Origin of the sequence: Zwartia hollandica (assembly GCF_019923725.1) — a bacterium.
In the GTDB taxonomy this organism is placed as follows: domain Bacteria; phylum Pseudomonadota; class Gammaproteobacteria; order Burkholderiales; family Burkholderiaceae_B; genus Zwartia; species Zwartia hollandica.
The window spans coordinates 435,818-492,225 of record NZ_JAHXRI010000010.1; the positions used below are offsets into that span (position 1 = coordinate 435,818).

The 56,408-nt window shown below is 52.1% G+C and carries 59 protein-coding genes and 1 tRNA gene (2 of these 60 running past the window's edge); 23 read left to right on the forward strand and 37 right to left on the reverse strand.

All coding sequences use genetic code 11. The annotated features are described in order from the left end of the window. Together mdeB and KZZ10_RS12820 are read left to right on the forward strand one after the other, a co-directional pair. Positions 1-1,772, forward strand: partial view of an alpha-ketoglutarate dehydrogenase gene (mdeB, locus tag KZZ10_RS12815; protein WP_259661918.1) — the 3' portion only. 865 nt of this gene lie to the left of the window's left edge; 1,772 of the gene's 2,637 nt are visible here — the last part of the coding sequence; its start codon lies beyond the left edge, outside the window; it ends in the stop codon at positions 1,770-1,772. After that, a complete protein-coding gene (locus tag KZZ10_RS12820) occupies positions 1,769-2,362 on the forward strand; it encodes a PIN domain-containing protein (protein ID WP_259661919.1) in 594 nt (197 codons plus the stop codon). Before mdeB ends, KZZ10_RS12820 begins: the two co-directional genes overlap by 4 nt. Before the next feature lie 2 nt (positions 2,363-2,364). Here KZZ10_RS12820 and KZZ10_RS12825 read toward each other — a convergent pair whose 3' ends face one another. From KZZ10_RS12825 to rpsO, 4 genes are all read right to left on the reverse strand, one after another. Further along, positions 2,365-2,751 (reverse strand): type II toxin-antitoxin system VapC family toxin, encoded by a 387-nt coding sequence (locus KZZ10_RS12825; protein ID WP_259661920.1) that lies wholly within the window; start codon positions 2,749-2,751, stop codon positions 2,365-2,367. Beyond that, positions 2,748-2,993, reverse strand: a complete 246-nt coding sequence (locus KZZ10_RS12830) for a type II toxin-antitoxin system Phd/YefM family antitoxin (RefSeq protein WP_259661921.1) — start codon at positions 2,991-2,993, stop codon at positions 2,748-2,750. Before KZZ10_RS12830 ends, KZZ10_RS12825 begins: the two co-directional genes overlap by 4 nt. Positions 2,994-3,104: 111 nt before the next feature. Then, positions 3,105-5,267, reverse strand: coding sequence for a polyribonucleotide nucleotidyltransferase (gene pnp / locus KZZ10_RS12835; RefSeq protein WP_259661922.1), 2,163 nt, complete (start codon positions 5,265-5,267; stop codon positions 3,105-3,107). A gap of 99 nt (positions 5,268-5,366) precedes the next feature. After that, positions 5,367-5,636: a 30S ribosomal protein S15 gene (gene rpsO / locus KZZ10_RS12840; RefSeq protein WP_259661923.1), complete on the reverse strand. Its 270-nt coding sequence runs from the start codon at positions 5,634-5,636 to the stop codon at positions 5,367-5,369. A 204-nt stretch (positions 5,637-5,840) separates the two neighbouring features. Between rpsO and KZZ10_RS12845 the strand changes: the two genes are divergently transcribed. After that, complete coding sequence (locus KZZ10_RS12845) at positions 5,841-6,332, forward strand: hypothetical protein (RefSeq protein ID WP_259661924.1); 492 nt, start codon at positions 5,841-5,843, stop codon at positions 6,330-6,332. A 27-nt stretch (positions 6,333-6,359) separates the two neighbouring features. Here the strand turns inward: KZZ10_RS12845 and pssA are convergent, their stop codons facing one another. From pssA to KZZ10_RS12870, 5 genes are all read right to left on the reverse strand, one after another. Continuing rightward, complete coding sequence (pssA, locus tag KZZ10_RS12850; RefSeq protein ID WP_259661925.1) at positions 6,360-7,127, reverse strand: CDP-diacylglycerol--serine O-phosphatidyltransferase; 768 nt, start codon at positions 7,125-7,127, stop codon at positions 6,360-6,362. 17 nt (positions 7,128-7,144) lie between these two features. Then, a complete protein-coding gene (locus KZZ10_RS12855; protein ID WP_259661926.1) occupies positions 7,145-7,795 on the reverse strand; it encodes a phosphatidylserine decarboxylase in 651 nt (216 codons plus the stop codon). A gap of 120 nt (positions 7,796-7,915) precedes the next feature. Continuing rightward, on the reverse strand, positions 7,916-8,932 hold the full coding sequence (gene ilvC, locus KZZ10_RS12860) for a ketol-acid reductoisomerase (RefSeq protein ID WP_259661927.1): 1,017 nt from the start codon (positions 8,930-8,932) through the stop codon (positions 7,916-7,918). 81 nt (positions 8,933-9,013) lie between these two features. After that, positions 9,014-9,505: an acetolactate synthase small subunit gene (gene ilvN, locus KZZ10_RS12865; protein ID WP_259661928.1), complete on the reverse strand. Its 492-nt coding sequence runs from the start codon at positions 9,503-9,505 to the stop codon at positions 9,014-9,016. 10 nt (positions 9,506-9,515) lie between these two features. Further along, the gene (locus tag KZZ10_RS12870) at positions 9,516-11,267 is read right to left on the reverse strand and encodes an acetolactate synthase 3 catalytic subunit (protein WP_259661929.1); all 1,752 of its coding nucleotides are present in this window, start codon (positions 11,265-11,267) and stop codon (positions 9,516-9,518) included. A 53-nt stretch (positions 11,268-11,320) separates the two neighbouring features. On the opposite strand from KZZ10_RS12870, the gene KZZ10_RS12875 reads away from it, so the two are divergent. From KZZ10_RS12875 to KZZ10_RS12885, 3 genes are all read left to right on the forward strand, one after another. Further along, positions 11,321-11,542 carry a hypothetical protein gene (locus KZZ10_RS12875; RefSeq protein ID WP_259661930.1) on the forward strand — a complete coding sequence of 74 codons (222 nt, stop codon included), beginning with the start codon at positions 11,321-11,323 and terminating at the stop codon, positions 11,540-11,542. Between the two features lie 232 nt (positions 11,543-11,774). After that, the gene (locus KZZ10_RS12880) at positions 11,775-13,952 is read left to right on the forward strand and encodes an FUSC family protein (protein WP_259661931.1); all 2,178 of its coding nucleotides are present in this window, start codon (positions 11,775-11,777) and stop codon (positions 13,950-13,952) included. 33 nt (positions 13,953-13,985) lie between these two features. Further along, positions 13,986-14,768, forward strand: a complete 783-nt coding sequence (locus KZZ10_RS12885) for a 3-hydroxybutyrate dehydrogenase (protein ID WP_259661932.1) — start codon at positions 13,986-13,988, stop codon at positions 14,766-14,768. A 12-nt stretch (positions 14,769-14,780) separates the two neighbouring features. On the opposite strand, the gene yaaA is transcribed toward KZZ10_RS12885, so the two are convergent. Continuing rightward, on the reverse strand, positions 14,781-15,554 hold the full coding sequence (gene yaaA / locus KZZ10_RS12890; protein WP_259661933.1) for a peroxide stress protein YaaA: 774 nt from the start codon (positions 15,552-15,554) through the stop codon (positions 14,781-14,783). A 123-nt stretch (positions 15,555-15,677) separates the two neighbouring features. Here yaaA and KZZ10_RS12895 point away from each other — a divergent pair. The 6 genes from KZZ10_RS12895 to KZZ10_RS12920 all read left to right on the forward strand — a co-directional run bounded on the left by KZZ10_RS12895 (position 15,678) and on the right by KZZ10_RS12920 (position 22,815). Next, positions 15,678-15,767 (forward strand) — tRNA-Ser (locus KZZ10_RS12895). A 39-nt stretch (positions 15,768-15,806) separates the two neighbouring features. Further along, a complete protein-coding gene (locus KZZ10_RS12900) occupies positions 15,807-17,318 on the forward strand; it encodes a sensor histidine kinase (RefSeq protein ID WP_259661934.1) in 1,512 nt (503 codons plus the stop codon). Further along, complete coding sequence (locus KZZ10_RS12905; protein WP_259661935.1) at positions 17,315-17,953, forward strand: response regulator transcription factor; 639 nt, start codon at positions 17,315-17,317, stop codon at positions 17,951-17,953. The genes KZZ10_RS12900 and KZZ10_RS12905 overlap by 4 nt, the downstream gene beginning before the upstream one ends. A 254-nt stretch (positions 17,954-18,207) precedes the next feature. Beyond that, complete coding sequence (locus KZZ10_RS12910) at positions 18,208-21,261, forward strand: autotransporter outer membrane beta-barrel domain-containing protein (RefSeq protein WP_259661936.1); 3,054 nt, start codon at positions 18,208-18,210, stop codon at positions 21,259-21,261. Between the two features lie 360 nt (positions 21,262-21,621). Further along, positions 21,622-22,443, forward strand: coding sequence for a hypothetical protein (locus KZZ10_RS12915; RefSeq protein WP_259661937.1), 822 nt, complete (start codon positions 21,622-21,624; stop codon positions 22,441-22,443). 153 nt (positions 22,444-22,596) lie between these two features. Beyond that, positions 22,597-22,815, forward strand: a complete 219-nt coding sequence (locus tag KZZ10_RS12920; protein ID WP_259661938.1) for a hypothetical protein — start codon at positions 22,597-22,599, stop codon at positions 22,813-22,815. On the opposite strand, the gene modC is transcribed toward KZZ10_RS12920, so the two are convergent. From modC to KZZ10_RS12965, 9 genes are all read right to left on the reverse strand, one after another. Next, positions 22,812-23,894 carry a molybdenum ABC transporter ATP-binding protein gene (gene modC / locus KZZ10_RS12925; RefSeq protein WP_259661939.1) on the reverse strand — a complete coding sequence of 361 codons (1,083 nt, stop codon included), beginning with the start codon at positions 23,892-23,894 and terminating at the stop codon, positions 22,812-22,814. The genes KZZ10_RS12920 and modC overlap by 4 nt on opposite strands. Next, positions 23,891-24,580 carry a molybdate ABC transporter permease subunit gene (gene modB / locus KZZ10_RS12930; protein ID WP_259661940.1) on the reverse strand — a complete coding sequence of 230 codons (690 nt, stop codon included), beginning with the start codon at positions 24,578-24,580 and terminating at the stop codon, positions 23,891-23,893. Before modB ends, modC begins: the two co-directional genes overlap by 4 nt. A 12-nt stretch (positions 24,581-24,592) precedes the next feature. Then, on the reverse strand, positions 24,593-25,306 hold the full coding sequence (modA, locus tag KZZ10_RS12935) for a molybdate ABC transporter substrate-binding protein (protein WP_259661941.1): 714 nt from the start codon (positions 25,304-25,306) through the stop codon (positions 24,593-24,595). 89 nt (positions 25,307-25,395) lie between these two features. After that, positions 25,396-26,538, reverse strand: a complete 1,143-nt coding sequence (locus KZZ10_RS12940; protein WP_259661942.1) for an MFS transporter — start codon at positions 26,536-26,538, stop codon at positions 25,396-25,398. A 47-nt stretch (positions 26,539-26,585) separates the two neighbouring features. Continuing rightward, entirely contained in the window at positions 26,586-27,743 is a 1,158-nt protein-coding gene (locus KZZ10_RS12945) for an acyl-CoA dehydrogenase family protein (RefSeq protein WP_259661943.1), read from the reverse strand. Between the two features lie 18 nt (positions 27,744-27,761). Then, positions 27,762-28,973 carry an acyl-CoA dehydrogenase family protein gene (locus tag KZZ10_RS12950; RefSeq protein ID WP_259661944.1) on the reverse strand — a complete coding sequence of 404 codons (1,212 nt, stop codon included), beginning with the start codon at positions 28,971-28,973 and terminating at the stop codon, positions 27,762-27,764. Positions 28,974-29,161: 188 nt separating this feature from the next. Beyond that, positions 29,162-29,827, reverse strand: coding sequence for a cytochrome b/b6 domain-containing protein (locus KZZ10_RS12955; protein ID WP_259661945.1), 666 nt, complete (start codon positions 29,825-29,827; stop codon positions 29,162-29,164). After that, positions 29,824-30,303, reverse strand: a complete 480-nt coding sequence (locus KZZ10_RS12960; RefSeq protein WP_259661946.1) for a diheme cytochrome c — start codon at positions 30,301-30,303, stop codon at positions 29,824-29,826. Before KZZ10_RS12960 ends, KZZ10_RS12955 begins: the two co-directional genes overlap by 4 nt. After that, a complete protein-coding gene (locus KZZ10_RS12965) occupies positions 30,300-30,704 on the reverse strand; it encodes a DUF1924 domain-containing protein (RefSeq protein ID WP_259661947.1) in 405 nt (134 codons plus the stop codon). The genes KZZ10_RS12960 and KZZ10_RS12965 overlap by 4 nt, the downstream gene beginning before the upstream one ends. Positions 30,705-30,839: 135 nt before the next feature. Here KZZ10_RS12965 and KZZ10_RS12970 point away from each other — a divergent pair, with 135 nt between their 5' ends. From KZZ10_RS12970 to KZZ10_RS12980, 3 genes are read left to right on the forward strand one after another with little or no spacing between them, the layout of a single operon-like run. Continuing rightward, complete coding sequence (locus KZZ10_RS12970; RefSeq protein ID WP_259661948.1) at positions 30,840-31,169, forward strand: PepSY domain-containing protein; 330 nt, start codon at positions 30,840-30,842, stop codon at positions 31,167-31,169. Positions 31,170-31,172: 3 nt separating this feature from the next. Next, entirely contained in the window at positions 31,173-31,838 is a 666-nt protein-coding gene (locus KZZ10_RS12975) for a response regulator transcription factor (RefSeq protein WP_259661949.1), read from the forward strand. A gap of 2 nt (positions 31,839-31,840) precedes the next feature. Continuing rightward, positions 31,841-33,247 (forward strand): ATP-binding protein, encoded by a 1,407-nt coding sequence (locus tag KZZ10_RS12980; protein ID WP_259661950.1) that lies wholly within the window; start codon positions 31,841-31,843, stop codon positions 33,245-33,247. On the opposite strand, the gene KZZ10_RS12985 is transcribed toward KZZ10_RS12980, so the two are convergent. From KZZ10_RS12985 to KZZ10_RS13020, 8 genes are read right to left on the reverse strand one after another with little or no spacing between them, the layout of a single operon-like run. After that, complete coding sequence (locus tag KZZ10_RS12985; protein ID WP_259661951.1) at positions 33,244-34,881, reverse strand: class I adenylate-forming enzyme family protein; 1,638 nt, start codon at positions 34,879-34,881, stop codon at positions 33,244-33,246. The genes KZZ10_RS12980 and KZZ10_RS12985 overlap by 4 nt on opposite strands. 15 nt (positions 34,882-34,896) lie before the next feature. Continuing rightward, positions 34,897-35,676, reverse strand: a complete 780-nt coding sequence (locus KZZ10_RS12990; RefSeq protein ID WP_259661952.1) for an SDR family oxidoreductase — start codon at positions 35,674-35,676, stop codon at positions 34,897-34,899. After that, positions 35,676-36,539 (reverse strand): amidohydrolase family protein, encoded by an 864-nt coding sequence (locus KZZ10_RS12995; RefSeq protein WP_259661953.1) that lies wholly within the window; start codon positions 36,537-36,539, stop codon positions 35,676-35,678. The genes KZZ10_RS12990 and KZZ10_RS12995 overlap by 1 nt, the downstream gene beginning before the upstream one ends. 26 nt (positions 36,540-36,565) lie before the next feature. Next, on the reverse strand, positions 36,566-37,273 hold the full coding sequence (locus KZZ10_RS13000) for an ABC transporter ATP-binding protein (RefSeq protein ID WP_259661954.1): 708 nt from the start codon (positions 37,271-37,273) through the stop codon (positions 36,566-36,568). Beyond that, on the reverse strand, positions 37,266-38,048 hold the full coding sequence (locus KZZ10_RS13005; protein ID WP_259661955.1) for an ABC transporter ATP-binding protein: 783 nt from the start codon (positions 38,046-38,048) through the stop codon (positions 37,266-37,268). Before KZZ10_RS13005 ends, KZZ10_RS13000 begins: the two co-directional genes overlap by 8 nt. A gap of 4 nt (positions 38,049-38,052) precedes the next feature. Then, positions 38,053-39,006, reverse strand: coding sequence for a branched-chain amino acid ABC transporter permease (locus KZZ10_RS13010; protein ID WP_259661956.1), 954 nt, complete (start codon positions 39,004-39,006; stop codon positions 38,053-38,055). Beyond that, the gene (locus KZZ10_RS13015; protein WP_259661957.1) at positions 39,006-39,881 is read right to left on the reverse strand and encodes a branched-chain amino acid ABC transporter permease; all 876 of its coding nucleotides are present in this window, start codon (positions 39,879-39,881) and stop codon (positions 39,006-39,008) included. The genes KZZ10_RS13010 and KZZ10_RS13015 overlap by 1 nt, the downstream gene beginning before the upstream one ends. Positions 39,882-39,941: 60 nt before the next feature. Next, a complete protein-coding gene (locus KZZ10_RS13020; RefSeq protein WP_259661958.1) occupies positions 39,942-41,150 on the reverse strand; it encodes an ABC transporter substrate-binding protein in 1,209 nt (402 codons plus the stop codon). 179 nt (positions 41,151-41,329) lie between these two features. On the opposite strand from KZZ10_RS13020, the gene KZZ10_RS13025 reads away from it, so the two are divergent. Beyond that, positions 41,330-42,025 (forward strand): SDR family NAD(P)-dependent oxidoreductase, encoded by a 696-nt coding sequence (locus KZZ10_RS13025; RefSeq protein ID WP_259661959.1) that lies wholly within the window; start codon positions 41,330-41,332, stop codon positions 42,023-42,025. Positions 42,026-42,033: 8 nt separating this feature from the next. Here the strand turns inward: KZZ10_RS13025 and KZZ10_RS13030 are convergent, their stop codons facing one another. Beyond that, positions 42,034-42,405, reverse strand: a complete 372-nt coding sequence (locus KZZ10_RS13030) for a DUF2237 family protein (protein ID WP_259661960.1) — start codon at positions 42,403-42,405, stop codon at positions 42,034-42,036. 74 nt (positions 42,406-42,479) lie between these two features. Here KZZ10_RS13030 and KZZ10_RS13035 point away from each other — a divergent pair, with 74 nt between their 5' ends. Both KZZ10_RS13035 and KZZ10_RS13040 read left to right on the forward strand, forming a co-directional pair. Next, positions 42,480-43,445, forward strand: coding sequence for a Bug family tripartite tricarboxylate transporter substrate binding protein (locus KZZ10_RS13035; protein ID WP_259661961.1), 966 nt, complete (start codon positions 42,480-42,482; stop codon positions 43,443-43,445). An 85-nt stretch (positions 43,446-43,530) separates the two neighbouring features. Continuing rightward, complete coding sequence (locus KZZ10_RS13040; protein ID WP_259661962.1) at positions 43,531-44,517, forward strand: Bug family tripartite tricarboxylate transporter substrate binding protein; 987 nt, start codon at positions 43,531-43,533, stop codon at positions 44,515-44,517. A 43-nt stretch (positions 44,518-44,560) separates the two neighbouring features. Here the strand turns inward: KZZ10_RS13040 and KZZ10_RS13045 are convergent, their stop codons facing one another. After that, positions 44,561-45,868: a hypothetical protein gene (locus KZZ10_RS13045; protein WP_259661963.1), complete on the reverse strand. Its 1,308-nt coding sequence runs from the start codon at positions 45,866-45,868 to the stop codon at positions 44,561-44,563. Positions 45,869-45,958: 90 nt separating this feature from the next. Here KZZ10_RS13045 and KZZ10_RS13050 point away from each other — a divergent pair, with 90 nt between their 5' ends. After that, positions 45,959-46,492 (forward strand): hypothetical protein, encoded by a 534-nt coding sequence (locus KZZ10_RS13050; protein ID WP_259661964.1) that lies wholly within the window; start codon positions 45,959-45,961, stop codon positions 46,490-46,492. Here the strand turns inward: KZZ10_RS13050 and KZZ10_RS13055 are convergent. The 4 genes from KZZ10_RS13055 to KZZ10_RS13070 form a co-directional block, all read right to left on the reverse strand. Further along, a complete protein-coding gene (locus KZZ10_RS13055) occupies positions 46,465-47,562 on the reverse strand; it encodes a branched-chain amino acid aminotransferase (RefSeq protein ID WP_259661965.1) in 1,098 nt (365 codons plus the stop codon). The two genes, KZZ10_RS13050 and KZZ10_RS13055, sit on opposite strands and share 28 nt — an antisense overlap. A gap of 60 nt (positions 47,563-47,622) precedes the next feature. Beyond that, positions 47,623-48,489, reverse strand: coding sequence for a PA4780 family RIO1-like protein kinase (locus KZZ10_RS13060; protein WP_259661966.1), 867 nt, complete (start codon positions 48,487-48,489; stop codon positions 47,623-47,625). Positions 48,490-48,545: 56 nt separating this feature from the next. After that, positions 48,546-48,833: a hypothetical protein gene (locus KZZ10_RS13065; RefSeq protein ID WP_259661967.1), complete on the reverse strand. Its 288-nt coding sequence runs from the start codon at positions 48,831-48,833 to the stop codon at positions 48,546-48,548. A 114-nt stretch (positions 48,834-48,947) separates the two neighbouring features. Further along, the gene (locus tag KZZ10_RS13070; RefSeq protein ID WP_259661968.1) at positions 48,948-50,294 is read right to left on the reverse strand and encodes an amidase; all 1,347 of its coding nucleotides are present in this window, start codon (positions 50,292-50,294) and stop codon (positions 48,948-48,950) included. A 191-nt stretch (positions 50,295-50,485) separates the two neighbouring features. Here KZZ10_RS13070 and KZZ10_RS13075 point away from each other — a divergent pair, with 191 nt between their 5' ends. The 4 genes from KZZ10_RS13075 (at position 50,486) to KZZ10_RS13090 (ending at position 52,402) form a co-directional block, all read left to right on the forward strand. Continuing rightward, on the forward strand, positions 50,486-51,355 hold the full coding sequence (locus KZZ10_RS13075; RefSeq protein ID WP_259661969.1) for an isocitrate lyase/PEP mutase family protein: 870 nt from the start codon (positions 50,486-50,488) through the stop codon (positions 51,353-51,355). Positions 51,356-51,416: 61 nt separating this feature from the next. After that, complete coding sequence (locus KZZ10_RS13080; RefSeq protein WP_259661970.1) at positions 51,417-51,722, forward strand: high-potential iron-sulfur protein; 306 nt, start codon at positions 51,417-51,419, stop codon at positions 51,720-51,722. A 16-nt stretch (positions 51,723-51,738) separates the two neighbouring features. Next, entirely contained in the window at positions 51,739-52,110 is a 372-nt protein-coding gene (locus tag KZZ10_RS13085) for a Rap1a/Tai family immunity protein (protein WP_259661971.1), read from the forward strand. A gap of 55 nt (positions 52,111-52,165) precedes the next feature. After that, positions 52,166-52,402, forward strand: coding sequence for a YMGG-like glycine zipper-containing protein (locus KZZ10_RS13090; RefSeq protein ID WP_259661972.1), 237 nt, complete (start codon positions 52,166-52,168; stop codon positions 52,400-52,402). Between the two features lie 59 nt (positions 52,403-52,461). Here KZZ10_RS13090 and KZZ10_RS13095 read toward each other — a convergent pair whose 3' ends face one another. The 4 genes in view from KZZ10_RS13095 to KZZ10_RS13110 are tightly spaced (at most 14 nt apart) and all read right to left on the reverse strand, a layout consistent with a single transcriptional unit that may run on beyond the window. Further along, positions 52,462-53,685, reverse strand: a complete 1,224-nt coding sequence (locus KZZ10_RS13095) for an LpxL/LpxP family acyltransferase (RefSeq protein WP_259661973.1) — start codon at positions 53,683-53,685, stop codon at positions 52,462-52,464. Between the two features lie 14 nt (positions 53,686-53,699). Beyond that, positions 53,700-54,971, reverse strand: a complete 1,272-nt coding sequence (locus KZZ10_RS13100; RefSeq protein WP_259661974.1) for a beta-ketoacyl-[acyl-carrier-protein] synthase family protein — start codon at positions 54,969-54,971, stop codon at positions 53,700-53,702. 5 nt (positions 54,972-54,976) lie between these two features. Beyond that, positions 54,977-56,290, reverse strand: a complete 1,314-nt coding sequence (locus tag KZZ10_RS13105) for a beta-ketoacyl-[acyl-carrier-protein] synthase family protein (protein ID WP_259661975.1) — start codon at positions 56,288-56,290, stop codon at positions 54,977-54,979. Continuing rightward, on the reverse strand, positions 56,287-56,408 hold the final stretch of the coding sequence (locus KZZ10_RS13110) for an ApeI family dehydratase (RefSeq protein WP_259661976.1). 760 nt of this gene lie beyond the right edge of the window; the window shows 122 of its 882 coding nt (coding positions 761-882); its start codon lies beyond the right edge, outside the window; its stop codon occupies positions 56,287-56,289. The genes KZZ10_RS13105 and KZZ10_RS13110 overlap by 4 nt, the downstream gene beginning before the upstream one ends.

The following is a 56,408-nucleotide window of genomic DNA, read 5'->3' on the forward strand; positions in this document are numbered from 1 at the left end:
GCAATGGTCGCATCATTGATGAGTTAGAAAAACTGTTCACTGGTGCAGGTTGGAATGTCATTAAGTTAGTGTGGGGAAGCGACTGGGATGGTCTCTTCGCAAGAGATGTGACAGGTGCGCTGACCCGTGCCTTTGCAGATACGGTAGACGGCCAAATGCAAACTTTTGCCGCCAAAGATGGTCGTTTCAACCGCGATAACTTCTTTGGACAAAACGAAGAGCTCGCGCGTTTGGCACAAGGAATGACCGATGACCAAATCGATCGACTCAAGCGTGGTGGACATGATTTGGTCAAAATTCATGCAGCCTATGTTGCGGCTGCTAACCATAAAAATCAACCCACAGTGATTTTGGCGCATACCAAAAAAGGCTATGGGATGGGCAGCGCTGGGCAAGGAAAAATGACCACGCACAGCCAAAAGAAATTTGATGAAACCGACTTGCTTGAGTTTCGCAATCGTTTCAACCTGCCCTTAACCGATGAGCAGGCCACCTCGTTAAGTTTTTACAAACCCGAGCCTGACAGCCCAGAAATGAAATACCTGCAGGCACAGCGTCAGCGTCTCGGCGGCTACTTACCAAAGCGCGAAACTGTTTGTGAAAAAATTAATGTGCCTGCCATTGAGCAACACAGCGGCTTTGCACTGAAAGCAGACGGCAAGGAAATGAGTACAACCATGGCGTTCGTTCGAATGCTGGGTAACTTACTTAAAGATACAGAGCTTGGTCCACGCATTGTGCCGATCGTCGCCGATGAGGCACGTACGTTCGGAATGGCCAACCTCTTTAAACAGGTTGGTATCTATTCCAGCGTCGGCCAGCGCTACGCGCCTGAGGATATTGGTTCTGTCCTAAGCTATCGCGAAGCCTTGGATGGTCAGATTCTTGAAGAGGGTATTTCTGAGGCCGGTGCTATTGCGAGCTGGACCGCTGCAGCAACAAGCTACAGCGTGCACGGCTTAGCGATGCTGCCCTTCTATATCTATTACTCCATGTTTGGCTTCCAACGGGTAGGGGACCAAATCTGGGCGGCGGCAGATCAACGGCCTCGCGGTTTCTTATTAGGTGCAACCTCTGGCCGCACGACGCTCGGCGGTGAAGGCCTACAGCATCAAGATGGTTCGAGCCATCTGCACGCCGCAACGATTCCAAACTGCAAGGCGTACGACCCTGCCTTCGCAGGAGAAATGGCTGTGATCGTCGATCAAGGCATTCGCGAAATGATGGTTGAGCAACGTGACGTTTTTTATTACGTCACCCTCATGAACGAAAACTACGCGCAACCCAGTCTACCCGAGGGTATCAACGAGGGCGTGCTCAAGGGCTGCTACTTGTTCAACACCTATCGCGCAAAGAACCAAAAGAGCTGCGTCACGCTTTTAGGTTCCGGTGCAATTCTGACCGAAGTCATCAAAGCGGCCGAACAACTTGCTGCTCAAGGAGTCACAACATTTGTTTACAGCATTACCAGCTGGAGTGAACTCGCACGCGATGGTGTTGCCTGCGAGACTGCTCTCCTGAAGGATGAGGCTCCTCCCGGGACACCCTACTTATATCAGCAACTAGAGCATAGTGAAGGACCCATCATCGCAGCGACGGATTATGTCCGAGCCTTGCCTGAATCAGTGCGCGCCTATGTGCCAGCCGGACGGCGCTATTTGACGCTTGGCACCGATGGCTTCGGCAGAAGTGATACCCGTGCGGCGCTCAGATCTTATTTTGGTGTCGATGCAGCAACGATTTCACGTGCTGCATTGCGCGCCCTAAAATGACGGCTGAGAGTCGCCCTGCCCTCGTGCTCGACGCCTGCGTGATGATGTCCGGTTTACTCAGGCCCTTGCTGCTGGATTTAGCCGCAGCAGGCTTGTTCGCTCCCCTGTGGACCTACAAGATTGGTCAAGAGTGGCAACGCAACGCCGCGCGACTATGGGATATCGAACCGCACGTGCTTGAAACCGAATGGTCGCGGATGCAAGAGCGCTTTCCATTCGCCGACATGGGGGATGTGACGGAATATGAAGCCACCCTTAAACACACTGACAAAAAAGACAAACACGTTGCCGCTGCAGGTGTGGCGGCTATCGTAAAGACCGACTGCTTGCCGATTAGCGTCGTGACCTGGAACACCAAAGATTTCAGCCGCTCAGAGCTGCGTCGCCAGCAGTTAGGGCTCATTGACCCTGATCGCTTGTTGTCACAATGGTGGCCTACACATGAGCAACTTTTGCGCCATCACATTGAAGCAACGATTCAGGCACTGATAGACACGGGCCGCCGCCAACCGGAAGCGACCATCCCAATGCTCAAACGCGATCGACTATTTAGACTCGCAGGCTGCTACGATCGGTCTCTCACTGCGTGACGCTAAATTAAACGAACGGAACCAGAGTACTGCCCGACAACTTTGTCGGACGTCAGTAAGGTAATTCCTTCGGCATCCGCCTGCGCGAGCAGCATACGATCAAACGGATCTTTGTGCATACCAGGCAATACCTCGACTGCAAGCGCATGCACAACTGTGATGCTCAGCTCACTATAGCCATTGTCGAGCAAACCGCGCCGCAAGACGCGTGCGTTCACATCGAAATCCGCCCTACCCAAGCTCTGTTTGATTGAAATTTCCCACAAACTCGCTGCGCTGAAAAACAATTCGCTGTCTGGATGCGCAATGAGTTCTTGCGCTTGTTTCGATAGTTTTTCCGGTTGACTCGCAGCCCAAAGCAACAGATGAGTATCTAATAAAAACTTCATAACTTCCCACTAAACATCTGTTCGATTTCGGCCTGACCCATGTTGTCAAAGTCATCTGGAATCGCAAATTGATCTTGTAAAAACCCGAGCCGTTTGGGAGGCCTCGGTTCTGCGGCCTGGTATGGTACGACAAGCACCATGGGCTTACCGGCCTTAGCTATGACAAAAGAATCACCCTTTGTTGCCTGGTCAATCAACTTGGATAGGTGAGTTTTTGCTTCGTGAATGTTGACTGTTTGCATGACATTCTCAGATCCATAATAAACTAAACTAATTAGACTTAGTTTAATATAAAACAATAAAAAACCCCATCCGTCGGAGGCGACGAGTGGGGTTGAGATAAAGCGAATTTACTACTGCGATGCTGCGGGCGCGTCAGGTGCTGCAGCAGGTGCAGGTGCACCACCTTGCTGCTCGATGCCACCAATCGCCTTCACCGAAAGACGCAAACGACCTTTGTCATCGGCCTCGATCACTTTAACGCGCAGGTTTTGACCAACCTTGAGCACGTCATTGATGTTGGCAATGCGGTAGTTTGCAATCTCCGAGATGTGCAGCAAACCATCACGGCCTGGCAACACTTGCACGATCGCACCAAAGTCTAGCAGACGCAGAACACTACCTTCGTATTCCTGGCCCACTTCAACATCGGCAGTCAGCTCAGTGATACGACGCTGTGCTTCGCGTGCACGATCGAGATCAGCGCTCGAAATGACAATGGCGCCATCATCCGAAATATCAATCTGGCAACCCGTTTCTTCGGTCAAGGCACGGATGGTTGCACCACCTTTACCAATCACGTCGCGGATTTTTTCTGGATTGATCTTCATGGACAACATGCGTGGCGCAAATTCAGACAACTCTGTACGTACGCCCTGTGTGGCCTCACGCATCTTCGACAGGATGTGCATCCGGCCGTCGCGCGCTTGTGCCAAAGCAACCTGCATGATTTCTTTGGTGATGCCCTGGATTTTGATGTCCATCTGCAACGCAGTGATACCTTTATCGGTACCGGCAACTTTAAAGTCCATGTCACCCAAGTGATCTTCATCACCGAGGATGTCAGTTAAAACTGCAAATTTGCCTGCGTCAAGAATCAGACCCATCGCAACACCAGCGACCAAATCTTTAACTGGCACACCAGCATCCATCATTGCGAGCGAACCGCCGCAGACCGATGCCATCGAAGATGAACCGTTTGATTCGGTGATCTCGGAGACAAGGCGGATGGTGTACTGGAAGTCAGCAGCTTCTGGCAGTAATGGCACCAGCGAACGCTTAGCCAAACGACCATGACCGATTTCACGACGCTTCGGCGTACCGACGCGGCCAGTTTCGCCAGTGGCGAACGGAGGCATGTTGTAGTGCATCAGGAAACGGTCACGATACTCGCCCATGAGCGCGTCAATGATTTGTTCGTTTTGCTTGGTGCCCAAGGTCGCAATAACCAGCGCCTGTGTTTCACCGCGCGTAAACAATGCACTGCCGTGCACGCGAGGCAACACGCCCAGACGAATCGAAATCGGACGCACGGTGCGTGTATCACGACCATCGATACGTGGCTCACCTGACAGAATCTGGCTGCGCACGATACGGGCTTCAAGATCGAACAAAATGTTATCAACCGTTACCGAGTCTGGCTTGGTTGTGCCTGCGGCAGCAGCTTCTTCAGCAAGCTTTCCATGCACGTCAGCGTAAACCTGGCGCAGCTGCGTTGTGCGCTCTTGCTTTTGACGCGTCTGGTAGGCGGCGTTGAGAGGGCCTTGTGCGGCAGCCGTAACTGAAGCGATCAAGGCTTCGTTTTTAGCGGCGGGGGCCCACACCCAGTCTGGCTTGCCAGCTTCGCGCACGAGGTCGTGAATCGCACTGATGACAGCTTGCATTTGGGTATGACCAAAGACCACGCCACCGAGCATGATTTCTTCGGACAATTGCTGCGCTTCAGATTCCACCATCAACACGGCGGCTTCTGTACCAGCAACAACCAAATCCATCTGCGATGTCTTGAGCTGTGTGGCGGTCGGATTCACGAGGTACTGACCATCGATATAACCAACACGCGCGGCACCAATCGGGCCGTTGAATGGAATACCTGAAACAGCCAAAGCAGCCGATGCACCGATCATCGCAGGGATGTCAGGATCGATCTCTGGGTTGCACGACAAGACATGAATGATCACCTGAACTTCGTTGTAGAAGCCTTCAGGGAACAAAGGGCGCAAAGGACGATCGATCAAGCGCGACGTCAGCGTTTCTTTTTCGGAGGGCTTACCTTCGCGCTTGAAGAACCCGCCGGGGATCTTGCCAGCTGCGTAAGTTTTTTCGATGTAATCGACGGTCAGGGGGAAAAAATCCTGACCTGCTTTTGCATCTTTTTTAGCAACAACTGTTGCAAGTACAACGGTGTCTTCGATTGTGACCAGCACTGCACCCGACGACTGGCGAGCGATTTCGCCTGTCTCGAGCACGACTGTGTGTTGGCCGTACTGAAATGATTTGGTCACTTTATTGAACATGACAATTTATTCCTTACAAATGAAAAACCGTGGGCGTCGCAGCACGCGTGCCGCATCAACCACGGTTGATTCACGGGGAGACTGCCCCACAGATTCCGATCACTTGCGCAGACCGAGTTTTTCGATCAGTGCGCGATAAGAATCAGGGTTGCGGCCCTTGAGATAATCGAGCAACTTACGGCGACGGCTAACCATGCGAAGCAGGCCGCGACGTGAGTGGTGGTCTTTCAGGTGAGTTTTGAAGTGATCTGTCAGCTCGTTGATACGAGCAGTAAGCAAAGCAACTTGAACTTCAGGTGAACCGGTATCGCCCTGAGCGCGCTGAAACTGCGCAACGATGTCGGATTTTTTAATATCAGCTACAGACATTTTTATTACCTCAGATAACAAGCGTCAGGACCGAGGCGCCCTGACGTGATTGGATTAAAGAGCTTTAAAAACAATGCTTTTTATAAGTAAAGCCGCACGATTATAGCTGATTGGCTAAAATGACGATCAAACCGTCTTCAAGGACAAACCACCATGTCAGTACTCAGCAATATTTTGTGCGCTGCTCTTATGAAAAACGCCCGCATGACAAAACTTAGTGTTTTAGTAGGTGCAGCGCTACTGACCGGTTGTGCAAATATGAACACCGTCCCGCCGGGCACGCCATTGGCCGAGGTGATCAAAAAGTACGGCAAACCAGACACCATCTGCAAAAAAGACGATGGCACAGAGCGCTTGATCTGGTCTGGGCAACCCTACGGTCAATTTTCTTGGGGTGGCACAATAGCCAAAGATGGCAAAGTCATCAAGATTGAACAAGTACTCACGGATGAGCAATTTGAAGTCTTGAGTGTAGGTAAATGGTCAGCAAAACAAGTCGAATGCCAATTTGGGCCGCCTGCTAACACCTACGGGATCGCCAAGGGTAATGAAATTGTCTGGGCCTATCGCTACAAACAATATGATATTTGGCCCTCTATGATGTACGTTTACATGGGCTCTGATGGCCAACATGTCACGCGTTTTCATCCTGCGCCAGATCCCTTGACCTTGAGCGACAGTCTGTTTCCCATATAAACCAAAAGCCGGCATCTGCCGGCTTTTTTATCGCTGATTGCGCGACGCAGAAAGCTGACCTTGCCGGCGCCAACGCCACAACCACACGCCCCAGCCCGATAAGCCATAAATCACGAATAACGCAAACAGCACAACGGGAGGGTCGCTCGAGATAAACACAAACCCCGCGACAAATACCAAAATGACCCAAAACGGCACGCTACGACCCAACGCAAACGACTTGCCACTGTAAAACGGCAAATTAGTCACCATCGCAATCCCGCAGTATAAGGTCAGCACAAACGAGGTCCACGCTAGAAACTCGCGTGGCACCTGCAAACGATTATCCACCACGAGCCACACAAAACCAGCGATCAATGCGCCGGCAGCCGGACTGGGAAGACCTTGAAAGAAACGCTTGTCTACCACTGCGATATTCGTATTGAAACGCGCAAGCCGAAGGGCTGCTCCGGCAACATACACGAACGCCGCAAGCCAGCCCCAGCGGCCCAGGTCGTGCAGCATCCATTCGTACATCACGAGTGCTGGCGCAACGCCAAATGACGTCATATCAGAGAGCGAGTCGTATTGCTCACCAAATGCGGAGGTTGTATTGGTCAAGCGCGCTACGCGACCGTCCATACCGTCAAGCACCAAGGCACAAAAGATTGCAATGGCAGCCATCTCAAAGCGTCCGTTCATCGCCTGCACGACAGCATAAAAACCTGCAAACAACGCCGCAGTCGTGAAGGCGTTGGGAAGCAGGTAAATGCCGCGATGGCGTTGTTCAGGGTCGCGCATTGGATTGTTAGCCATGGAGGCGCCTCAAAAGTTTAAGAGGGTAAATCGGCAAGCACTGTGCTCGTTGCACTGACTTTATCGCCGATTGCGACACGTGGTCGTGACCCAATTGGCAGATAGACATCGACCCTCGAACCAAAGCGAATAAAGCCATAACGCTGACCACGCGCCATCGTATCACCCGCTTTGGCGTAACAAAGAATCCGCTTGGCGACTAAGCCCGCCACCTGAACCGCGGCCACAATATGCCCAGCATCCGTGCGCAACACCATGGCGTTGCGCTCATTTTCCAGAGAGGCCTTGTCTAGCGCTGCATTGAAAAACTTGCCAGGAAAATATTCAGTGCTCAGCACTTCACCGTCCACCGGACTGCGATTACTGTGCACGTTAAATACATTCATAAACACACTGATCTTGAGCGCTTCACGCTGTGCGTAAGGATCAAGCGTTTGCTCCACCACAACGATACGTCCATCAGCCGGTGACAATACTGCATTGCCTTCGGTCGAGCCCGAGCGCGCAGGATCACGGAAAAATTGCAGGATAAAAACTGCAATCACCCAAAAAAGAATAGACCAGGCAGGCGACAGAAATGTCACCAGCAAGGCGATCGCGACGGAGCCCGCTAGAAAAGGCCAACCCTCACGGGCAATAATAGGATGCGGATAATGTGGTGTATTCATCGTAAGCGAAAGGTTAACCCAAAAAAACACGCCCCGAAGGGCGTGTTTTCGAATGCCGGCTGAACTGAGTCAGGCCTTCGGATCACTTTCGCAAGCCGAAACACCAGAAATGCCTCAAAATCAGTTCTTGGTCTTATCAACCAGCTTGTTTGCAGCAATCCAAGGCATCATGGCGCGCAACTTAGCGCCGACAACTTCGATTTGCGACTCAGCGTTGATACGACGACGCGATATCAAAGCAGGCGCACCCGCTTGGTTTTCAAGGATGAAGCGCTTGGCGTATTCGCCGGTCTGAATGTCTTTCAGAGCCTGACGCATCGCATCACGTGTTGCATCGGTAACAATTTTAGGACCTGTTTCGTATTCGCCAAACTCAGCGTTGTTCGAAATCGAGTAGTTCATGTTGGCGATACCGCCTTCATAAATCAGGTCAACGATCAACTTGAGTTCGTGCAAGCACTCAAAGTAGGCCATTTCTGGCGCGTAGCCTGCTTCGACCAGCGTGTCAAAACCAGCTTTGATGAGTTCGACGGTACCACCGCACAACACTGCCTGTTCACCGAACAAGTCAGTTTCAGTTTCTTCGCGGAAGTTTGTCTCGATGACACCAGCGCGACCGCTACCAATGGCGCAGGCATACGACAGTGCGACATCGCGTGCCGAACCCGATTTGTCTTGATGCACAGCCACCAGCGATGGAACGCCACCACCTTGCGAGTAGGTGCCGCGCACAGTGTGACCAGGTGCCTTGGGGGCAATCATCACGACGTCGATGTCTTCGCGTGGCATGACTTGACCGTAGTGCACGTTAAAACCGTGTGCAAACGAGAGCGCTGCACCAGGCTTAATGTTTGCATGGACGCTTTCACGATAGACTTGAGCGATATTCTCGTCAGGCAACAGCATCATGACGAGATCTGCTGCTTTAACGGCATCAGCAACTTCAGCGACTTTCAAACCGGCATTAGCCGCTTTTTTCCACGACGCGCCGTCTTTACGCAGACCAACGACGACTTTAACGCCCGACTCATGCAGGTTCAGTGCATGTGCGTGACCTTGCGAACCGTAACCAATAATCGCAACGGTCTTGCCTTTGATCAGGGACAGATCACAATCTTTATCGTAATAAACCTTCATTCTGGGCTCCAGATTTTTTTAAGTTGAATACAGTAATGCTTAAAGCTATTGGTTTGAATCAAATCAATCGACCAACGCCGATCAAAGTTTAAGAATGCGTTCGCCGCGGCCAATCCCCGAGACACCCGTACGGACGGTTTCGAGGATAGCGCTACGATCCAGCGCATCAATAAAAGCTTGCACCTTCTCCTGGTTTCCCGTGAGCTCGATGGTGTAGGCCTTATCTGTTACGTCAATGATGCGTCCGCGAAAAACATCCGCCATACGCTTCATTTCTTCGCGCTCTTTGCCCACTGCGCGCACTTTAATCAGCATCAGTTCGCGCTCGATATGTGGACCTTCTGTCAGGTCAACCACTTTGATCACATCAATCAACCGATTCAAGTGTTTAGTGATTTGCTCGATCACATCATCGGACCCCATGGTGACGAGCGTCAAGCGAGACAGGGTGCTGTCTTCAGTGGGCGCAACCGTCAGGGTTTCAATGTTGTAACCACGCGCAGAAAACAAACCCACCACACGCGAAAGTGCGCCAGGAGCGTTTTCCATCAGAACAGAAATTACGTGTTTCATGGTGGTCTCCTTATAGATCTTCAGAGCCGAGCAACATTTCGGTCAGGCCCTTACCCGCCTTGACCATTGGCCAGACGTTTTCGCTTTGATCCGTAATGAAGTCCATGAAAACCAGACGATCTTTCAACTTGAACGCTTCCCGCAAGGCGCCATCGACATCCGAAGGCTTGTCGATGCGCATCCCGACGTGGCCATACGCTTCTGCCAGCTTAACGAAATCAGGCAAGGCATCCATGTAGGACTCGGCGTAACGCGAGGAATAGTCAATTTGCTGCCATTGGCGAACCATACCGAGGTACCGGTTGTTCAGGCACAAAATCTTCGGTGTGAGGTGATACTGCCGACAGGTGGAGAGCTCTTGAATGTTCATCTGGATTGAGCCCTCGCCCGTAATGCAAGCAACCGTTGCATCAGGATGGGCCATCTGAACGCCCATGGCGTAGGGCAAACCCACGCCCATCGTGCCCAAGCCGCCTGAATTAATCCAACGGCGAGGCTTGTCAAACCCGTAGTACTGCGCGGCCCACATTTGATGCTGACCCACATCGGAGGTAATGTACGCATCACCCCCAGTGACTTCCCAAAGCTTTTGTACGACCGACTGCGGCTTGATTAGTTCGGCCGAATCGGCGAACTTCATACACTCTTTACCGCGCCAGATTTGAACCTGCTGCCACCATTTGGCCAAGGCGTCTTTATTAGGCTTGGTCTCTACGGCTGCAGCTTGATACTGCTCCATCAATTCAATCAGCACATCTTTAACGTTCCCAACAATTGGCACGTCAACCTTCACACGCTTGGAGATCGAAGAGGGATCGATATCGATATGAACAATCTTGCGTAGATTCTGTGCAAAGTGCTTGGGGTTACCAATCACACGGTCGTCGAAGCGTGCGCCAACTGCAATCAGGACATCGCAATGCTGCATTGCCATGTTTGCTTCGTAGGTGCCATGCATACCGGGCATTCCAACGAATTGCTTATCGGTTGAAGGATAAGCACCCAAGCCCATCAAGGTATTCGTGCAGGGTGCACCAATCATCTTGACAAATTGTTGTAGCTCAGGCGCCGCGTCGGACAAGATCACGCCGCCACCCGAATAAATCATCGGGCGTTCGGCTTGCAGCAGCATCTGCACTGCTTTTTTAATTTGTCCCTGATGTCCTTTCACGACAGGCGTGTAGGAACGCATCACGGGCTCACCCTTGGCTGGCGAATACTTGTACCGCGCTGCAGTGATGTCTTTAGGGATATCCACCAGCACGGGGCCGGGTCGTCCGGTGCGTGCGAGGTAAAACGCTTTGTGTAAGGTGTCCGCTAGATCCTTGATGTCACGCACTAGGAAATTATGTTTGACGCATGGACGGGTAATGCCCACCGTGTCGCACTCTTGGAACGCGTCTTCACCGATTGCGTGGGTCGGAACTTGTCCACTAATCACCACCATCGGGATTGAGTCCATGTAGGCTGTCGCAATGCCCGTGACGGCATTGGTCACACCAGGACCGCTTGTGACTAAGCAAACGCCTACCTTGTCAGACGAGCGTGCATAAGCGTCTGCTGCGTGCACGGCTGCTTGCTCGTGTCGCACCAGAATATGTTTGAACTTATCTTGTTTGTAAATTGCGTCGTAGATGTATAAGACAGCGCCACCGGGATAGCCAAAAACGTGTTCTACGCCTTCGTCAGCCAAGCAACGCACGACGATGTCTGCGCCATTGAGTTCCATAAAGTCATTCCTTTCATTACCGGCATCGCCCATATGACTGCATCCTCGGATAAAGAGAAACGCTGAACCGCGACAGGTGTTGCAACATGACCCGACGTTTTCAGACTCACGGAGCCTGGCCACCCGGACACCTTGCCAACCCGGCACGCATTCGCCATTCGGCTATGCACGCACCCAACAGGGGTGCACTGGATCGAAACGGAAGCGCTGACCGATGCTTGTGGCAGGGGCAGCAGCAAAAGTTAAATGGCAAAGATGGTTGGGTGGTGACCCAAACTTTAAAAGCCATCGCACGAAAAAACGGTTAGTTTTTTGGCACGAACCTGAAACTTTACCGTGTTGTGCGGCGCAGCGCAACTCGGCAATATCTACGAAATCGTTGGCTAATAGAGCATTTAGGTCAAAATATGCCTTTGCCACTAGCTTTTTCACCGCAGACGCCGAGACGGTGCTAGATTATTAAATAAATTGCTGCGCTGCACACAAAATCCTACTTGGGCGTGCGCTTGGCTTATCCCTGCCCCCCCCTTACAACACCCGATGAACGACGCAGTTAGCCAGCTCCAGCGCTTTTTGTTCAGCCACCACTTATATAGCGGGGTGCGTCGGGCTGCGGGCATTTTGCTGCCCATCACGATTCTAGGCGGCATATTTGGCTGGTATGGGGCAGGTCTGATCGCGACCTTCGGCGCACTATGCGTCGCCTTTATTGATCAACCAGGCCCCCACGAGCATCGTGTGAGGGAGATGCTGGGTGGCACGCTGCTGAGCACCCTTACAGTGGCAATAACCGGTTTAGCCTCAAGCCACCCCCTGCTCATTTGGTTTGTGGTTATTGGGCAATGTTTCGCGTATTCCATGCTTTCCGTGTTCGGCAAAAAAGGCGGGCAAATCGGTTTTGCATGTTTGCTGCTCATGACTGTCACCATGCACGAGGCTATGCCAACCAACGAGGTCTGGTTGCACACACTGACCTCTTTCGCCGGTGGCCTTTTTTACACCTTGTTTAGCTATTCGTTGAGCCGTGTGATGCATGTGCGCGAAAAAGAGCAGGCCTTATCGGTTGCCTTATTCGCCACAGCGGACTACATCGGACGACGTGCCGACATGTACGACTGTAGTCGCGACCTAGAGGATAGTTATCGCAAACTGGTGGCTTGCCAATCAAGCATGACCGATAAACACCAAGGAGCACGTGACATGGTGTTACGCGGGCTCGCCAAAGCCGGTCTGATCACTGACTCCAAACGCATCATGCTTTGGAATCTGTTCATTGAAATGATCGACATTCTTGAGACTCTCGTTGCCACGCGTACAGACTACGCGTTACTCAGACAAAAGCTGGGCAACTCTGATGCAATTTTGTTTATGCGCGATGCGTTACGCAAAATGTCAGTCGATCTTGACTACATCGCCTTATCGGTATCGAAGGAAACGACTGCCTCGCATCGCAGTAGCGTCAAAGCAGAACTTCGCGCGCTGGAATACGAAATAGAGCAAATGACACGTAATGGCTTTGCGCAAAGCGATCCCAACACCTATAACCTCTGCGTTGAAATCCTAAGACGCCTGCGTCACAGCGCAGAAATTATCGAACGCATGATTGAGGCGACACAACGCAAGCCGAACGCTAAGCCGTTGGAATCAGTCATGCTTGACCAATCACTCAGCCAGTTTTTATCGCGCGAACACTTTCGCCTGCGCATGATCACTAGCAATCTGCGTCTGGACTCTCCGATCTGCAGGTATGCCTTACGCGTCGCCCTTGCAGCTGGGGTCGCAATGACGGTCTGGACACTTATTCCACAGCTTGCGCAACAAGGCTACTGGATCCTGCTGACAGTACTCATCATCATGAAGCCGGGCTTTGCACTGACTCGACAGCGCAACGGTTGGCGCCTCGTAGGCACCTTGATTGGCTGCACTGTCGCGCTTGGCATTATGTTTGCTAATCTGAGCAACTCTTGGCTTCTCGCCATTATGGTGCTATCCACCATCATCGGCGGCAGCATGCTGCAGATCAATTACATGGTCGCATCCATCTTCAACACAAATGCCGTGTTGTTAGCCTTCCATTTTGTCGACCCCTCGGCGGCCACCGTGATTGGCGATCGCGCGTTAGACACGTTTATCGGTTCGGTGATTTCGTTTGCCTGCAGTTACTTCCTGCCGTGGTGGGAATCGCAGTTCATGCCATCGCTTACCAGGGCCGCGATATCGGCAAATCGCGAATACCTGCGTGCGGGCTTGAAATATGTCACTGTCTTTCAGCAGTCAGGACAAAACTCGCTCGACGAACAAGTCAAGCAAGCGGATTTGGCCTGGCGCCTATCTCGCAAAAACGCCTATGTCGCGCTGAGCAATCTAGCCGATGCATTTTATCGGATGATGCTCGAACCACACTCGCGTCAGTGGCATGCGGTCGAGTTCAACAATCTGATGATTCAAAACCATACACTCGCCTCGCAGATTGCAACAGTAATCCACACCTTGGCGACATCTCGCGAAGCACCGCAACCGATGACTGACCACCTTTTGGCACTCGTACCTTTTTTGGAAGCCCACAGAAGTGGCTATCTGCCTCCCTTACCTGCGATGGTGAGTGACGGCAGTCAACCCACACTCAGTTATCCCATGACACAATTACACAACACGGTCGCTGCAATCGATCAAGAGATGTCCATCATTCATCAACACTTAACACCTGCTTCACTTTAAATATTCTCTTCGTTATCTCATAAGGAAAATGATATGTCCCTCAAAGGCAAAGTCGCGTTAGTTACTGGCGCTGCCAGCGGCATCGGTCGCCAAGCCGCCCTCACCCTCGCACAAAAAGGGGCAGCCGTTGTGATTGCGGATCTCAATCAATCCGCTGCAGACGCGGTTGCAACTCAAATCATAGAAGCAGGTGGCAAGGCCATGGGTGTTGTGATGGACGTGACCGACGAAGCCGCTGTGAATGCGGGCGTCGATCAAACCGTTAAACAATTTGGCAGTATCGATATCTTGGTTGCAAACGCTGGCATTCAGATCGTGCATCCCGTGGAAGACTTTCCGTATGCCGAATGGAAGAAAGTCGTGTCGATTCACCTAGACGGCTCCTTCTTAACCACCAAAGCAGCGCTCAAGCATATGTATGCGGCTGGGCGCGGCGGCTCGATCATTTACATGGGCTCGGTGCACTCACACGAGGCCTCGCGCTTGAAGTCAGCCTATGTGGCTGCCAAGCATGGCATCTTGGGTCTCGCTCGAGTGGTTGCCAAAGAAGGTGGTCCCAAGGGCGTACGTGCAAACGTGGTCTGCCCAGGCTTTGTACGCACCCCTCTGGTCGAAAAACAAATCCCCGAGCAAGCAGCAGCTTTCAATATCAGCGAAGCCGAAGTGATTAAAAACATCATGCTGAAAGATACAGTCGACGGCGAGTTCACCACAACTGAAGACGTGGCAAACGTCATTGCCTTTCTCGCGGGCTTTGAAAGCAATGCATTAACCGGTCAATCCGTAGTGGTCAGCCACGGCTGGAGCATGCACTAAGCCGGCTTGTAGTTATGCGCCGGGACGTCTGAACACGAGCTTATCTTCGGTTGAGACGTCTGCGGCAAACGCGTAACCCTCTGCATCAAACTTCTTTAGCCCCTCGGGCTTTGCGATGCGGTTTTCAATCGCAAAACGCGCCATCAGTCCACGTGCACGTTTTGCATGAAAACTCACCACCTTCCACGCAGCGCCCTTCCCGTCTTGAAACACGCACTGAATCACACGTGCCTTGAGCTGCTTTGAATCGACCGATTTGAAATACTCTTCAGACGCGAGGTTCACAATGATCGGAGCTTTGTCTTTTGCAAGACGCTCATTCAAATACGGGGCGATCGTCTTTGCCCAGAACTGATAGAGATTGGTGCCACCTGGATTATCCAGTTTGGTGCCCATTTCCAAGCGGTATGGCTGCATCAGATCTAAGGGCCTTAGCACGCCATACAGACCGCTTAAGATCGCGACATGCTCTTGTGCCCACTCAAGATCTTTAGGCTTAAGTGTGGAGGCCTCAAGGCCCTCGTACACATCACCATTAAAGGCCAAGATCGCCTGCCGGGAATTGGACTGATTAAAGCTTGGCTTCCAAGCGGCATAGCGATCGACGTTGAGCTTGGCTAGCGCAGGGCTCAAATCCATCAGCTCACCCACCTCGGCCGCGGAACGGGCCTTGAGCACCTTGATCAACACGGCGGCTTCCTTTACAAACAAAGGCTGTGTGTGCGTTTGCACGTTCAGTGCGGAGTCATAGTCGAGTTTTTTGGCGGGCGATAAGACGAAGAGCATGGCACGGGTCTCGCTTGTTAGATAGAACCAAAGAGCTAAGGCCTATAGTTTACCGGTTGGCTTGGCAGTTTCTGCTAGAATTACGGGCTTGACCCAGTGCTCGCGGTTACCCAACCGCATCCCGGAGAGGTGGCAGAGTGGTCGAATGTACCTGACTCGAAATCAGGCGTGGGTGCAAATCCACCGTGGGTTCGAATCCCACCCTCTCCGCCAAATTTACGATGCAACGAATCAATCATCGGTTGGGTCAGCATGGATATCCTTACGTGGGGCGTCGTCTTTTTCACCACAGGTATCGCGTTAACTAATGTTATCTTTGGCGCCCCGCTCTGGATTAAAGCACCCAAGAACCAGCCAACTATCATTGTGATGACTGGCGCAGCACTAAGTATGTGTGCATTTCTTGCGGCCACTGCTCCGCTGCTGATACTGACATCGCACTCGGATTTTGGAACGAAGGCGACTGTGTTTATGACAGCCTTTGCCAAGCTAGCCCCAGTGTTATTTATCTGCTTCATTCTGCAAGCATTGTTCCTAAGATCAACTCGGCAATCAATATTTGACCGTCAATCCCTATTGATATCCCTGTTCTTTATCGGGCAACTAGGTTTGAGTATTGTTATCTTTAATCAAACGGCGTTGACTGATCTCCAAGAGGTCACAATTGATTTCGTGCGAAGTATTTTCCGCAGCGTCATCTTCCTTCTTTTTATGGCGTGGATTTATTGGGAAGCAAGAGCAAAAGTTAAAGAGCATCCCAATTATCTTCTGAACTTTATCCAGCTCTTTTGTGGGCTCTGTTTGATTCAGTCTCTGGCCTGGATCTGCTTCTTAGCCACCGATTTCAGTAACGATTTTGAGTTGGTTAATCAGTTTGGGGGCTGGCTCGCTCTAGATATGATCAACAGGGTTATTCGAACAGGGATTTTTTGTTTAGTTCAAGTGCTCATTTGTCTTTATTGGTCTCAGCACTACTCATTGAGTGCAATTCAAGAGCGCCAAAAACTAGAACGGATCCAGGATCTACTGAAAGAAAAAGATAATCTGATCAGGAAACTATCTACTAGTACAGCGTTAATTGAGAGCGGTGCATTGTCAGCAGGGCTAGCGCACGAATTCAATCAATTTTTAACGCGGATTGAAATGAATACAGACGAAGCCTTGCATCTCGTAGAGGGTTCAAATACAAAGACCGACGATCTAAAACGACCGTTAAGTAATATTCGAAAAGCGAATCACGCAGCAGCTACGCTAGTCGTCAATCTAAAAAAACTTTTTCAAACCGATGCTGAACATTCTGATTTTTGTAATGTGGATGACCTAGTGCGTGATGTTGTTGCGCTGTATACAAATCGATTAAGCCAATCTAATATTCAAATTGAATTGAAGTTGCAAGTGAGCCAGCAACTATCAATTTGGGAGCATTTGTTTCGGCAAGTCGTGGTTAACTTGCTTTCGAATGCAATTGAGGCGCTCAATGCCAGCAGCCAATCGAATAAATTGATTCGGATTGAAAGTAACCTTACCCGGCAGCGGCAATACTGTTTGGTGATAACCGATAGCGGCCCCGGGATTCGCTCAGAGCAGGAGGCGCAGATGTTCAATATGTTCGCAACGTCTAAATCCACCGGCACCGGCGTCGGTCTTTGGTTATCGCGCTATATCGTGGAGCGCCATCAAGGCTCCCTCCACTACGAAAATTTGCCAAACCAAGCCGGGGTTAGCTTTGTGATCTCAATACCTGTGGGTAACACACCACGATGAATAATTCGGTCGCAACGAGCATCCCTTCGGGTCAGCACTTCGTTTTTTTAGTGGAAGATGACGACGACTTGCGTTCTGATTTAGAACACGCCTTACAGGCCTCTGGCTACACCACATTCGCTTTCGCTGATCCAGAGGGGTTTTTAAGCGAGTTCGAGCCTTTGGTGCCCGCGGTCTTGGTCACAGACATGCGTATGCCCAAAAAAAGCGGCGTTCAGTTACAAGCTGATTTACTTGAAAAAGGTCATCAACTCCCGATTATTTTTATTAGTGGTGCAAGCTCAGATGAACAAATCATCAAGGCCTTTAAGAATGGTGCCTTTGATTTTTTATTAAAACCGTTTGGCCGTGATGCGCTGTTGAGTGCGGTCGCACGCGCGATGGAGCAGAGCAAGACTGTGATGGATGAGACGGGGCGCCAGACCCGCTTGGCTGCCGCCCTCAAAACCCTGACCCCCCGTGAGAGGCAGGTATTTAGTCTGATGGCAAAAGGCTATGACAATAAACAGCTCGTCAACGAACTCGGGCTCGCACTGCCAACCGTCAAGCAATACAAGTCTGAAGTGATGGAAAAACTCTGTTTGTCCTCACTTACGGAGCTAATTGCTTTAAGCGCCAGCATTGACGGCAAGTAACCGCGTAAAACCTCGCAAAATACCTGTTTTTTCTTCCGCACTCCTACGATCGTAGGATGGCAAGCCCACTTTCTATCCACACAATGCTCACACGTTAACTAGCGACGACCCTCCGGTCGCCGCAGTCATGGCACGCGAAGAACGCATCGCCTAGTGTTATGCCATTCACTCGAGAGCATAGATTGCATACCTTCTCATCACGGACTACAAAATCGATACTTTGTCAGGTAAAGCGAAACGGTTGGTCGCACCTAATGCTCCAGCTTGTAGCCGTTAGCTTAGTTACGATTCATCTTCCTGCGACTGCTGCTGCAATCTGTGATTCCAGTATCACTACAGCAGTTTCGACCTGCACCGTGACGTCTGGGTCTGTGGAGGTTGGTGCTGGGGGATCGGTTACTGGAAGTGCTGTTGAGGTCGGTCAGGGTTCAAATGGCATAGCCGCGACAGGCAACGTTAACTTAATCAATATCTCAAGCAGCATTGTCCCGGCAGTTGTCGGAGGCATTGGGAGTGCGGGTAGTCCTGGTGCCCCTACGGAGACGATGTTTGGCGGGACTGGTGGTGATGGCTCTTCAGGAGGCTATGGCCTCTACAACACTAGCACAATCACAAATTTAGTGAATTCGGGTCAAATCAAAGGTGGCGCTGGTGGCGCTGGTGGACCCGGCGGACCCGGCGCCCAGTTCGGTGGCAGCGGTGGTTGGGGCGGGGTTGGTGGCCCCGGAATTTTTAACTCGGGTACCATTACCAACCTCACCAACACAGGCTCTATCCTTATGGGTGCGGGGGGGGCTGGAGGAGCTGCTGGGCCTGGTGGCTTCAGTGGCCAAACCCCGACTACGAATTACGGCATCAGAAATACCGGAGTCATCACCACACTTAACAACCAACAGGGAGCCAGCAGTAGCGCTCTAACGTATAGGGGTAACCTACCCGTTAATTACAACATCATCATTGCGAGTACCACTGACTTCGGTAAATTGTCTGGAAACCTTGTCACAGGGACCATGACATTTGGAATTTCTTCCTTATCCACAGCGGATAGCTCTATCTTAAATACGACACTGAGTTCAGTGTTGAGCGGTATCGCGGCAGCAAACCTCGCTAACACAAGTGGCACAGCAGATGGCTACGCCTTTACGTTGAGCGAGACAGCATCTGAGTCCGGCATCTGGAACTTACTCATCACGCTGCCTGGAACGGGTGGTTCTGGTAGTGGCTCGGGCTCATCGTCCAGCGGAACAAGCGTCTCAACCGTCTCTAGTGGCACAAGCGTTGGGCTGGCTTCACTTGGTGCGAGTCCTGTCTTGTCTGGTGGCACGCTTGTGCTGTTAAGTGGTGATAGCTCAAGCACTGCCTTTAGTGTGGCTGGTGCAAGCACGATTCAGAATCCCACCTCAGGTAGTGCTAGGTTGTCGGGTGTGTTCTCTGGTGCAGGGTCCTTGACCTTTACTGGCTCGGGCACAACAGTGTTAAGTGGTGCCAATACCTATTCAGGTGGCACAACAGTAACGGGCGGCACGCTATCACTGGCGGGTGGTTCACCCACAGGTACGGGTGATGTGTTCGTAGCCTCTGCGGGTACGCTGATGGGTACAGGCACGATTGCGGGTAACAGCATTGTGAGTGGTGTGCTTAAGCCGGGTAACTCGCCGGGCTATTTGTCTTTCACTAAAAATCTGACACTGAACTCTGGGTCAACCTATCAGCAAGACATTGCTGGCAACGTGCAAGCAAGCAGCGCAACGCCTGTGGGTGCTTCAGGCTATTACTCCTTTGTGAATGTCGGCAGTCAACTGGTGATTAATTCGGGCGCGACGCTTACGCCGCGCTTATCAAATTTGTTTAACGCAAGTGAATCAGGCTACGGCAGTGCGATCTACGTCCCAGCACTTGGCGATCGCTTCCGTATGGTGACAGCGACCGGTGGTATCTCGGGTCGCTTCAGCACACTCACACAACCCGCTGAGCTCGCTAGTGGCACACAGTTCATCGCGTTCTATAACGTCAACAGCAGCAGTAGCCTTGATCTGGCTGTGACGCCGACTTCTTACAGTTCTACGTTGTCATCAAGCACCACGAACGCCAAGGAAGTCGCGAATGTCTTGGATCAGCTCTTAGGCGTTAACAAGACGGGTGCTGCTACGGCAGCACAAGACTCCTTGCTTTATGCCGTTTCTGGTCAAACCGCAGCAAGTCTTCCAAGCTTTGCGCAATCCCTCTCGGGTGAGATCCACGCAGCCTCAGCAGCCACGCTTCCCCAGACGACACAGCGCGTGCAGCAAGCGGTGTTGGCACGCTTAGGCGACTTCCCGATGGCTCCGAATCAACTTGGTGGCGGTGCTGGCAATACACCCACCCCCTTATCGTCAGGTGCTGTCACAGGTAATAACCCCTCGGGGCTACCTACTGCCAACATGAGTTCAAATCCCGCCGTCAACCCGAAGTCCGCAAACATCACGAGTGCAGCCGTAGCAGACGGTCGTGCCTGGGGTGAGATCGCCTACCAGCGCGGTGAGCGTTCAGGTAACAGCGGTGGCAATGGCTTTAACAACAACCTATACCAAGCCGTGTTTGGTGTGGATGCATATACAAACGCTGCGCTTGGCTTAAAGCTTGGTGGTGGCTTAGCACTCTCAAACACCACGGTCAATGCCACGGGTGGCAACAGCACCATCCAGCAGGGCGCTTTGTTCCTCTACGGCAAGATGCCTGTGGCAGAAGATTATGTACTCGACGGTATGGTGAGCCTTGGCCTAAGTTCCACCAACCTCTCGCGCAGCGACGTTACCGGTATCAGCAGTGGCTTTAGCAACAAGTCTGTCATGGGTAACGATGTGCTGGTGAGCGCAGGCTTGAGCCGTCCGTTTGAGACGAGCGGTTTGCGCATCACCCCTTATGTGCGCCTCACTTACCAGTACGTGGGCCAAGCATCCTACGATGAGGGCGCAAGTGCTGCAGCGCTTACCGTAGGACGGATGAACGCCAACGGCGTGCGTGGAGTGATCGGAGTGGGCGCCGGGTCACTGAACAAAGACCCACTCAAAGATGAATACACCTACCGTGCGAACCTCGCCATCGGTGCTGACTCGCAGGGCTTGCTCAACCCAACACTCAATACCACCCTCGGTGGCTACTCAAGCAGCGTCACCACCCCCACAGCAGGCTCTACGTTTGTGCAGGCAGGTTTGTACGGCACAGTGAAAGTCGCTGACAGCGCCTACGCCTATGCAGGCGTCTCGGTCGAGGCTAGGACAGGGCAGACGCTGTATGGCGGGAGTGTGGGTTTAAGGGTGGCGTTTTAGGGAGGGTGCCCAGAGTTCGTATCCCTCCCGCAGACCAAAAGCAAAAAACCTGCGATTGCAGCACTTCAGGCGATTTGTAATGTCATCAAGGCTGTCCCGCCACAAAGTCAGGGAGATAAAGCACCTAACGGTGCTTTTTTTTGCCCCAACGGCCTTGTGAAAATTTTTTGCGCTTCTAAGCAAGCGCGAGGAATAAGGTGAGCGCAAAAGGGATTTGGATGCAATACTCGTGCCCTAGCCATCGGATACAAATCCATCTAACCTGATATTGGACCTGACATGTACAGAATCATCCTTAGAGCTGTTTTAGTCTTTTTTGCCTTGATTCTGCCCACCTATGCGCAAAGTCCAACACCCTCCTTGTTCAACGATCTAAATGCAGCGGCAAGAGAGTCTTACGGAGCCGCACGAGCACTTGCATTAAAGAGTGATCAACCCGTCTTTCTGGTAACACACACCGTTACCTTGATTAGGGGAGAGGATTTGGGCTCCCTACCCTATTCGCCGCCTCTTTATCACGAACTCAAGTCAATTTCACATCTTCCTCTAGGTGTTCACTCGGCGTCGATAGGACTACTCGAGAGCCCAACAAAGCAGCCTTGGATTGAGCGATTGAGGACGTTAGTCAAGAATGTGGATATTGCCGAGGCAGATCTGGCCAAGGCATCATTTACCGAAGCACAAAGAGTGCGTCAGCAGAAGATCTTGTCGCTGTCACGCGCTTATATCGATAATGTATTAAGCCGCGAAAATGTCGACATGGCTTCCATTACCCGCTACTCTCGCGCGCTTGCACCATTGCTTCTCGCCAATGCAGCAGATGCTGCAAATGTACAGATCGAAGCTCTAGATCAGGCCGTGCGCGAACTCAGTAAAAAACTCAAACCGGGAGAGTTTGAAAAAGCGCTTGCGGTCATTACCGGTCCGAAAACACCGCGCGAAGGAAATTTGCAGTTCCAATATTTTGTATACGCGTTCGGTCCCGGCTCTGCTGGGTCAAGAGTCCTTTATATGGAAAGCATTTTTGACCGAGAAGCGGCGTTGGGCGTCCTTAGAACTGTCCTAAATGACCGCGTCGCCAGTCAAGCTTTTTTTGGGGACACTTATCGGCTGGAGCGCGACCTGATGGCCGATGGCGCCACCGTAGAATTGATGCGACGGTTTGGCCACCTTGGCCAGTGAACAGCACGCAGGAGCCACACTAAAGGGAATCGCGATGGACGCTAACCTGAGTTTTCCTCCCGACGGCTCTGTCACAATTTGTAGCACTTCTACGCTTGTGGGCGTGATGAGAACTTGAGACAATTTTCATCCAACAGTTTTAGGATTTGTTAGATGGAAGCACGGATTATTTCCTTGGAAAAATTTGCAGTAGAGACATGCGATCGCTTGGCCCGTATCGAAACGCGGTTAGAGACGTTTGCAACGAAAACCGATCTACATCAAGAATTGCACAGAATGACCTGGAGACTATTAGGCGGCACGATGACCGGGGCATCCGCTTTGGTAGGCGTTGTGTATTGGATCGCGCGATCCGTACCCTACACACACTAAGCTAGCGCAACCGATTTAATCTGGGCCCACACCACAGTCCCGACATTCAACCCAAGCGTCACCAAGGCCTTACGGGTGACGCGTGCCAGTAAGCGCTGGTCTTGATACCGAATACCAACCAAACAGCTGGCGGGGTGCGCATCATCATTGATGCTCTCGATCACACCGCATATCTTATTTTGAATCGAACTGTCGCGCGGCTCGATCAGCGCTAAGCTGACATCGCTAGCGTGTATGTGAACCCGCACTGCGGTACCAACCGCGAGTTCTTTTTGCCGTACCCACAGGCGGGCACCACTGACGTCAATGCAAGTTAAGTGATACGTGTTGTCATGCTCGGCGACAGAGCCTGCCAACACGGCGCCCGCCTCTGACCCCGCGTGCGAAGCGAAGACAGAATCTGATAGCGTCTGGCTCACAGAGCCCTCTACCTTTACCCGTCCGTTATCTAGCAGCACCACGTGGTCTGCTAGACGCGTGAGCTCCTCCATCGCGTGCGTCACGTACAAGACAGGAATACTCAATTCGTTATGCAGCCGCTCGAGCCACGGCAAGATCTCCTGACGGCGCGCACTGTCGAGTGATGCTAGCGGCTCATCCAACAACAAGATCTTCGGCTGTGTCGCCAGCGCACGTGCAATGGCCACACGCTGGCGCTCACCACCCGACAAACTTGTGGTGTCCCGGTCAGCGAGATGTTCAATACCTAAGAGTGTGGTGGCCGCTTTGAGTGCTGCCTCACCACCAGGCTTATTTGTCCGCTTAATGCCATACACAAGATTGGCCTGCACGCTCAGGTGTTCGAACAGGCTAGCCTCTTGGAACACATAGCCTAAGTCGCGCTGCCAGGTCGGTGCCCACTTCGCATGCGCATCGTCCTGCCAAACCGTATCACCAATCGTGACGAGGCCCTGCGCACGCTCCAAGCCCGCCACGCAGCGCAGGATCGTCGTCTTGCCTGAGCCCGAGGGGCCAAACAAGACGGTGACGCCACGAGCAGGCAGCTCAAGATCTACCTCAAGCGCAAAGCTTTGTCGCCGTAAAGAAAGAGCAAGCCGAAGTGCCTTAGAGTTCGTCATGGCAGCACCCTATCTGAGCGCCTTTTTAATAACGACAAGCAGAGCAACACAGCAAAAGAAAAAATCACCATTCCAGCCGCCAGCCAATGGGCCTGGGTGTATTCCATCGCCTCGACATGCCCAAAGATCTGTGTCGATACCACACGCGTTTGACCGGGTATGTTTCCACCAATCATGAGAACCACACCGAACTCGCCCACGGTGTGCGCAAAGGTTAGAACCGTTGCGGTTAACAACCCCGGCTTGGCTAAAGGCAGAGCAACCGTAAAGAAAGCATCCAGGGGTGTTGCACGCAAGGTCGCTGCAACCTCGAGCGGGCGACGGCCGATGGCTTCAAACGCATACTGAATAGGTTGCACGGCAAAAGGCAAGGAAAAAACAATAGACCCAATCAAAATACCGCTAAAAGAAAATGACATCAAGCCCAGACCCAAGCCCTGCGTCAACATTCCGACCCATCCTTGCGGGCCTAACAGTACCAATAAATAAAATCCCAGCACGGTGGGGGGCAAGACCAAAGGCAGAGTCACCATTGCACTGATGGACGCACGCCATTTAGAGCGGGTCTGGGACAACCACCACGCGATCGGTGTCGCCACTAACAAGAGAATGATCGTTGTTAGCGCCGCCAGCTTAAGCGTCAGGCCTATCGCTTGCCAGGCATCCGGAGTAATGGGGCTTGTCATTGGGGGCAAACTCTAAAGGTCGTACCCGAAGGATACGATGATGGCTTTTGCTTTATCGCTACGCAAGTACTGCAACAGGGCTTGAGCAGCCCCATTCGCTTTGCCTGACGTTAGCAACACAGCATCCTGCTTAATTGGACTATACAGGTTAGACGGGACCACCCAGCCAGAACCTTCTTTGAGTTTGCCGTTTTCAAATACCTGGGAAAGCGCAACAAAACCAAGTGCTGCATTCCCAGATGAAACGAATTGGAAGGTCTGACCAATGTTTGAGGCTTCAACAAGCTTAGGTCCGAGTTGCTTGGTGAGGTTCATTTTCTCGAGGACCTGTATGGCTGCAGCGCCATAGGGTGCAAGCTTTGGATTTGCGAGCGCAAGCTTGTCAAATTTTCCTGTTTTAAGAATCTCGCCCTTGGCATCGACAAGATCAGCCTTCTTGCTCCACAGTACGACTTTTCCCGTTGCATACGTAAAGCGGGTTCCTAGCACAGCAACACCTTCTCGCTCTAATCTTGCGGGCGTCTCGTCATCGGCCGCCAGCAAGACAGTAAAGGGTGCACCGTTCTTGATCTGAGCATAAAACTGCCCTGTGGCGCCAAATGACAGAATGGCCTTATGCCCAGTATCGCGCTCAAAGGCTTGCGCGATGACCTTCATGGGTGCGGTGAAATTAGATGCTACCGCAACGCTCACCTCTCCAGCCATCGTCATCATGGGCAAGGTCATTGTTATTACTAGAAGCAATAACCGTTGGAGCACACATCTTGCCATCGGGGGTCGTTCGCTATGATCTGAGTGACGAAAATCTTATCACGCTAGCGTGTTCGGCGTGTGCTAAACCGCGTCATACACAATACGAGGAGCAAGGCGCATACGGAGCTAAAGACATAAAGCATGCCCGTCCCGCCCAGGCGCATCAAGGCACCTGAAAGCAACGGACCCAAGGCAGCACCCACGCTGTACACAATCAAGACTACAGCGGACGCACCGACCCGCCTATCTTCTTGAACTCGGTCATTGGAAAGCCCAGAGGCTAAACCATAAAGCGTAAATTGAATGACACCCAGACCAGCGGAGAACAAAAGCATCAGCCAATACGGCCAACTGACCCAACCCCACATCAACGCGGCAATTGCTGTAAAGATCAACGCATTATTTCGTACGAGCTTAGCCCGATCAACGCGATCGGATAACCAGCCCATCGGCCATTGCGCCACGAGCCCTGCGATGACAGTCGTCGCCGTATAAAAAGCAACTTGTCTTGTGCTGAACCCTTGGTCCGCCGCATAGACCGCAGCCAATCCATAAAAAGACGCTGAAATATTGCCAGAGAAGAAAGCCGTGATTAACGCCATAGGCGCTACCTTAGAAAAGTACCTGAGGTCCACAGGCGTGGGCAGTTGCATAACGGGGGGCTTCAACTTCGCGAGCAGAATGGGGAGCAAGCTCAATGCTTGGCACAGTGCGACAAAGATGAGGATGCGTAAATCAAGTGTAGGGTACAGCGTGATTGCAAGCTGCCCGAGCGCCGTTCCAGTGCTGGACATCACCAAATACACGGACATCACCCGGCCGCGATGGGTATTCTGCGTTTGCGCATGCAACCAGCTCTCAACGACGATATATTGAATGGACATCGCAATGCCCACGATTAGGCGAAGTCCAATCCAGACGGGCAGAGAATCAAACAAACTCTGTGCGAGTATTGAACAAATCGACACAACGGCAGCGGTGGCGCAGGCACGAATATGTCCTACTTGAAGGATCAAGTAGTTGCCAACGCGAGCTCCTGTGCATAAACCTACGTAATAAGCCGACATCAGCGCACCAATCCATAAGGCGCTCACCGACTCAGAGGTCAGTTTTAAGGCGACGTAAGTGTTAAAGAGCCCCGTGCTGACCAACATCAGCAACGTAGCAACGTACAGGGATGGAAACGAGGCGAAAGTAGAAATCATTTAGTGCGACTAACTTTCGCCTCTTGGTGACCGCGAACCACCTACAACTATTGTTGTGGGATCGCTCCGATGCGCACTTTACCTGGCTGATCTAACAGCGCGGCTGCAATGGTGCGACGATGCTCTGCAGCTGTGCCCCCTCGCAAACTCCAGGAAGCCACACGACGATACCAAAGGTTCAAGTCAAAGTCACGAATAAAGCCCATACCACCATGGATCTGTTGCGCCGAGCGCACCACCATCATGCATTGCTCGTTACCGAAAGATTTTGCCTGAGCAACATTGACGCGACAGGGAAGTTGTTGATCCATGCGCCACAAGGCCTCGCGTGACAACATCGTTGTGCCATCGATGGCGTTCACCATGTTTGCACACAGATGCTGGATCGCCTGGAACGCTCCAATAGGCTGTCCAAAGGCTTCCCGCTGCTTGGCATGTGCAACAGCCATGTCCAGGGTTCTGCGACCAGCGCCCGCCATCATTGAGGCATAAAGCACTGCCGACAAGTCCATGACTTCATGTGCGACCGCATTACCGCTAGCGCTTTGTCCGATCCGTGCAGTCAAAGGCACCCGCACGTTCTCGAATTTAAGGTTTGCTTCGCCATCTTTGGCCATGGAGACCAAGGCTTCGCTCGACAAGCCTTGGGCGTTGGTTGACACAAGGACGGCGCCCAGGTTATGGGGCGCTTGCGCTTCACGATACAGTACCAGACAAAGCTGCGAAGCACGGAAGCTTCCGACAAAGCTCTTTACGCCATTCAAGACCAACTCATTGCCTTCGACACGACCGTCAAGAACGATTGAATCGGTAGTCCAGCGTCCGTTTTTCTCGGCAACGGCATGACTGAGAATCAGTTCACCTGCCAGCACACCTTGCAACAACTGTTGCTGCTCTGGACTGCCATGCCGATCAATGACCATGGCTGGCACCATCGTCGAGTGCAACGGAATCGGCGCAATGTGATAACCGGCCAATTCAAACAGCAGGCCTAAGTAGGTGAGAGGCAATGCCTCGCCACCATTCTTTTCTGACAAACAAAGTTGCAACCAGCCGTTTTCCGCAAACTTCGTCCAAAGTGCAGGCGCGTATTGCAACGCATCGGTCTCGACCTGCCGGACAAGCGCTGAGGAGCACTCACCCGCCAAAAACTCAGACGCAGCCTCTTTGATCTGTATCTCTTGATCGTCAAGCAAAATATCCATTATCGATTCACCTATTCTTTATTTCGCTGCGCGGGGCAAGCCCAAGCCAATACGGGCGACTTGATCACGCATCACCTGCACGCTGCCATGATTGATCGTGGACTGATAGGCACCCAAGATGTTGTGTGCAAAGACGCCCTTCTCAATCGCATCGGGCGAACCTTGCATCAGCTGTGCATAAGGCCCCAAGATCTGGCTAATCGCTTCGGTCGTGCGCACACTGTGCTCCGGTGCGAATACTTTTTCTGCGGAGCCTTCGTAGGTGAACTTGCCGCCATGCTGCTCAATACTGATGCTGCGCATCGTCATCAGGCGGCAGACTTCTGCTTCGGTCCACATCTCTGCCACTTTGTCGCGAACTTGTGCATCTTCGCGCAAGGAGTCTTGCAATTCGCCGTCGCCATGCAGCCAGTTCACGATGTCTTCATCGCGCATCACCGAGATCAAATAGCGCCAGGCACCAACGCGATCCAAGTTCAAGCCGCGACGGGCAACTTCCCAGCCGCCGCCCTCTTCACCGAGCAGGCACGAAGCAGGCACTTCGACATCGTCAAAGAACACTTCGTTGGTGCGCTCTTCACCGTAAGTCGTCCCAAACGGAGCTGGCGGGTCGTTTTGCACTGTCCATAGTGGTCGTACTGTCATGCCTGGCATGCCCATGGGTACGAGCAAGATAGACAGGCCACGATGTCTAACCGAATCAGGATCCGTACGGCACATCAAAAAAATGTGCGTCGCATTCTGTGCATTGGTCGTGTAAATCTTTTGCCCGGTAATAATGTATTTATCGCCGACGCGCTTTGCGCGACAACGAATACCGGCTAAGTCGGTGCCACAGCCTGGTTCGCTATAGCCCTGACAGAAAATAATTTCACGTTTAATCGCACCCGGCACAAACTCTTTCTTTTGGGCTTCAGTACCAAAGGACAGAATCGCAGGTGCACCGGTGCCACCGCCAAGCGTGATGCCGGTATAGCGGTAAAACTCTTCTTCAATCACAAACTGTGCAGTCCGGTTTCCACCGCCACCACCGAACTCGGTTGGCCAGCTCCAGGCGAACCAACGCTTATCGTTCACGGTATCAAAAAATTTGCGGATCGCTGGACCCCAGCCCTCGCCTCGCTTGCCGGCCATGTTTTCAGCCCGCACTTCTTCTGTAAAGTGCTCTAACAAAAACGCACGCACTGTTGCACGTAGTTGCTCTTCTTCATCAGTGAACAAGAAATTCATCGAAGACCCTTTCGTAAACGAAAAAAACAGGTTCCGGTGTTGCGACACAACAGCGGAGATTTAACAAACAATAGGGAAAATTGAATCACAAAAATGACCTGCGCCGTATAAAAAACACGGAGCAGGCCATGGTATTACCACCAGATGGAATTATCGCTGGGTCAGTCCGCCCAGCCTAAGGGTGAGCACTAGCGAAAAAGCGACCACACCCACCAACCAACGCAACCCAGCACCAGCATTGCAGCCCAAAGTCGCTGATCCGCTTTAACCAGGTCTGGACCGGGGCCCGGGACCCTTCCTGTGACCATCGGAGATGCTATGTTGCGCAGCCGCAAAAGGCTAATCAAGGCGATTAGACCCAAGTGACCGACAACGATCCAAAGATACAGCTCTCCGAAAAACTCATGGGCGCTTTCGATGATCTTGCCGCCCAAGTCGTTGTTGACTAGGTAACCAGAACCCACCAAGGGCAAAACAAGCACCAACAGGCCCGCTACGACGAGCGCCATGAGCAGGTTTTGACCTTGCTTCCATGGTATCGCTGCAATGCTTCGAACATGTTTCACGTCGTTGAACCACTTGCGCAGTCCAGATAGCTTGCCAAAGAGCAATTTGAACCGGACATGCTTAGGTCCCACCAAGCCCCAGACAATCCTAAATCCTAGTAAGCCGAGCATGGTATAGCCCAAGGCGACATGCACGCCGCGCAGACGCTCAACGTCCGCTGTGACATAGGCCCCCAGGAAAGAAAAGGCAAACAACCAGTGAAACGTTCTCGTTGCGAGATCGTTCACGCGTCTTGTCGTGCCATGTGCCGCAACTTTAATACTCGATGGATTCAAGGTCATGCTCATTTCGGTATCCTCACAAACTTATCGTTGTAATTGCCTTCGTCGGCAGTGGTGTGACAGGCCGCACAATTGGAGGCGCTCTTTACGCTTGGTCGCAACCAAACCTCAGCATCAATCTTGCGATGCTCCCGGACGAACCATGCCGCCTTGGTGATCCGATCTTCTGCGGGCTCTTCGCGGACTTTCTTGTAGATGCCTGCCAAGGGCTCGAGCCACTTCGAGATTTCTAAGACCTCTGCCGGCTCTAGCGATGCATCGACGCCGTAATGATTGTCCAAGTGACTCAAGAGCCTACGCCACGATGCGACCGGAAGTAAGGCGGGCGGATAAGCCAGATGGCAAGAGGCACATTCGGTCCGATACTTCTCGGAAATCGTGGGGGGCAGTAGATCTTTAGATCCCGCCGCTTTCACCATTGTTCCGCCCAAAGAGGCAGCGAACAGTATTGCCAGTCCAAGGCTTGTGATTGTGTTCTTCATAGCTTGAGCGACAACAAAAATGCGATGACGTCAGACTTCTCTGCCGGTGTGCACTCACGCGACAAGACGTCCTTGCAGTTGCGACGAAACCACTTATCCACTCGCGCAGAGTCCGTTAAAGCTGCCGGGTTTGCGCTGGGCGCTAGGGGATCAATCGGCTTACCCGTGCTCGCATGCTTTGCTACTTTCGTAGGCGTCTCACCGTGGCAGGAGGCGCAGGTCCACTTTGAACCGTGTGTCGAGGTAAAAAAAAGCTGTCCGGCTTCCGCATTACCTGCGCGACCGGCCGCAACCTCAAAGCGCTGCAACTGGGCAGCCGGAGTTGTATCCCCTGCGTAGGCGGCGAAGACGCCCGCACCTAGAATGGCCGACAATAGGGTTTGGATGACGCGCTTGAACATGCAATAGCTCCTAAATCATTAATCTATGGCGTCATCATGCAGCTTCTAGTGTGTACGTTTCCTGAACCGTTCGTTCATCTTCCGTTCATCTTGAACAAGGCAAAATAGTGGTGTGAATGACACGGAATATCCAACATGAACATCGCCAAAACACACACGTTGCACATGGCTCTCGCGATCGGCGTAATCTGTCTTACTGGCATTGGCACTTTATCGTCTGCAATTGCCAGCTCTGGAGATCATCAACGCGCCACGCAGGCCGTCGAATCAGGCGAGATTTTGTCCTTACGCGTCATTCTTGAGCGTCTCGAGTCCTCCAACCCCGGACAGGTACTCGAAGTGGAGCTTGAACAAAAAAAAGGGGTTTGGATCTATGAGCTTAAAATCCTAAAAACTGGCGGTCGTTTGCAAAAATTAAAAGTAGATGCCAAAACCGGTACAGTCTTGTCAGACAAGGAGCGCTAGGCAATGCGTCTATTGGTCGTGGAAGATGAGTTGACCTTGCAACGCCAACTCGTCGAGGCACTTTCCGCAAATGGTTACACCGTCGACGTCGCCTCTGATGGTCGTGAAGCCCTATACCTGGGCCAGGAACAAGCATACGATGCCGTGATCTTGGATGTGGGCCTGCCGCTCATGGATGGGATCTCGGTTTTACGTAAATGGCGCGCTGATCAACGCACGATGCCGGTGCTTATTCTGACCGCACGAGACGACTGGCACGACAAGGTCTCTGGCATTGATGCTGGTGCTGATGATTACGTCACCAAGCCGTTTCATATGCAAGAGTTGCTTGCGCGCGTGCGCGCACTGATCCGCCGAGCGAGCGGCGTGGCGGATGCGACGCTACGTTGTGGCAAGCTTGAGCTTGATACGCGCACAGGTCGTGTGTCTTGTGAAAATGAAGTGATCGTCTTGACCAGTCATGAGTTCAAAATCTTGTCATACCTAATGCATCATCTCGACGAGGTCGTCTCTCGTACTGATCTGACAGAGCATATTTATGCGCAAGATTTTGATCGGGACTCAAACACCATTGAGGTCATGATTGGTCGCCTGCGCAAAAAGCTGCCGGATGGTTTGATACAGACTATTCGAGGCATGGGCTACCGAATGAGCAAGGCAGACTGCTGACCATGCCCAAACACCTGTTTCGTGGCTGGCGTGGCTCGCTCATGCTGCGTCTATTTGGTGGCACAGCCCTGTGGATTGCGATCGCACTGGGGCTCACGACGTTTGCGTTAGATGGACTCTTTAAAGATCAAGCTACGCGACAGTTCGAACAACAATTGCAATCCTATCTGTACCAAATCGTTGCTTCCCTTGAGCTCGACGGACAAGGCAACCCGACTATCCGTGCGGCGGGGTCAGATCCTCGCTTCTCACGTCCCGAATCAGGACTCTATTGGCAAATCAACGATACGCGCGGCGTGACCCTGCTGAAGTCCCGCTCCTTATGGGATACAAAGCTTGATATCGCCAATGATTCGTTTAAAAATGGCGAAATTCATTTTCATCCCGCCATCGGGCCAGCTGCGCAACGCCTCTTGGTCGCCGAACAGAACCTCACCCTCCCCGACGCTTCAAACAAACAACTAAGAGTGATCGTCGGCTCTGAAACGAAAGAGTTATCACGAGCGATCCAAACTTGGCAGCAGTCGCTCGCGCTGTTTGTTGGCATCCTTTTCGTGAGCCTTGTTGGCGCCGCCGCAGCACAGGTCGGCTTTGGACTCCAACCATTAAGACAACTACAGAAATCTGTAAAGAGACTTCGCGAAAGCCCTGGCGCACGCATTACGGGCACCTACCCTACCGAACTCAAGCCGCTTATCGAGGACTTCAATGCAGTCATCGACGCAAACGGAAAAATCATCGAACGTGCACGTAATCAGGCAGGTGATTTGGCGCATTCAATTAAGACGCCTATCTCAGTCATGAGCAACGCCCTGCATACTGAGAAAACACGTAGCGGCCATGACGCGGCTCTCGTGGCCTCACTTGAGGAGCAATTGCAACAATTGCAGCAACAAGTGCAATGGAGACTGAAGCGCGCGCGTATCGCGGCAAACGCAGGGGTTCCGCATAGCCGCACTTTGGTCAAAGTAACGCTCGAGCAGCTCGCACGCGTTATGCAGAAGGTCCACGCTGAAAAATCGATTCAAGTGACGGTCGGTTCAATCGCAGAGGAACTGTACTTCGCGGGTGAAGAACAAGATTTGCAAGAAATCGTGGGCAACCTTCTAGACAACGCCTTTAAATGGGCCGTGCGCTGCGTTGTGGTGCAGGCGACGCAGTCAAATGGAAGGCTGCGCATCGTGGTCGAAGACGATGGGCCTGGGTCTGAGTCACTGACGGACTCAACGCACCCACCTAGTCGCGGGCAGCGCGCGGATGAGACCGTGCCAGGAAGCGGACTCGGACTCAGTATCGTACGCGACTTAGTGACGCTTTACGACGGGACGCTTTCTTTTGAGGTTAATGTACCGAACGGGTTACGCGTTGTCAGTATATTGCCGGGCGGACTAATGTCATCACCATCTTAAAGTCTTGATTTAATGCGGGCCATAACGTCCGCCGTGAGCACATGCCGACGGATCTTTCCCGTAGGTGTGAATGGTAACTCATCGTAAAACTCAAGCATCTCTGGCAATTTGTAATCTGCCACCTGCCCCTTCAGCATCTTTATTACGTCATCCAGGGTTAGCGAATGATCCGGCTTTAGGACCACACACAAGCAGTTTTTTTCGCCCAGTCGTGTATCGTTAACTCCAACGATTGCCACATGTAAGACAGACGGGTGTCCATATAGAAATTCCTCGATCTCACGAGGAAAATATTTTTTCCCGCCTCGATTAATCATTTCCTTTCGTCTACCAACAATCATTACGTTGCCGGCGTCATCCACGTACTTTCCAAGATCTCCGGTCCTAAACCAGTCATCGGCAGTAAATAGCTCACTATTTGCCGTCGGATTATTAAAGTAGCCTAGGTGCACAGAGGGTCCGTACGCAGCTATTTCACCTTCCGCTCCGTAGGGAACATCGTTACCTTCCTCGTCGATGATCCTCAACTCCATTTGACCCACAATACGTCCAATAGTCCCATTGACCTTTTGCGGATCATCTTCAAAGCGCGTAAAGGTATGAAATCCTGTCTCGAGCATCCCATAAAGCTCAAGTAAGTGGCCTTTCATGTTCTGCTGGTAGGCTTTAATCGTTTCAATTGCCGCCGACGCACCGCCCGTAACAACCACGCGCAAAGAGCTGCAGTCATACTTCTGGAAGTGAGGAACATTCAAGATGGCAAGCAGCGATGCAGGTGCGGTTGGGATAAAAGTGATCCGATGCTTTTCAATGAGTTGCAGCGCTCGCTCTGCATCGAAGCGCTCCATTAACACAGCACAGCAGCCGGCGATGACGGTCTGTAATAAGCTGATGTAACCCCAATTGAGTCCCACGGGCAGCCAAATAAGAATCACTTCATCAGAAGTTACGCCCATCTCACCGTTAATGACTTCAATCGTATACAGCGTTGTGTTGAAGCTGTGCATCACTCCTTTCGGATCACCCGTCGTGCCAGAGGTAAAGGCCATTCGCATGACGGCATCTGGATCCATGACGACTCGATCAGACTGTGCGAGCGGCGCGCTTTGCGCTAGTCCGGCCTCTAGTGAGTGCACATTCGGCACGACTGTTTCACCGGATACGACAACGGTCTTGAGCGATGGCAAGTCACCTCTTAAGTCATCGATCATCGCTGCGTAGTCGAACCCCTTAAACGAAGCGGCGCAAACAAAGGCCTTACTATTGGAAAAGCGAAGTATGTATTCAACTTCGCGACGTCGAAAATCTGGGCTAATTTTGTTTGCAATCGCACCGATCAGTTCCAATGAAAAAAAGACAATTGGGAACTCAACACGGTTGGGAAATTGCATGGTGACCACATCACCTTCGCCAATCCCGAGGCTTTTAAAAAATGCAGCGCAACGATCGACTTGCTCTTTAAGCTGCTTGTAGGTCAGACTCCGTCTTTCGTCGATAAAGACGACTCGATCTGGATGCTCAATTGCACGCCGTTCAATACAACTATAGAACGTGATGTCTTTCCACGCACCGCTTTTGATGTAGCGATTTCTAAGCGCGGTGGTCAAGCGCGTCTGAAATTGAGCGACTGTCATGATGCCATCCTATTTTTATCTCAACGCTCGTAAGAGCCCGCCGTCGACGGGAATCGTACAGCCTGTAATGTAAGCACCCGCAGGCGAAACGAGCAATGCAACGAGGTTTGCAATATCGGCGGTGCTTCCAATGCGCCCCAAGGGGATTTCAGCGGTTAACTTTGCGCGCACGCTTTCTGGACTTTCCGTCCCTGCAGCGAAAACCTTCTGCAGTCGATCGGTGTCAATGTAGCCAGGACAAATCGTATTAACGTTTATCCCATACTTAGCGATTTCCATCGATAGTGTTTTGGCATAACCAATCAACCCAGCCCACGTTGCAACAGACAGGCCGAATCCAGCGATTGGCTGAATTGCCGAGATCGCTGAAATATTCAAAACGCTTCCCGATCCCGCTGCCTTCAAATGCGGCAGCGCTGACCGCACCATTCGTATAACACTGAACAAATTTTGTTCAACTGCTTTTTGCCATGCCACATCATCAAAGGACTCAATCGAGCCCAAAGGTGGCGCACCGTCATTGTTGACAAGTATATCTAGCCGGCCGAACTGATCAATCGCAGTCTGGACAATCCGACCGCTTTCATCCTGATCACGAATATCGGCTGACACAGGAATGACTTTGACTCCATGCTTTTCAGACAACGTTTTCGCAGCAGCCTCAAGCTTTGGGACGCGCCGGGCAAAGATAACAAGGTTAGCCCCCTCGCCTGCCAAACGGTCTGCTATCCCATAACCAATGCCCATACTGCCGCCACCCACAATTGCGACTTTATTTTTTAATCCGAGCTCCATCAGCGATCCACTCCACTCAGAAATGCCTCGGCATTCTTGTGAAAGACTTTCTCTAGAATGGCTTCTGAGTAGCCCTCCGCCTTCCACTCTGTTGTCAGGCGTTCGAAGGTATACAGCGGATAGTCGCCACCAAACATGATGCGATCCTGCAGTCGTCTTGCGATGTCATGCTTTAAATCTGGAGCAAAGTACTTGGGTGACCAACCATGCAACTCGTACCAAATATTACGTTTGTGCATCAGCACTGCAATCGTTTCAGTCTGCCACGGCCAACCGGGACGCGCTGCGACGATTCGCAGTTTCGGATTACGCGCCGCAACCATATCTAAGTGTCGCGGATGGCAGCTATCCAATAAAATCCCATTCCCGCCTGGCAAGCCGGCGCCGAGGCCCGTCGTGCCTACAAAAATCAAAACGGGTATTGAGGCCTCGATACAAAGCTTGTAATAGTCATCGTAAACCGAGTCGCTTGCCGGGACTGAGCCGGAGCCATTGACTGCGAGACCAATAAAACCCGCTTTTGAGTCGATACATCTGCGCAACTCCGCCAGACCCTCTTGCTTGCCATGAAACATCGGATCGATGTGAAACCAATTACCTAGAATGGCATCTGGGTACTTTCTTTGCATCTCGAAAGAGTAATCATGCAGAGGCTTGATCTCTTGAATCGGTGCAAATTTTGTAAACCCTAGATCCAGGATCACTTGAGCTTGACTCGCGCGAAAATAATTCGCCATCTCCTCGTCGGTGACATACTTTGTCTCAGAGTTCCATGTCTTCTTCTGCTGGGCGAGCTCAGCGGCCGTCCGTAACACATAGCCACGTTCCGTCCCCCAATGGGAGTGCATATCAATTAATTTCATATCCAACCCTTACGCAATTCAATGATCTACAAACCTAAATATGCTCGGCGTATGCTCTCGTCGGAGGATAATGAGTCCGCCGAGCCGCTGATGGCTACTTTCCCAGCTTCCAGCACGTAGGCAAAGTCCACGATCTTCAAAATCTTTCTGACGTTTTGCTCTGCAATAACAATCGTGGTCTTTCGCTCGCGGTTGATCTCAACCACCGTCGATAAGATTTGATCAAAAATCTTTGGTGCAAGACCGATGGATGGCTCATCCAGTAAGATTAAGTCTGGTTGGCCCATCAGTGCGCGGCCAATGGCCAGCATCTGTTGTTCGCCGCCCGACATCAGAGCAACCATCTGCCCAGATCGCTCTTTTAAGATCGGAAACATTTGCTGCACCTTCTCCAACCTACGAGAAAATTCTGTTCGATCTCGCAGCAAGTAGGCGCCCATTTCCAGATTTTCATAAACAGTCATCTCTGGGAACAGCATTCTTCCCTGAGGCACGAGCGTGACGCCTTGTTTAACAATTGACTGTGTCGAAACATTCGTTAAGTCATGACCGTTCAGCCGAACGTTTCCTTGTGTGACTCGCACTAATCCGGCTACCGCTTTAAACAGTGTCGTCTTTCCCGAACCATTCGCGCCTAAGACGCCAACAATACTGCCGGGCTCGACCCGCATCGAAATTCCATGCAGAACTTCTACGGGCCCATACGCAACATGTAGGTTCTCAATATCAAGCATCGGCGACTTCCTCGCCAAGATAGGCCTCAATCGCGATAGGATCTTGAGTCACTTGCTCAGGAGTCCCCTGAGTAATGACGCGACCGAGATGAAGCACCGATATGAAGTCAGCCAACTGCATCATCACCCGCATATTGTGCTCGATCACCAAAAGGGTCATACCTTCTTCACGTACGATTGACTTCAGCATTTTGATCGCAGTCAGCGCTTCTTCCTCAGACATCCCTGAAGTAGGCTCATCGAGCAACAATAATTTTGGCTTGGCAGCTAATGCGCGCGCAAGATCCAATCGCTTCAACATTCCATAGGGCAGAAGACTAGCTGGACGCTCGGCATCCTCCAGTAGTTCAAAGCGGCGTAGCAGGATATCGGCCTTCTCTTTTGCTTCAAGCTCAAGGCGTCGTGCGTGAGGTGTACCTAACAACTGTGCCAATAACCCGATTTTCAACTGCCTATGCATCCCTATCAATACATTATCGCGAACGCTTCGATCACCAAAAATTTGCACATGTTGAAAACTGCGGCTCATCCCCAAGGCGCTAATTAAATGTGGCGCCATTTTTTCAATGTTCACCCCATCAAAAACTATTTCACCTGATGTGCACTGAATGGCACCGCTGATGCTATTAATCAGCGTGGTTTTTCCTGCGCCGTTGGGACCAATCAGGCCACGAATTTGTCCCTGCGGCACATCGATCGACACATCATCTACCGCCTTCAATCCGCCGAACTGGAGTGATAAATGGCGCGTCTGTAATAGCATCTTCGTCTGCATGGAATCAATGTCCTGCCGTCGAGGCGTTCGGTTTACTTTTACGGGCTCGGAATAAGCCCACCAAACCGTTCGGCATGAAGATCAAACTCAATAATAGAATCGCTGAATACACCAAATCCCCGTACTCTTTGATTCCTCGCAAGGCCTCTGGTAGCCCGGTAAACACCACGGCACCAATGACCGATCCGGCGATGCTACCCATTCCACCCACCACAATAAAGGTGATGTAGCGCAGCGACGCAGACACCCCAAACTCCACGGGATCAATAAAGCCCACCACCATCGAAAACAAAGCTCCCGCAAGTCCGGCATACGCGGCGGAGATAGTAAAGGCCACCAACTTGACTTGCGCGACTTGTATTCCTAGAGCCTGTGCAGCGTGGGGACTCGTCCGTATCGCATCAAACGCTCTTCCGATCCTTGAGCGCATCATGTTGGCGGTGATATAAAGACAGAAGCCGCAGGAAATGGCGACGATGTAAAACAGTAAGGTTTCATTTCCCATCGACCATCCCAAAAACTCTGATGGTTCAATTTTCAATCCACGGATGCCGCCCGTCAGGTCTGGAAACTCTTCTATCAAAATTTGGGTCAAACTCAGAAATGCCAGCGTTGCCAACGCAAGATAAATACCGCTAAGACGTCGTGCAGGGTACCCGACCAGAACCCCACCCAGACTCGCCAACAGCACCGCGCCAAGCACGCAAAGCAACATAGGCAATTGCGAATGATTATTCAACAGCGTGTAGGTGTAGGCGCCAATCGCCATGAACGAGGAATGGCACAGAGAAATCTGACCTGAGTTACCTGTCAACACATTCAAGCCGAGCGCAAGAATGATGTTTATCAGAATCAGATTCAATAAGTACAAGTAGTAGGTTGGTAAAACCCATGGCGCGATACCGGCGGCAATCAAAAGCGCCACGATCACCCAGATGGTTTGTTGATTCTGCTTCATCAAATTCTCACCAGGGGTGCTCTGCCAAAAAGCCCATAGGGTCTGACGAGCAAAAAGACAACAAGTACCACAAAAGGAAGTATGTTTTTAGCCGTACTTCCAAAAAAAGCACCTGAATAGGTCTCAATTAAACCCAACAACAAGCCGCCTACGACGGCGCCTGGCAGCGAAGTGAATCCACCGATCACCGCAGCGACAAGTGCTTTAAGGACTAAATGTCCAACCTCCGGATTAATCCCGATAATAGGTGCTAACAAGATGCCACCTAAGGCACCGATTGCCGAGGAGATACCCCACGAAATCATCAACACGCGCTCAACGCTGACTCCCATCAGGCGGGCAGCCTCCTGACTTTGGGACACCGCTCGCATCGCCTTACCCAAAGGGTTGAACTTAAAGAACCAAGCCAAGCACACAACCAACATCGTTGTACAGAAAATGACCCAAAGGTACTGTGGATTGAAGACCACGCCAGCCAACCGAAAGGAAGCAAAGGGCAAGGGATTATCAATGGTGAAGAGATTATCTTGCCAATACAGTCGTATCGCACTCTTGATAATAAGTCCGATGGCAAAGGTCGCAATGACCAACGTGAACTCTGGCGCCGCCATGATGCGACGGATCATTGCACGCTCAATAAACAGCCCGACAACAAAGCCTATTAATATCGTGATCGGCAATACAATCCAGTACGGCAGAGCTAACGCTGTCAACACCAACGCGGCGTACGCCCCAACAGTAACCAGCTCACCTTGGGCAAAATTTAAAATGCTAGATGCCTTAAATGGAATGACGAGTGCTAAGGCAACGAGCGCGTATATGCTGCCAACTGATAAGCCGGCAATAAGCAACTGCAGTGCAATCGTGATAGTCATATCGAAAAGTTAGCACTGCGCCTCGCGCTTGCGCGACACGCAGTGCTCCTCAAGTGGTCCCTACTCGTAACGCTTGAGGATTTCGCTGGGCCGACTAGGCTTCCAACCCACAGGTTGCCAATTGCCGCCTTTGACCTCCATCACGGTCAATGTCAGATTGCCGATGTGATGTTTGTTGGTAAAGGTGATCGGTGCGGCGAGAGGTGACGATGCAAAGTCTTTAATTTGCTCCAAGCCAGCGATCAGGCTCTTGGTATTTAGCTCTGGTCCTGCCTTCTTCATCGCTTCAGCCAATACGTACATATCGGTGTAAGCCATCACGTCAAACACGTTCGGGCGGCCGACTGGCAAGTTTGGATACTCTTTCTTCCACTTGGCCTCCCACGCTTGCAACGTGGGGTTTGGAGTGCCTGGCAAAAACGGAATGAGCGAAAACCCTGTTGCGCCCTCAGCGTTTTCCTTGGCTGCAAGGGTAAACGACTTATCCACCATGGTGGCGCCTACAAAAAACTTTTGCTTGAGCCCTAATTCACGAGCCTGGCGCATCGCAATCGCTGCCTCAGCTGGGTTACCAAAGAACGCCACAACTTCAGCACCAGAGTTCTTCACAGCGAGCAACTGTGGCGTGAAATCCTTGTCACCTATATTGAACTCTGCTCGAGCGGCCACATTCACTTTGTAGACATCTTTTAGTGCTGTCGCTAACGCATTACCCTCGTTTTTAGGGTATTCCTCTCGGCCATTCATAATTGCAACTTTCTTCGCTTTGAGTCCATCAGCAATGAACTCTGAATAAAGTTCGCCATAGCGAGGAACCTCTGTTGTCGCACCTCTAAACAAGTAACTGCTAAAGGGAAACGTCACGGCAGGTGCCGAGGCAAACGATACATACATCACACGCTGCTGTGCTTTGATGTAGTCAATCGTGCCTACGGTTGCATTTGATCCAGCCGCACAGAAAATCATGAAAACTTTGTCTTGATCGATGAGCTTCTTCACTGCGCCAAGTGCGCGTGTTGGCGAGTGTCCATCGTCTTCAAAAATCAAACGGAATTTTCTGCCGTTTACGCCACCAGCCGCGTTAATTTCCTTAATGGCCATCGCAAGCCCATCACGACCACCCAAACCGATATAGGCCGCTGGGCCCGTAATCGGTCCAAATCCACCAATTAAGATTTCATCTTTTGTAACACCTTGCGCCGAGGCGCTGTTCGCAAACAGAACCGCAGCGGCACAGGAAACTGCTAGCCCGACTAGTTTTTTGATCATGTTTGTCTCCGATTGTTTTGCAAATTTTTTTGCAATAGTTTTTTTGTACCCTGATCTTATAGAGGGTCGAGCCCTTTTACAAGGGCGACGTGCATTAGACTCTGCAAGTAGTATGCAGCCAAGCAATAAATAGAGCCCTAAGTCAGCGTTAATGGTCCTTTCAGCTCGGATACACCAATATGCACTCCCTCGAACCAAACTATCGTGCCCTAGTCATCGGCGCCTCAGGCACGATCGGATCGGCTTTTGTCCGCGCCCTAAAGAGTGATCCACAGTGTGCGTCGGTGACAGAATTGTCGCGGCGCACAACGCCCGGGTTTAGTCTTGAAGACGAGGCAAGTATTGCCTTAGCCGCTACTGCTTTAACGGAAGTCGGGCCATTCGCCCTGATCATTGATGCAACCGGCGCACTCACCATCGATGGAATGGGGCCCGAGAAGCAAATCGGTGCCTTGAGTAGCGCAGCGCTAATGCGTAGCTTTCAGGTCAACACAATCGGCCCTTCTTTGCTGCTCAAGCATTTCTTACCGTTGCTGAGCAAAGACCGAGCGATTTATGCAAAGCTTTCTGCGCGCGTAGGCAGCATCAGTGACAATCAAAAAGGGGGGTGGTACGGCTACCGCGCATCAAAAGCAGCGTTCAATATGATGCTACAGACCGCTGGCATTGAATTTGCGCGCAAAAATAAACAGGCGGTGTTGGTCGCCTTGCAGCCCGGTACCGTCGCGTCACCTTTGTCTAAGCCGTTCGCTTCAGCCTCACATACCGTTTCAGCAGACGAATCCGTGGCTGGCCTACTCACGAATATGGACCTGCTGCAGCCAATGAGCGGTGCGCACTTTATCGATTACGCTGGCAAAGCGATTCCGTGGTGAGTAAGGACCTACGCGTCGACCGCATAGGCCGTTAATTGCTCGATCGTCACAAAATCTAAAGCACGCACGTGGGTGCACTCAAGCACTACTTCAGGAGCCACACCCGCTGCGAGCGCCTCTTTCCAGCGCAAGGCACAAAGGCACCAGCGATCGCCATCCTTCAAGCCCGCAAAGCGGTACTCAGGTCGCGGCGTGGAAAGGTCATTGCCACGGCTGCGCGAAAACTCTAAAAACTCATCCGTCACCTTGGCGCAGATGACATGACTACCCAGGTCATGCATGTCTGTGTGGCAGCAGCCATCGCGAAAGTAGCCTGTCAATGGGTCATAAGAACATGGGACTAACTCTGTGCCTAAAACATTACGCGCGCCATCACTCATGGAAGTCAGACCTGATCGGAATAAATTATTCAGATAATATAGGCTGATTCACTAACCAAATCGACAAAAACCCTATGAAATCCGCAATATTTGCTCTCGCTCTTTTTCTAGGTCTCGCAGGCCCTAGCGCTGCGCAACCCTATCCTAACAAGCCCATCAAAGTCATCGTGCCCTACCCCGCTGGTGGTAATGCCGACATCACCGCTCGGGTCATCTCGCGGAAAATGTCCGATATCTTAGGCGTGCCAGTCGTTGTAGAGAACCGCGCTGGCGCCAACGGCATGATTGGCACCGATGTCGTGGCAAAGTCTGCACCGGATGGCTACACCTTAATCGCACCCGCCAGCGGTCCAATTGTGATTAACCCAGTGCTCTACAGCAAAGTGCCTTATGACTCGATTAAAGATTTACAACCGATCAGTCAACTCACCTCTTTTCAGTACGTGTTGATTGTTCCGGCTGCCTCATCCATCAAAAGCATCCAGGATCTCGTCTCCCAGGGCAAGGCTCAGCCGGGAAAACTTAGCTATGGCTCGACAGGCATTGGTGGCGGCGGTCACCTAGCCGGCGAAATGTTCGCGCTTTTGAGCGGCGCGCAGTTCAATCACATTCCCTACAAAGGTAGCGCTCCAGCTTTAGTCGACCTCTTGGGCGGCCAGCTTTCATTTACCTTTGATACCGTGTCAACCTCAACACCGCTGATCGCAGAAAAGCGTGTCCGTGCTTATGCTGTTTCTGGTCCGACACGGGCAAGCTCCTTACCCGATATACCAACGATGGCAGAAGCGGGCTTCAAAGACTTTGACGTCACACAATTCATTGGCTTGCTGGCACCGGCGAAAACTGATCCAGCGATCGTCAAAAAACTTCAAGAAGCTGTTGCACTGGCGTTGAAGGATCCGGATGTCATTCAAAACCTTCAAGTCAAAGGTGGCAACGATCTCGTGGGTAGCACGCCCGAGGCCTTCGCAGCATTGATCCAAAAAGAACTCAAGATGTACGGAGCGCTGATTAAAAAAGCGAATATCAAACAGGAGTAGCTAGGCACTCGTTATACGCCCAGCACCGTTTAACCGGGCACGATATTTGCTTTTGACATAAACCGTTTACTTTGAAGGAATTTCCATGAATCATTCACGCGGCCTATTCGGCGTGCTGGGCCTAAGCCTCACCGTCCTTTGCACAGCCATGAGCCCTGCGCAGGCACAAGACAGCTACCCAAACAAACCCATTAAAGTTGTGGTGCCCTTCCCCGCTGGCGGCGCCACAGACATACTCACGCGCGCCATCACTGAGAAACTCGCGGTGCGCATTGGTCAGTCTGTCATTATCGAAAACAAGCCCGGTGCGGGTGCGAACATTGGTGCGGCCACTGTCGCTAAAGCGGCGCCGGATGGCTACACCATTCTGATGGGCTCGATTGGGTCGCACTCTATTTCGGTGACTTATCACAAAGATCCTGGCTACAACTTCCAGAAAGACCTGATGCCGATTTCTAGCGCAGGCTCCTTGAGCAACATTGTTGTCATCGGCAATGATGTTCCGGCCAAGAACTTGAAAGAGCTGGTCGCCTACGCGAAAGCCAACCCTGGCAAGCTCACCTGTGGTTCATCTGGCACAGGGGGTTTGATCCACCTGACCTGCGAGATGTTTAAGATCGCTGCAGGCATTGATGTGCTCCATGTGCCGTACAAAGGGACATCACTCTTAATGCCTGACTTGATCTCTGGCCGTGTCACGATGGCACTCGACACACTGCCACCTTACATGCCGATGCTGAAAGATGGTAAGGTGCGCGCCCTTGCAATTACAACCGCAAAGCGCTCTTCGCTCATGCCAGACTTACCTACCGTAGCAGAGTCTGGATACCCCGGTTTTGAGTCCGTTGCGGTCTACGGGTTCTTCGCACCAGCAGGTACGCCAACTGCAATTATTAAAAAGCTGAATGCCGATATCAATGCGGTATTGCTCGACCCAGAACTGAAAGACAAACTGCTCAAGGTTGGTATCGAAGTCGAGGGCAGCACACCCGAGGCACTTGCGGCATTTGTTGGCAAAGAAATTGCAAAATGGGCAGCTGTGATTAAGGCGGGCAATATCAAGTCAGAGTAACGCGCCTGTATTGCACTCACGTGGCTGCGACGTATTTAAAGACCTAAGCGGTCTCTTTACGTCGCAGCAGAATGATCGGCGGGATCACCAACAACCAAGCGATACGCGTTTGATAACGATAGTGGGGTTTTGATAACGCCCCCGTTGCAAACGCATTCGCAAGCGCACCCACCCACAACAATAAAATTAATGCGATCGCGCGCGTATCGCGCATCATTAGCGCGCGCCATAAGCAATACAGACTCAGCACAAGGCTCAGCACCAGGACCATCACGACCAGTGCATTCAACCACTGTACACGCTCCTGCAATGCATTGCTCCACTGCTTAGCCGCTTTAAAACGCGCGAGCTCCGCGCTCGAAAAATTTGCCTCGATACTTTTAGCAACGGTCACATCCAGCGAGTCTGCGTGTAAGGTGTCTCCCAGCTTGATCATGACGAGTTGCTGACTTGTGTTTTTAAGCATTGAAGCCATTACACCGAGGGGATTGTCGCGCGCAGCAAGCGACACGAGAGTTGAAGCCTCTGGCGCCAAACCGATCGGCCCACCGGGATGCGACCAAACAGGTCCTTTGCTATCCCACATAAACACATCGCTATCAGTGGGCAAGCGATCTTTCCATGCGCACAAGTGCCAACCCGCCTTTGGACAGTTCGCACCCAGCGTTGCATTCACATGCCCATCTGCCGCGAAGCGCGCCAACATAAAAACAGAGCCAAAAGGCGAGACCGCGAGTTTATTGAACGCGTAATAACTCGTGGACACCAACAGACCAAGCGCGAGCACCAAGGGCAACATGACGACGCCGAAGCGAGCAAAGCGCAGCAAGAGGACAACCGACACGCACGCGGCCGCAATCACCAGATGAGATAAGTGCACTGCAATAGCTAAAGCGCCTACCAGACAGACCCATACGGCGAGTGAGCGCGATAGCCGTGGACTAAAACCCAAGACAAAAATGCTTAATACCGTCAGCGCCGAGAAAATGTCTGGCATCAAGAGAGAAACAAACCACGACGCACCCGTGCAAACAGCGAGAATCAGGCAAAGCAATAGAAATCGGAGCTTGTTGGGAGGACTAAAAACAGCCAAGGTCAGCCACAAGAGTTGTGACACAAGGATTGCTTGAGCCGCAGCAACGCCCCACAACGACTGCCAGCCATGCACCAAGAGCATCCAGGGGCCATAAATGAAAGGCTTGTCCCAATTGTAGTAGCCTGGCGTAGGTTGGTATATAAACACATTGGTGTCGCTGTACACCAAGGGGTAGCCATTCCAGAGAGCTGGCCATAAGAATGGCAATGCCCCCAACAGAACCACAAAAATATTCTTTATTTTTTCAGAAGGCATTGTAATCCTGATGTACTATATAAATCAAACATTGACGTACTATATTAAATAAAACAAGATGTACTACATTTATTACGGGTTTAGCTAACTATGCCTCAACCTCGTTCAATTCCAATAGGTCAAGTTCAGTTCACTGCTGAGCGCTATATTCAGTTACTTTCGGAGCGTGGCAAACGCATTCCTAGGACCTTAAACCAAGTCGCAAAAATTGCGACGACCGATACTGCGGTGTTGCTCGAGTGCATCAAAAAACTGGAACTTCTGGGTCTGACTAGCCAGACCGATTACCTGAAGATTCGAACTGCCGCGCGTATTAGGGTCCTCAGGGGATCTGGCAACACTCAGAGCGATTATGGCGTACATGAAGCAAACAAACAGCGTCTGCGACGCGCTCAACGCAAAGCACAAAAAATTGAGATTCACGCCCAGGCTCTCGAAGACTGGAACCGCGAGGGTCGCTTTAAAGCCTATAGTGAAATTATGGAGGGGTTGCCTGCGTCTCAGGTGGTCCGGGCGGACAAGCTGTTAATGGACCTACTCAACCGATATCCGTGCCTTTCTACGCCGGAGTATCGGTTGATGCTTGAACAAATCGATCAAACTAAACGCTTTAACCAGCCATGACGGTCTGGGGCACGCCCGTATTGAATATCGGTTAACTCCTGTCGCAGTGACATCGTCAGCTTACCGGCCGGTGCGTTCTCATCGCCAGCCACAAAATCACGACCTTTGAGCGCCGAAATTGGCGCGACCACGGCTGCCGTGCCCGCGGCGAACGCTTCGACGATATCACCTGAGGCAACACCATTACGCCATTCATCAATCGAGATTTTCCGCTCTTCAACCTTCAGCCCACGATCTCTGGCCAACTGCAGAATACTCAGGCGCGTCACACCCTCAAGGATACTGCCTGACAGCTCAGGGGTAATTAATGTGCCATCTTTTTTGACGAGAAATACATTCATCCCGCCCAGCTCTTCGAGGTACTTACCCTCTTGCGGATCAAGGAAGAGCACCTGCGAGCAACCGTTTTTATAGGCTTCCTGCTGGGGCAATAGCGAGGCAGCATAGTTGCCGCCACATTTTGCAGCGCCTGTTCCACCCACAGCCGCGCGGGTGAAATCCTCGGATAACCAGATCGATACTGGAGCAACGCCTTTTGAAAAATAAGGCCCCACGGGACTCGCGATCACAAAATAGGTTGCTTTGTGCGCTGAGCGCACACCCAGAAAACTCTCATTGGCAATGGTAAATGGACGCAGATACATACAGGTGTCGGGGGCCGAAGGTACCCAGTCGGCATCCATGGAAACCAATTGTTTCAGAGACTCAATGAAGGCGTCTGTCGGCAACCCTGGCAAAGCCAGCCGATGCGCGGAACGCTGCATACGTTCAGCGTTGGCCTGTGGGCGGAAGGTCCAGATCGAACCATCAGCATGGCGATAGGCTTTCAAGCCCTCGAAAATCTCCTGCGCGTAATGCAGAACAGACGATGCAGGATCAAGCAGCAAGGGTCCATAGGGCTTGACTTGTGCATCGTGCCAGCCCTTTTCAACGGTCCAATCAATGGAAACCATGTGATCGCTGAAGTACTTACCGAATCCAGGATCGGCAAGAATCGCATCTCGCTCAGTCTTAGAACGCCCGTGCGTTGAGCGAGTGGACTTAAAAATCAGTGGTGTGTGTGCAGTCATGATCTAAACCAGAATATGGGACCTATGTTCCTTTGATTATAGCCATGGGAAAAAAAAGGATTAGTTGTCCCGTCCCGGCTCGGAAATGCCTTGCATACGACGCAAACGCGCCTCTTGTTCGCGACGGGTTGCCTCGATTTCCTGCATCAGGCCAGCCATATCCACAGGAGTGTTATCAATCCGTGCCTGGCCCGTCAAAGGAGTCTCGGTTGTGAGGGTCCCCGCAACATAGTGTTGCCAGATCTCCTTACCGTATTGTGTTGTCAGCAGTTCAGGAGCAAATTGCCCGAAATAAGTCGCAAGGTTCTGCACATCGCGCTGCAAATGAACCTGAGCCTCATTGTTTGCCGCAGCATCGATTGCTTGCGGTAAGTCAATAATGACCGGGCCGTCCTCTGCCATCAGAATGTTGTACTCCGATAGGTCACCATGGATCACGCCGGCGCACAGCATACGAACCACTTGGTTCAGCAAAAACTGGTGGCACTCTCTGGCGCGTTCTGGCGACAGTTCCACATCGTTGAGCCGAGGCGCGACGTCACCCTCTGCATCAGTGACCAACTCCATCAGCAGTACGCCGTCCGTGCAGATGTAGGGCTTGGGAACACGAACACCGGCTGCAGCCAACTTGAACAAGGCGTCAACTTCGGCGTTTTGCCAGAGCTCTTCTTGCATCTGTTTACCATAGCGCGTGCCTTTTTCCATGGCCCTCGCTTGGCGACTATTTTTTACTTTGCGACCCTCTGTATACGAAACTGCATTCTTGAAACTGCGCTGTTTAGCATCCTTATAAACCTTGGCGCAACGTACCTCATCGCCACAGCGCACCACAAAAACAGTCGCCTCTTTGCCGCTCATCAACTGGCTTAGCACATCATCAACCAGACCTTCTTCAACCAGCGGCCTGAGCCGTTGCGGGACTTTCATTACACCTCCGAGCAATCGTTCTATCCCGTAATGTACAGGTTTGCCCGCGGCAGTGCTCAGTGCGGTCGACCATGTCGGTGTGGATAATGGCGATGGGGGCGATAGTAAGGTACACGACCGACTGGCGGCGCCACAAAAATAGGCACTATCACACGCGGGGCGGGCCGAACATAGGGCGGGGGCACATACACAGGCGCAGGGGCAATGTACAAGGGGGCGGGCCTATAGCGATATCCATAACCATACCCAGAGCTGTAACCATACGCGTCCACGCCTGGCCCGTACGCAACGCAACCCGTACAAATAAACAGAGCACCCAACGATAAGAACCGTGTGATACGCATAGCTGAACTCCGTTAGCAGTGACAATGGGCATACGTTATGCCCATCAGTTGATGCTGTTAAGGGGTCAGGCTACTGAAATTTGTTTCGATTGGTTACAAACTCTTTCAATCTGTTTAGTTCTGCAGAATCGACTCAATCGCTAGCGCAACTGACGATAAGTTTGCGTCGTCGTCGCGAATTGAAGACACCATCAAACCAACCGGCAGCTCACCCTGTCGATGACAAGGCAGACTATAAGAGCAGCCATCCAGCAAGTTGATTGTGAAGGTATTGCGCAACATCTGCCCGTTTGCTTTAAAGAACTCCTCGTCAGAGGCAACTAAGCGGGCAATCTCTGGGGCAACGGTCGGCACGGTAGGGCACAACACCGCGTCAAAACCTCGGATTGCACGCTCTACGCTTGCGATCCAAGCGCGGCGCTTATCCAACAAGGCGATATATTGCTGCGCTGTAATTGTCGAGCCCAGTGAGACCCGCGCTGCGACGCGAGGATCAAAGGCGTCTTTGGCACGCGCCAGACGCTCATGATGCACGGCATAGGCCTCGATCGGGGAAAGACCTCCAGGGGCATTCACTTTCGATATCTCGGCAAATTCAGCCAGGGGAATTTCAACGATTTCAGCCCCAGCCGCAGACAGGGCAGAAAGGCTTCGATCAAACGCTTGAGCGACCGTCGCGTCAAGCCCATCCAGCACGAAGGTCTGCGGCACTGCCAAACGCAAGCTACCCACCGAGCGTGGGCGCACCACCAAGGGCTGACCCGACAAGACTGCATCGACCGTGATGCAGTCTTGCACGCTGCGTGTCATGGCACAAACCGTGTCTAAGGAGCGCGATAGCTCTAACGCACCATCAAGAGGCACCCGACTTTGCGTGGATTTAAATCCAACCAAACCACATAGCGCAGCCGGAATTCGAATAGAGCCTCCCGTATCCGACCCCAACCCCGCCACGGCCAAACCGAGCGCAACTGAAACACCGGCCCCGGAGGATGAACCGCCGGGAATCCGAGCAACCTTGGGATCTGTCGGATTGACGGGTGTGCCATAGTGCGGGTTGATTCCGATCCCGGAGAACGCGAACTCGGTCATATTCGTTTTGCCAATAATGGCCGAGCCCGAGGTCCGTAAACGTGCAACAACTGGGGCATCGTGGGTCTGGGGAGGCTCCCCCTTACACACCACTGAACCGGCCATCGTTGTCTCGCCCGCCACGCCATACAGATCCTTGATCGAGACAGGTAGTCCGGCTAATGCAGATTGCTCTACCCCAGCAGCCTGAGCCGCGTCGGCATAACGCGCTGCGGCCAAAGCCGCCTCTGGATAAAGCTTGGTAAATACGCTCTTCGCACTCGCGTGCGAAGCACCCTCGAGCGCACGCGTAACAAGCGCCTCCCGTGTTGTTTCGCCACGGGCGATCTTACGATTGAGTTCCTGGATAGTTTCAGTGATCTGCGTCATGGTGTGTCTTTGAAATTTTGGGGAGATTATCCCCACAATGTAAGGAACTGAGCCCAACCGGTCAAGCGGCCCCAAATTGCCGTCGTTACGATCGTTGCCCAAGCCCCCACACGCCATAGGCTTCCTGCTACGATTAGATCATTGCAGTTTCCTAAAGATTATCAAAAACAAAACCTACGAGACTCTTAATTATGTCAAACAATAAACCCGCTCAACTACACGCACGACTCAAACAACCTGGCCTGGTGACAGCACCTGGTGTCTACGACATGGTGTCCCTGCGTCTGGCGGACAGTTTCGGCTTTGAGGCGTTATACATGACTGGCTTCGGTGCGGTCGCCTCGCATATGGGCCTACCAGATGCAGGCTTGGCAACTTATAGCGACATGGTGGGACGCGTCGGCTCAATGGCAAAAATGGCGCGTACGCCTCTCGTGGCAGACGGAGACACAGGCTATGGCGGGCTATTGAATGTACGCCATACTGTTCAAGGCTACGAGTTAGCGGGCGCCTCCGCGATTCAACTAGAGGACCAAGAGTTTCCAAAAAAATGTGGTCACACTCCAGGGCGTCGTGTGATTCCAATGGAAGACATGGTGAAAAAAATCCGCGTTGCGGCTGAATCCCGTCAATCGAAAGACTTTCTAATCATTGCGCGCACCGATGCCCGTACAACACTCGGGCTCGACGAGGCCTTGAGAAGAGCTGAGGCTTACGCAAAAGCCGGTGCAGACATTTTGTTTGTCGAGTCCCCAGAATCAGAAGAAGAAATGCGAACAATTGGACGTACTTTTCATCAACCCTTGCTCGCCAATATGGTCGAAAAGGGCCGTACGCCAGTGCTGAGCAAGGCCGAACTCGAGGCGCTGAACTTCAAGCTCGCCATTTTCCCCGTTACCGCCTTGCTAGCTGGTGTTCAGGCAATGACTCAGGTGTATCAGCACTTCAAAAGCACGGGTTCATCTGTGGGCGGAAAAACTGATCTGTATGACTTCACCGATCTCACTAAACTCATGGGATTTGAGGAAGTGTGGGCTTTCGACAAAAAACATGCAGACTGACTAAAATCCACTTATCTGCATCGCTCAGGGTGCAGTTTTCTACTCTTCTAGGACAAAGACAATGAAACCTTCACGTCGCCAGTTCATTATTTACTCGTCGGCCAGTTTGGCTGGCCTCGGTTTGAGCGCGCAAGCTCAAGCTCAAGCCATGCTTGGCGAAGCAGAGCCGGCCGCTGCTGGCCTAGGCTACAAGGCTGATGCAGCCGCAGTCGACAAAACCAAGTTTCCAAAATATGCGGCTGGTCAAGTTTGCACAAACTGCCAACTGTATGTCGCCAAGTCAGCCGATGCAGGTACCTGTGCAATCTTCCCAGGCAAATTGGTCGCAGGTCCAGGCTGGTGTAATGCTTGGGTCAAGAAAGCCTAATTCATCGGAGAACATATTGAACAAGTCCCTAAAAGTGCTTGGTCTTTGTTTGGGAATCGCTGGCTTCGCGCCAGCGATGGCTCAACCAGCCCCCAAGGCATCGACCACCACAGAGCAGTATGTCGCCTATTGCAATAACAAGAGCGATATCGCAGCTCAAAACTTCTGCCATGGTTTTGGACAGGGTGTCTACGAGACCTATATCGTGAGCCGCCATCCTAAAAACGCACCGAACTTTGTTTGTCTCGAACCGAAAGGCAATACTCGACAGCAATACATTGACGGTTTTGTAAAGTGGACGGCAGCGAACGCGCGCTTCAATCAAATGTCAGCGGCAGACACCATTTTGCGATACCTCGGCGAAACGTATCCTTGCAAACGCGGCTAAGCCTCTTGGCTCACGCACTGCTTAGGCCGTCACTTAACGCTTTGGAATACTCATTATGAAGAAAACTCTCCTCGCTTTGCCAGTATGCGCAGCCTTAGTGCTGACAGGCTGCTCGGGTATGAACACCACACAACAGCGCACTCTGTCCGGTGGCGCAATCGGTGCCGCAGCAGGTACAGGGATTGCGCTGCTCGCTGACGGCAACCCTGTCTGGGGCCTCATCGGCGGCGCTGCAGTTGGCGCCTTGGGTGGATACCTTTACGACAAGCACGAAGCAAACAAGCAGCAATAAGGCAACACCGAAGTGCTGTTAGGCGTCAAACAAAAAAGCCTCGCATGCGAGGCTTTTTTTCAGCGCTTTTTACGAGGTGCCTGGACCTTCCAGCGACGATGCACCCACCACCATTGCTCAGGATGCCGAACGATTAACAATTCCAGAGCTTGGTTATACGCTCTTGTGTTGCGTTGAATTTCCGCACCAACGTCCTCCTCATTAATCGCCGTAAGCGCAGGCAGAAACTCTAGGACGTGCGTGCCGTCCGGCTCGCGCCACGAACACGCTGGGATCACCGGCGCACCCGTTGCAAGGGCGATAACTGCCATGCTTTTATAGGTTCCCGCGGTATGGCCAAAAAACTCTACCGGAATACCCTCTGGACGTCTTGCATACTGATCAAAGGGAAATACCACCGCATCCCCGCCTTCAATCGTCTGGACAATTTCCTCCAGAGATCCACGACGGCCCACCACACCAAAACCTGCCTCATTGAAGCGACGTGTGAGCATGTCGCTTAACCAGCGTGGCTTGATCGGGCGGCGTAAAAAATGAATGCGTCCCTTAACCTGCGGGAAGTGCTCAATACCCGCGACCGTGGAGACTTCAAAATTCCCAAAATGTCCGGTCAAGATCAAGAGGCCTTTCCCAGCCTCAAAGGCATTAATCATGCCTGGTACACCAAGAACACGGACCATGCTCTTCTTTTGCTCAGCCGATAGAAAGCGGAATTTCACAAGCTCGGTCAGTAACGACCAAAGATGTCCGTAGTGTGCTTGCGCGAGACGCTCTATTTGTATGGGATCAACTTTGCCACCATAGACACGCCCTAGATTCTCGAGAATGACACGCCGACGGTATGGCAACCAGCGATAAATAAATTTCCCAGCCCAAGAGGGTGCAATGACTTTGGGTACCCTCAGCGCAACCGCCGTTGCAGTTGTTTCTGAATGAGTCAACGATATTTTTATTTCAGCGACAAGGTACCTACCAAGAACAACTTCTGCGACCGGGGTCACTTCGATATGCGGTGCACCGTACTCGTCACGCCACACAGAAAAATCCATCGCCGTAATGGTATTGAGCGCAGTCTCAGCTGAGAACAGCTTCAGGCAAGCCTCTTTTGCAGCAAATCTGGCTGCTAAGCTTGCCGCGCGACCTGGACCATCGCCTGCGTCGGCGATCTCGGTGGCGGAGAATAGCTTGTGAAGCTCACCAGGCATGGCCTCAATGAGGCGCACGATACGCTCAATTTCGACAGTGTCGACCGCGCAGCCATCCGGGAGAGGTTGCTCAGACACTACGGACGCCGGCTTTAACGTATCGCACGCAGCAATACTGCGGCATTCGTGCCCGCAAAGCCACGGCAAAGTACCAGCACGACATCACTACGCGTTTCACGATTCTGTTTGGTGATGTTTAGCCCAGCGCACGAAGCAGCCAATTGTTCCAAGTTGGCAACGCCCGGCACAACACCTCGCCTTGCAGCCTCAAGACCGATGGCAATATCGACGAGACCGGATGAAGCGAACAGGTGCCCAATCGACCACTTGTTTGCTGTCACGGGCGGCATATCTTTACCAAAAATGCGCAACAACGCTGCCGTTTCAGATGCGTCGGATTGTTCGGTACCATTGCCATGCGCAACTATCATTCCCACATCAGACGGCTTGAGCGCAGCATCCGTCAACGCAAGCTCTATCGCGCGGCTTAAGCCGTCGCCATCATCGCGAATACAGAAAATTCCCTCTCCTTCAGAGGCATCGCCGCCCCCAAGGTATTCGCCTAGGATCGTGGCGCCTCGCTGCTTGGCACTCGCTTCGGTTTCAAGCAACAGCGCCGCAGCACCCTCACCCAACACACACCCATCATGTCGTGAGTCGAATGGACGCAACACATCTTTGGAAACTAAACCAACTTGATCCAGGTAAAGCAACGTCTGGGGCTCAATCGGTGCGTCATGTGCGATTGCCACAACACGCTGCGCATCGCCTTCGCGCAATGCCCAGGCACTTTCAATGACGGAAAGAATACCGCTGGTGGTGTGATTCGTAATACAGCCGTTGGGGCCTTTCAACTGATTGCGAATACTGACATGACACAGCACATTGTTCGGCAAGGAACGCAACAACCACATTGGATTAACGGTGTTGGACAACTCTTTACCAAAGGTGGCGAGACTATCTCCGCTTTCTGCCATCAGAGGAAAAAAATCATAGTTCACCTCGAACGCACCACCACCTGAGCCAACATAACAGCCCGTCTGGTCCGCGTACTTGGCAGCGGCCGCCTCATCAAGCGTTCCCGTATATGCAGGTAACCCAGCCTGTTCGATCGCTTGCGTGCCCGCGTAAATACCGAAAACATCAGAGCGACGCACAAGCTTAAGCAACTTGCGATCCCCTAAAAGTTTTCCGCCGTTGTAGTCAGGCACTTCAGCTGCTTGGCTATTTGGCCACTTTTCAGTATCCCAACCCACAATGGGTGCGACCATCGAACGGCCCGCGCTCAGGGTGTCAACAATGGCGGCGGGATCCAAACCGGCGGCACAAATCGCACTATTTCCGGTGATAACGATTCGACTCATTTCAATTACCGTCCTGCAGCAATTAACGCTGCGGTTTCTTCGGGATTGCGGAAAGCCAGACAGCTGTTACTGCCGCCAAATCCAAGAGAATTCGAGAGCGCCATCCCAATTCGCGCAGGGCGCGGCGCATCACGCACAATATTCACATCGCAGTCAGGGTCGAGCTGTTGCAAATTGGCGTTAGGCGGCATCAAACCATCGCGAATTGCCAGCGCACAAATCCCTGCCTCGACTGCACCCGCTGCAGCAATCAAGTGACCCATCACGCTCTTCGTTGAGCTGACGCCAACTTCTTTTGCACGGCCTTCAAACACAACATTGACGGCCGCACACTCGCTTCGATCATTCATTGGTGTTGAGGTGCCATGCGCATTCAAGTAATCGATATCCGTTTGCTCGGCGCCTGCATCGGCAATCGCACGGCGCATCGCCTGAATTGGACCATCGCCAGACGGATGCGAATCCGTAATCCGGTACGAGGACAGAGAATTACCGTCACCCGCGAGTTCGGCATAGATAGTTGCGCCGCGTTGAACTGCACTATTCCACTCTTCCAGAACCAAGAAACCCGCCCCTTCTCCGAGTAAAAATCCATTACGGGTCAGATCAAAGGGACGGCTCGCACGCTCAGGGTTATCGTTGTCGGGCGAAACTGCCGACAACAAACAGAAACCTGACAGACCGACTGGCGAGATCATTGAATCAAACCCGCCCGTCAGCACACGATCCGCGACGCCACGGCGAATGAGTCGCAGCGCGGTACCAACCGCTTGCCCGCCAGAGGCACAGGCGGTGTGCACACTCGATGCATAGCCACGTATGCCAAAACGTCGTAACAACAAAGAAATACCTGCGGTCGACAAGCTGCGGCTAAAGGCCATAACATCGTTCGCGACAGGCTCTTCCAAAATACCGTTCGCCTGGAAGTCGCCATCAGGGGCGGCCGCTTTTTGAATCGCGGCAATCTCCGGGTGCGCAATCGTCATCATGCCTGCACCGACTACACAGCCCCAGCGCGCTGCGTCTTGTTGTGTGGGTCGAATCCCTGCATCTGCAATCGCTTGATCTGCCGCCGCTAATGCGAAACGATGGGCGCGGCTCGCATACTTAAGGAGCTTACGGTCATCGATCGGTGGCAAGCTGTCAAAGCCTTTCACCTCAGCTGCGATACGCGTAGAAAATCCAGAAGCGTCAAAAAGTGTAATGGGGCCTCCACAACCTTTGGCAGCCTTTACGCGCGCCCAAGTGGATGCCACATCGAGTCCTGCGGGCGTAACGAGCCCAATACCTGTTATCGCTACGCGACGTCTTGCGGTCATGCGGATTCTCCGGAATCTGGAGCAAAAAACATTTTGGCGCCAGCTATTGTGCGGCCGTTTGCTGACGCACCAACTTTAATCAAAATAGGTTCTAAGTCACCTTCGCTCGGAGTCGCCG

Coding starts and splice junctions, on each gene's coding strand:
- KZZ10_RS12820 (WP_259661919.1), top strand. CDS start 1,769: ATGACGGCTGAGAGTCGCCCTGCCCTCGTGCTCGACGCCTGCGTGATG.
- KZZ10_RS12825 (WP_259661920.1), bottom strand. CDS start 2,751: ATGAAGTTTTTATTAGATACTCATCTGTTGCTTTGGGCTGCGAGTCAA.
- KZZ10_RS12830 (WP_259661921.1), bottom strand. CDS start 2,993: ATGCAAACAGTCAACATTCACGAAGCAAAAACTCACCTATCCAAGTTG.
- pnp (WP_259661922.1), bottom strand. CDS start 5,267: ATGTTCAATAAAGTGACCAAATCATTTCAGTACGGCCAACACACAGTC.
- rpsO (WP_259661923.1), bottom strand. CDS start 5,636: ATGTCTGTAGCTGATATTAAAAAATCCGACATCGTTGCGCAGTTTCAG.
- KZZ10_RS12845 (WP_259661924.1), top strand. CDS start 5,841: ATGACAAAACTTAGTGTTTTAGTAGGTGCAGCGCTACTGACCGGTTGT.
- pssA (WP_259661925.1), bottom strand. CDS start 7,127: ATGGCTAACAATCCAATGCGCGACCCTGAACAACGCCATCGCGGCATT.
- KZZ10_RS12855 (WP_259661926.1), bottom strand. CDS start 7,795: ATGAATACACCACATTATCCGCATCCTATTATTGCCCGTGAGGGTTGG.
- ilvC (WP_259661927.1), bottom strand. CDS start 8,932: ATGAAGGTTTATTACGATAAAGATTGTGATCTGTCCCTGATCAAAGGC.
- ilvN (WP_259661928.1), bottom strand. CDS start 9,505: ATGAAACACGTAATTTCTGTTCTGATGGAAAACGCTCCTGGCGCACTT.
- KZZ10_RS12870 (WP_259661929.1), bottom strand. CDS start 11,267: ATGGGCGATGCCGGTAATGAAAGGAATGACTTTATGGAACTCAATGGC.
- KZZ10_RS12875 (WP_259661930.1), top strand. CDS start 11,321: ATGACCCGACGTTTTCAGACTCACGGAGCCTGGCCACCCGGACACCTT.
- KZZ10_RS12880 (WP_259661931.1), top strand. CDS start 11,775: ATGAACGACGCAGTTAGCCAGCTCCAGCGCTTTTTGTTCAGCCACCAC.
- KZZ10_RS12885 (WP_259661932.1), top strand. CDS start 13,986: ATGTCCCTCAAAGGCAAAGTCGCGTTAGTTACTGGCGCTGCCAGCGGC.
- yaaA (WP_259661933.1), bottom strand. CDS start 15,554: ATGCTCTTCGTCTTATCGCCCGCCAAAAAACTCGACTATGACTCCGCA.
- KZZ10_RS12900 (WP_259661934.1), top strand. CDS start 15,807: ATGGATATCCTTACGTGGGGCGTCGTCTTTTTCACCACAGGTATCGCG.
- KZZ10_RS12905 (WP_259661935.1), top strand. CDS start 17,315: ATGAATAATTCGGTCGCAACGAGCATCCCTTCGGGTCAGCACTTCGTT.
- KZZ10_RS12910 (WP_259661936.1), top strand. CDS start 18,208: ATGCTCCAGCTTGTAGCCGTTAGCTTAGTTACGATTCATCTTCCTGCG.
- KZZ10_RS12920 (WP_259661938.1), top strand. CDS start 22,597: ATGGAAGCACGGATTATTTCCTTGGAAAAATTTGCAGTAGAGACATGC.
- modC (WP_259661939.1), bottom strand. CDS start 23,894: ATGACGAACTCTAAGGCACTTCGGCTTGCTCTTTCTTTACGGCGACAA.
- modB (WP_259661940.1), bottom strand. CDS start 24,580: ATGACAAGCCCCATTACTCCGGATGCCTGGCAAGCGATAGGCCTGACG.
- modA (WP_259661941.1), bottom strand. CDS start 25,306: ATGACCTTGCCCATGATGACGATGGCTGGAGAGGTGAGCGTTGCGGTA.
- KZZ10_RS12940 (WP_259661942.1), bottom strand. CDS start 26,538: ATGATTTCTACTTTCGCCTCGTTTCCATCCCTGTACGTTGCTACGTTG.
- KZZ10_RS12945 (WP_259661943.1), bottom strand. CDS start 27,743: ATGGATATTTTGCTTGACGATCAAGAGATACAGATCAAAGAGGCTGCG.
- KZZ10_RS12950 (WP_259661944.1), bottom strand. CDS start 28,973: ATGAATTTCTTGTTCACTGATGAAGAAGAGCAACTACGTGCAACAGTG.
- KZZ10_RS12955 (WP_259661945.1), bottom strand. CDS start 29,827: ATGAGCATGACCTTGAATCCATCGAGTATTAAAGTTGCGGCACATGGC.
- KZZ10_RS12960 (WP_259661946.1), bottom strand. CDS start 30,303: ATGAAGAACACAATCACAAGCCTTGGACTGGCAATACTGTTCGCTGCC.
- KZZ10_RS12965 (WP_259661947.1), bottom strand. CDS start 30,704: ATGTTCAAGCGCGTCATCCAAACCCTATTGTCGGCCATTCTAGGTGCG.
- KZZ10_RS12970 (WP_259661948.1), top strand. CDS start 30,840: ATGAACATCGCCAAAACACACACGTTGCACATGGCTCTCGCGATCGGC.
- KZZ10_RS12975 (WP_259661949.1), top strand. CDS start 31,173: ATGCGTCTATTGGTCGTGGAAGATGAGTTGACCTTGCAACGCCAACTC.
- KZZ10_RS12980 (WP_259661950.1), top strand. CDS start 31,841: ATGCCCAAACACCTGTTTCGTGGCTGGCGTGGCTCGCTCATGCTGCGT.
- KZZ10_RS12985 (WP_259661951.1), bottom strand. CDS start 34,881: ATGACAGTCGCTCAATTTCAGACGCGCTTGACCACCGCGCTTAGAAAT.
- KZZ10_RS12990 (WP_259661952.1), bottom strand. CDS start 35,676: ATGGAGCTCGGATTAAAAAATAAAGTCGCAATTGTGGGTGGCGGCAGT.
- KZZ10_RS12995 (WP_259661953.1), bottom strand. CDS start 36,539: ATGAAATTAATTGATATGCACTCCCATTGGGGGACGGAACGTGGCTAT.
- KZZ10_RS13000 (WP_259661954.1), bottom strand. CDS start 37,273: ATGCTTGATATTGAGAACCTACATGTTGCGTATGGGCCCGTAGAAGTT.
- KZZ10_RS13005 (WP_259661955.1), bottom strand. CDS start 38,048: ATGCAGACGAAGATGCTATTACAGACGCGCCATTTATCACTCCAGTTC.
- KZZ10_RS13010 (WP_259661956.1), bottom strand. CDS start 39,006: ATGAAGCAGAATCAACAAACCATCTGGGTGATCGTGGCGCTTTTGATT.
- KZZ10_RS13015 (WP_259661957.1), bottom strand. CDS start 39,881: ATGACTATCACGATTGCACTGCAGTTGCTTATTGCCGGCTTATCAGTT.
- KZZ10_RS13020 (WP_259661958.1), bottom strand. CDS start 41,150: ATGATCAAAAAACTAGTCGGGCTAGCAGTTTCCTGTGCCGCTGCGGTT.
- KZZ10_RS13025 (WP_259661959.1), top strand. CDS start 41,330: ATGCACTCCCTCGAACCAAACTATCGTGCCCTAGTCATCGGCGCCTCA.
- KZZ10_RS13030 (WP_259661960.1), bottom strand. CDS start 42,405: ATGAGTGATGGCGCGCGTAATGTTTTAGGCACAGAGTTAGTCCCATGT.
- KZZ10_RS13035 (WP_259661961.1), top strand. CDS start 42,480: ATGAAATCCGCAATATTTGCTCTCGCTCTTTTTCTAGGTCTCGCAGGC.
- KZZ10_RS13040 (WP_259661962.1), top strand. CDS start 43,531: ATGAATCATTCACGCGGCCTATTCGGCGTGCTGGGCCTAAGCCTCACC.
- KZZ10_RS13045 (WP_259661963.1), bottom strand. CDS start 45,868: ATGCCTTCTGAAAAAATAAAGAATATTTTTGTGGTTCTGTTGGGGGCA.
- KZZ10_RS13050 (WP_259661964.1), top strand. CDS start 45,959: ATGCCTCAACCTCGTTCAATTCCAATAGGTCAAGTTCAGTTCACTGCT.
- KZZ10_RS13055 (WP_259661965.1), bottom strand. CDS start 47,562: ATGACTGCACACACACCACTGATTTTTAAGTCCACTCGCTCAACGCAC.
- KZZ10_RS13060 (WP_259661966.1), bottom strand. CDS start 48,489: ATGAAAGTCCCGCAACGGCTCAGGCCGCTGGTTGAAGAAGGTCTGGTT.
- KZZ10_RS13065 (WP_259661967.1), bottom strand. CDS start 48,833: ATGCGTATCACACGGTTCTTATCGTTGGGTGCTCTGTTTATTTGTACG.
- KZZ10_RS13070 (WP_259661968.1), bottom strand. CDS start 50,294: ATGACGCAGATCACTGAAACTATCCAGGAACTCAATCGTAAGATCGCC.
- KZZ10_RS13075 (WP_259661969.1), top strand. CDS start 50,486: ATGTCAAACAATAAACCCGCTCAACTACACGCACGACTCAAACAACCT.
- KZZ10_RS13080 (WP_259661970.1), top strand. CDS start 51,417: ATGAAACCTTCACGTCGCCAGTTCATTATTTACTCGTCGGCCAGTTTG.
- KZZ10_RS13090 (WP_259661972.1), top strand. CDS start 52,166: ATGAAGAAAACTCTCCTCGCTTTGCCAGTATGCGCAGCCTTAGTGCTG.
- KZZ10_RS13100 (WP_259661974.1), bottom strand. CDS start 54,971: ATGAGTCGAATCGTTATCACCGGAAATAGTGCGATTTGTGCCGCCGGT.
- KZZ10_RS13105 (WP_259661975.1), bottom strand. CDS start 56,290: ATGACCGCAAGACGTCGCGTAGCGATAACAGGTATTGGGCTCGTTACG.